Here is a 57,671-nt window from a genome sequence, read left to right as displayed (position 1 = left end):
TATTCTTTTGTAATAAATATCTATAACATAAGATAATCCGTGGAAAGTATAAAATGAAATTCCGACAGGCAAAATTACATTTAATAAAATTGGACTTGCTTTGAAACCAAAAGCGGTAAACATTTCTGCAAAAGAATTTGCAAAGAAATTATAGTATTTAAAAATCCCTAAGAAACCTAAATTCACTAAAATACTAAGCCAAAACCAAAATTTCCGGCTTTTTTCTGAATTACTTTTTTCAATCTGAATTCCAGTGAAATAATCTAGAAAAGTAGAAAACACTAATAAGAAAAGAAATCTCCAGTCCCAGCAAGAATAGAAGTAATAACTCGCAACAATTAATAAAGCATTTTGTGTGCTTTTGTTTTTATTGAATACAAACCAGTAAAGAAAAAAAACTATTGGTAAAAATATGGCAAATGCCAAAGAATTAAAAAACATAAAATATTACTTTGTTAAAATGGCATTTAAGCTTTCCCAAATGTTTTGTGAAGCCTGCGTAGGATTTGGTCCAACAATAATTTCAAACCATTTTTTACTTTCTTTTACACTAGAAATATTTCCATCAATTATATCTTTAACAATTGAGGTTAGATCTTTTTTATCTCTCACCCACAAAGCCGCATCTTCTGATGGTTTTGATCTAAAATGAATATACTTGTAATTTTGTCCGATATCTCGAATTCCTTTTTTTAATTGAGGTTGCTCGTAATCAAAAAACAGACATGATTTATCATGAGCAGAAAAATCAAAGACCATTGAAGACGCAATGTTGGCAACGAATTCAGTATATTCACAAATATTAGCCTGCAGTGCAAAATCTTCTTTAGTAGGCATAATTTCATCCCAGCTTTGTCCAACTGGGCTCCATAAAGGATCTATACTCGTAATTACATCTTTATATTTTTTTAAAACCTCATCATAGCGATCTGTAAAATCTACAGGACATTTTCTATAAATAATTCCTAAAGAATATCCGTCCTTATTTAACTCTTTAACAGACAATGCCAAATCTTCAAGATAATATTGATCTAAAGGAGATGTAACAATATCATCGCCAGAATAGCAGATGTATTTTTTATTAGGATCTAGGTTATGAGATTTATAAAAATCTTCTTTTGACTGCAAAAGGCTTTTGTCAAAATGACTTTCAAATTGTGGAGTTCCCGTTACAAAAATTTGATTTTCATTTACATATGGGCAATACATTAAAACCTCTTTTTTCATGTATTCACTCCACACAAAATAGTAATCTGTTTCTACAAGAGTTGTTGCTTTTGGAAGATTGTCCCAAGAAAAAATAAACGTTCCCGTTGGGATTCCTAAATCTTGAGCTGCCAAAATTGATGAAATTGCTTGTGTTGGACGCTGATTGGTACAAAAGACAAAATCTGGCTTATGAGCTTCTAGCTGTTTTTTACTTTCTCTATATTTATTTGTAGTGCGTTCTGCTTTTTTTATTTGATTTCGAACAAAATTTATTCCTTTTTTATTAGATCCAAAAGCTGTTAATGCATCTACCATTAAACTTTTAACTAAATTATTTAGGCCTTTGTAAGATTGAGGAAAATTATATGTATTGTAAACAACTTCATTAAACTTTTTATCAAAAAAATTCAACTCCATTCTTTTACGAGAACGACTGTAAACCAAAGTTAAAGGATGTAGGGATTTCTCTTTAATCTGCAACTCTTTGAAACCTAACTTTTCGGTAATAGAAAATGGAGTATTATTCCAATAAGTAATATCAAACCCACTTTTCTCTCCTATTTCTTTAAAAGAAGTTAAGGCAAAATTTCTAAGTCCAACGCCGTCTGGCAAAAAGATAAATATGTTTTTTTTCATTTAAAATAAGAGGCTAAAAAAATCTGCAGTTTAATAAAGTATTATTTTTTAAAAGGACAAACATTCAAAAGTCCATCGCATAATTGATCTATAATTTCTCGTTTAGGAAGATTCGGAAGTTCTTTAAAAAGATTTTCTAATTCTGAATTAGAAAATTTTTCAAGTCTAATTTCAGGTTTAACAAAAGGCAGCTGGACAGATTCAAAATAATCTTGATATTTAATATCATCTCCGAATACTTTTTCTGAAAACTTCTGCCAAACAGCGGGAATATTATATGCATGAGCTACTATAACTCCATGAAGGGAAGATGATACAATTTTTTCACATTGGAGAAATTCTATTGTTTTTGCTTCAATATCATTTGTCATTAAATCTATAAGCAGTACTTCTGGATTATCTGTAAACCAATTTTGAACTAGTTTATAATCATTATAGTGAGGTATAAAACCGTATTTATATTTTTTTTCTATTGTTGGATTAAAATATCTCGGCAATAATAATGCTGGATCTCCATAAACTTCAGGAACATCATAAGAAAGATCTAAAAGAAATTTTCTTGTTTGCGGACCTCGTACAGCTAAAAAAACTGCCTTTTTTATTTTTATATTTTGATCTATAATTCCACTTCCCCAAACAATACATTTATGATTTACATTTGCCAAAACACTTCCGACAGTTACATAAATTGGCATTATGTAATCTAGCAATGAGAACTTTTTTGGCCACGCAAAAACAACTTTTTTTGAAGAGATTTTTTCTACAAGATATTTTCCAACAAGATCTCCATAATTTTCTCTTTTTTTACCTTGAATGATTTTTTCATTCCACCAAAAAAGCCTAATTGTATTTGAGAAAAACATATTATTAAACCTTTTTGTTTTTTAGTTTATCTCTTTGAATTTGTTCAATTGGTAAAATATCAGAGGATTTAAAAGCTAAAGCCTGATAAACTGCATTTAAATCACGAGTAAGTTTACGCAATCCCATTGGTTCCAAAGAAGCCGCATGATCTGTACCCTTCCAAGTTCTGTCTAAAGTATAATGTCTTTCTATAATATTGGCTCCTAAAGTATAAGCTGCAATATCAACGGCAATACCCAAATGATGTCCTGAAAAGCCAATATGTTTGACTTTATGTTCGTATTTTTGTTTTAAAATATTAATATCCAAAAGACATACATCTTCAAAAGGAACGGGATATCCTGATGTACAATTGTATAAAACTAAATCTTTGTTTCGTTGTTTTTGTGTAAAGAATTCAACTAAAGTATCTGTTTCTTCTTTAGTAGTCATTCCAGTAGAAATATGAATCTCACCTGAATAATTGTCACTTAGCCAGCCCAGCATTTCAAAATTATTATTGCAGGCAGAAGGAATTTTAATAAAATCTGGATTTAACGAAGCAATTTCTTTTGCAGATGTTGTATCCCAAACTGATGTGGAATATGTAATTCCGATTTCATCACAATACGTTTTTAATTCTCCGTGCTGCTCAAGATCAAATTCTAAAAATTCTCTGTGTTCTCCATAAGTTTCACCATATGAATTAGAGAAATTTGGATGTGGCGCATTATATTGTTCTTCTGTTAGAAGCTCTTTATTATTACGCTTTTGGAATTTAACTGCATCTGCGTTTCCGAAGATTTTGGCTATTTTAATTAACTCTTTGGCTATTTCCATTTCACCTTTATGATTACATCCAATTTCTGCAATCACATAAGGTTTCTTAAATTCCTTCATAACGTTTGTTGTACTTTATTAAAATTTCACAAGTTTCTCTTATTGCACCAGCGCCAGATTGATGTGTCAAAATATAATCTGCATTTGCTTTAACAATTTCTATTGCATCTGCAGGTGTAAACGACCATCCGACACTGCAAATATTGGCCAAATCATTTACATCATCACCCACATATGAAACGGCGCCAAAACTACTATTTCTCTCGGAAAGAAAATGTGTTAAAAACGAAAACTTATCTTTTATTCCTAAAAAAGTATGTTTAATCTGCAATTTCTTCATTCTCTGCGCAACTAACTCAGAATTTTCTGAGGTCATTACCACAACTTCAATATTATTTTGTCTTAATATTTCTAATCCCATTCCGTCGCGCATGTCGAATTTTTTTGCCATTTCGCCATTTGCGTCATAGTAAACACATCCATCTGTAAAAACGCCATCAACATCTAAAACCAAATAGTCAATACGTTGGTGTACTTTCTTTTTCTTCTGACGATCTGCCAAGAGTTTTTCAATAATATCCCAATCTGACAAACTATCAATCTCTACAAGAGACTCTTCGTCCATTTTTACTAGACCAATTGAACCGCTAACTCTATTTTTTGAATTTAAAAAAGCTTCTTTATTTGTTGCATATACGGCTCCGTTTTCAATCAACAATCCATCAAAATCTTGGCGTCTTGGTCTTTTAAAAACATCATAATTTTGAGGAGTTCCATCTGAATTCCATGTGAATCGATGTGTATTTACGACTGTCAAAGCCGATTCTTTTTTATTAACAAGAATTTCGTTTAACGTTGCATTAATATCTTGAGCTTTTGTAATTGGTGAGGTTGCCTGTAATAAACATAAAATATCAAAATCATTATTTATCAATTCTGCGAATTCGAGCATAGCACTTTCTGTAGATGCTGTATCAGAAGCATTTTCATCATTTCGTAAAAGAGTTTTTACTTTTGGGGTCCAAAAATATTCTCTTTTAATATAATCTATAATTTCTGGATCATCTGTAAAAATATAAACTTCATCTAATTCTGAGAAAACAGCTTCTGTTAGAACCCATGAAAAAAGTGGTCTTCCAAGCATCTTCTTTTTATTTTTTCCTGGGATCCCTTTTGAATTTTTACGAAGTGGAATTATGGCTGTTTTTTTCATAACTTTATTATTTAAAAAAATTAGTCTGTTTCAGACTAATACTTAGTTTTGTGATCCCGAAGTATTTGATTTCTTTATCAGATTAAAAATTGACTGCTTTCTCCACTCTGCATAATTTTCAATTTCAAAACCATGTTTTTTGAAAATTTCTTCTAAATCACTTTTAGTATAATCACTCAGCCAACCATTTTTATCCCTAGACAATTTTACAATATCTGTGCAGCAATAAGACAAAACAATTTGTTTTATTGTTGGTCCTAATTCTTCAAAAACCTTGTTAATATCATAAACATATTCTAGAACTCCGCTAAAGACAGCAGTGTCACATTTTTTTACTGCTGAAATAACTCCTTGATTTAAATCACACACAACAGTTTCATTGAATCTAGCAACAATATCAGTAGGGATGTAAATTTTATAATTGTCCAAATAATTTTTAAGAATCATATTTCCGGCTCCAAATTCTATTATACTAGCTCTTGGCTTAATATAAGATGAAAGTAAAATGGTTCTTTCGTCCCAGTCCCTATAAAGTTGATCATCATTTTGCCATCTTTGTAAATCGGTTTTTTTCTCTGATCTGAGCTTGATATTTTCTATTTGACGTTCATCTAATTTTTGATCAATATTTTTGACTGTACTAAACAACTTAATTAGACTCCTCATAAACTTTTTCATATAGCTTAATTATCTGTTTTTTAAGATGATCTCTATTAAAATTCTGATATACAAAATTAACGTTATACAACTTTGCATTTTCTCTTAATTCTTTATTTTTTAAAGCATTTTGGATATGCTCAGCAATTTCCTCAGTATCAAATGGATTTGTTATTAGATATCCACTTTTCCCATGTATAATAAATTCTTCTGAAACATTTCCTGGATTAGATTGTATTGGAAAAGCCCCCATTCCCATAGCTTCTACTCCACTTGTAGGTAATCCATCAGATATACTATTGGCAACATGTAAAATACTTCTTCCCATTATTTCGAGTAAAAGATCATTAGAAATGAATTCTCCTCTTAAGTAAATTTTAATATCTAAACATTTAAAATAATTAGATTTTTCTACTTTTTCTTTTACGGAAACATCTGTGCTATAAATCACTATTTTAAAGTTTTCAAACAATTTTATTGGCAGCAACTCTATTGCTTCTATTATTTGCAAAGCTTTACCAATTCCATCTTCGTAACCTTTTATTAGCAATATATTTCTTTGATTTGAATTTAATATGAAATTTTCATTGATTCTAATTCCACCATTACCCATAAAAACACCTAAAAATTTATTGATGAAACCATTTTGTAATGTTATTTGGTGATCTCTCTCGCAGTCTGTTATTAAATAATCTACTCTTTTTAGAACTTCTGCAAATTTTTCTTTTGTAATACCTAATTTCTCATGCAGGAAAATATCACTTCCCCAAGATGAATAAAGCCATTTTGTTTTAGGATATTCATTCATTACATCCAAGATTGGAAGACATGAAAGTTGCATTGCAAAACTATGCACAATATCAGGTTTAATCTGATTTAAAATACCTCTAAAATAATCTGACGTCTCTACTTCACCAAATTTTTGAATTATTTTATAAACTTTAGGAAATCGTATTTTAATGGTTTTTCTTCCCGGAAAATCCCATCTTATTTTCCAATTATTAATTTGATTCAGCCATTTAGTTCTTTGAGCTTTATCAGTACTACTTGAAATATCAAACCAGTATACCTCATGTCCACTCTCCTGTAATTGATCAACCCATTGAAAAAAATGGTGGTTAGGTATTGAAACCATTAAAATTTTCATCGCTAAAATTTAATTTTTAGTTGAATTAAACTATTTTTTCTCTGAAAAGAATATGAATAAGGTTTATTTCTATATAGTAAAACAATCTCTTCTAAAATTCGATCATTTACTGTTTGTAAATCTAGATAAGTTTTACTTTTTTTTCCTAAGAACTTCTTTATACTTTGCTTAAGTCTTTCTTTTATAGTTACACTTCTTATTATTATCTCTACCGTTTCGTTTGTGAAATTTTGCAATTGCTTTAAGACTGCAGAAAGCTTAATATCTTCACTATCTAAAACAAATTTATGATCAGTTACTTCATTTAATATTTTTTGCCGATCTGATTCTAGTGGCAATATTCCCCATTCGCTATGAATATTAACTTTCGATCGTCGAGATTGGTTGCTAAAATGCATGTACGATTGATTGATTCTCTCTAGAGACGAATGAAATGGATTGCTACTATTTTTGCTTCGATATATTTTTGGATGCCACTGATGTTTCAAAAGAATTTTTGCATCATTGAAAATTATTGAAAATCCTAAATGCTGCAGCCTTAAATGAATATCAGTATCTTCTGCTCCCCAACCATGATAGAACTCATCATATCCATTTACTGATTTTAACAATTCTGTTGGAAAAAGAGTTGTTCCAGTAACTTCATTACTTCCTTTAAAATCAACTTCAAAAGCATCAAATTCTTTTTCTTTTAAAGATTCTTTAAGAGATAGAAAACCATATTGAAAATAATGAACTTCATTTGGATTTGCTAATTCTTTAGCAATTTGAATGAAATCAGGGTGAAACATTAAGTCAATATCACCAACTAAAAAATAAGGAGAAATTGTTTTTCTTAATATAATATTGATCGCTCGAGATTTATTCCATAATTGTCCTTTAACTGGACAGATTATTAATTCTACAAAAGTAAATTCTTGAATTAACTCTTTTAATTTCGCTATATAATCTTTTTCACTGCCATAGTCGATCAAAAAGACCTTAAATTCTTTATTCGATTGTAAACTTAAAGATTTTAAACATTTTTGTATAATTCGTAAATCCCGATCTCTGTTTGTAAGAACTAAGGTTATCATATTAAACTTTTATAAATAGAATAAAAATACATTTTAAAATCAGAGAAATTACTTCCCATGTGTTTTGTGTTTTTTAAAAATTGAATAAATCCCATGTAATATTTACGTTCTCTATTGTATCTTGAAACTAGACCTTTATTTAAGTTTTTTATGGCTTGAGTAACAACTTCTTTTTTTGAAACAAATTCATTATCATTTAGAATATCTTGCAGAATATTAATATTGATTTTTACAATATTAGAATTTATTCTTCTCATCTCGGATGAGATTCCTGCATCGATTCGATATACAGCAGTTACTTCATCTAAGAAATGAATCTGACCTCCATTTTTAATAGTCCATAAATATGTTGGCCAATCACCAAAAGGATATTTTAAAATCCAAGACGGAAATTTATTATTATAATTCTGAATATTTCTAAACATTGAAGAAACTGATGGAATATGATTACCAAAGACTAAATCTTCGAATTGCGTATCTGCTTTGTTTATGATTGGAAACCACTTTTTTTTACTTCCGTCTTTAAACAGGAGTTCAATACTCGTATAAATAATAGAAAACTGCGGATTGTTTTCTAAAAAATCAACTTGTTTTTGGAGTTTTTTCTCGTCAATCCAATAATCATCTCCATCACAAATTGCTATATATTTTCCGTCACACTCTCTAATGGTACGTATATAATTTTTGATCAAACCAATGTTATTATCAAGTAATGGTAATAATTTAATTTTTTCTGGATTATTTAACGCGAATTTTTCACAAATAAGTCTTGTCGAATCTGTACTACAATCTTCTCCAATTACTAACTGAAAATCAAAATCAGTTTTTTGAGTCAGGATACTTTTTAAAGTTTGACTTATATATTTCTCTTGATTGTAGGTGAGTATAAATATACTTACTTTAAATTTTTGCATCATTATTTACCTTTGAAAGACTTTTTATTTAATTATAAAATAATACAAATCGATCCGTCAAAAAATTAAGTTGTTTTTTAGCTAATGGATTGATCTTACTTAAACTAAAATTTATCAAACCTTTTTTGAAAAATATATTCTTTTAACTAGCTTTTATTTTTCAGTTTTGTATGTATAAATTTTTCTGAATATCCTCTTAATTTTTAGTTCAAAATTATAAAATTTGGATTTTTCTATTTTTAATATAATTTTTTTATATCGTGCAGAATCCCAGGCTACTTTTATCGGATTTTCAAAATAGTCATTATAAATTTCTCTATTGTTATCAAAAATCATATTCATGGTTTGATTATGTTTTTCAATGTCAGAAAATTTATCACTCATAGATGTTCCATAGTGTTTTCTATAGAAAAACAAAATTTCTGGAATTTTAAACACTTTAGCATCTGAATTTAAAAGTCTAATCCATAAATCCCAGTCTTCCAAACCAAACTTTAATTTTTCTGAATAACCTTTTGCTTTTATAAAATCTTCTCTTTTAAAAACCGCACTGCAAAAAATCATATTATTTATAAGAAGTTCAGGAAATGAATAAGAATCTAAAACCCATTCTCCTTTTCAAAATATTTTATATTTGAATTCTCAAGATATTTTTTGATAATCGAAAATAATTGATCTTCAGAACCATCATCTACTATTATTATTTCAAAATTTTGATATGTTTGAGAAAGTACCGATTCTATAGTTTCTTTTACAAATTGTGAAGAATTGAAACAAGGAATAATTACTGAAACTAATGGAAAATTCATATTTATTTTTTTTGTAATATGTTTCGAATTTCAACTTTAATAAAAAGTAATTTAATTTCTTTAATTACATTTTTAGCACAATTTTTAGGAATATCCAAAGCAATTTTTTTAAAGAAAACGGCAATAATTTTTAAAAGTGATGAATACTCAAGCTGATGCAATTGATAATGGGCAATTGTTTCATTTTTCCAACGATTTAAATTATTCTTCTCATTTCGTTTGATAGAATAGAAAAAAGTTTCATTAAAATCTTTAATCTGATATCCATCATTCAAGACTCTTACTGACCATTCTTTGTCCTCACTAAAAACAAGTTTTTCATCGAATTTATAATCTCTCCATACTTTCTTATTTATCATAGCACAAGCTGCCATCAATCCGAAGTTTAAACCATCTTCTATAAAAAAATCATTTTTGCTTGCTCTTACATAATTAGAATACGAATTAATATAGCGCATTCCAGCTAATTTTGAATTAGAAGTAAACTCTTTGACTGAATTTATAAAAAAAGAGTTCCCTACAGGTACTGCATGTGAGCTTAATAGTAAAACTAAATTATTTTTTGTATTTTCAATTCCCAGATTAATTGCTTTACCGTAAGTAAAATCCTCAAGAGTTATAATTTTACAATTATAACTCTTTGCAACATCAACACTTTGATCTGTTGATTTATTATCTACAACTATTATCTCATCGATATCTTGAGCATAAACTTCTCGCAAAATTTTAAGCGTTGATTCTAATAAATGAGCTTCATTTTTATTTCTAATTACTATTGATACCATCTAATTCTTAAATGAATAAATTAAAGCTTTGATAGACTTTATTAAAAATTTATAAGTTAACTTTTTTTTAAAATCGATTTTATGCATAGCAACACTATAATCTCCTCTTCTAATTAACTGAAAAAAATCATAATCTATCCAAGATCCTTCCCATAAATGAATTGCGATCGATCTAGGTGTTGCATATTTCAAAAAATCTTTTTGAAAAGGTTTATTTACATCAAAAGGTAACGGATAAAAAAATTCAGGAGTGTAAACTACCAATTCTTTTTCTGTTACTATTTTATCAAAAACATTAAATTGTTTATTTATATAAGACTCAAATCCTCTCGTTAAAATTCTTGGAATGGCTAACTTTAATTGCCATTCTTGAGGATTAGGATCTTCATAATATTTAAAACATTCTTTTATATAATCGTGACCTTTTTCACTTCCAAAAATGCCTGCACTAATTAAATCTTTATTTTCCGCTCCTATAAAAAATGAATGATTTAATAAATCATCAAAGCTCTTAAGAACGAACATGTCTGTATCTAGATAAATCCCTCCATGATCATATACAGCCTTTAATCTCACATAATCCGAAACAAATGCGTATTTTTTATTTTCGTATGCTAATTTGACAAATGGTTGCTGCATATCCGAATTGCTCTCATTCCATAACATAAATTGATAATCTGGTAAATATTTTTTCCACGATGCAAAGCACATTTTCTGAATCTCAGAATATTCTCCATTTCCATACCAGCAATAGTGTATAATTTTAGGTATCATTCTGTAATTATTTAAAGAAAAAGTAGCCTTTTTTAAAAATTAAAAAAGATAAATACCCTAATGTTATTTTATAGAAAAAAAGATTTTTTAATTTAAGATCTTTTTTTAGTATTGTAAATAGTAATCTTCTTTTATCATTGTGCCTTTTACCAGAAACCAAAATATCGCGCAAAATTATTTTATACCGTTCTCTTACATATTTCAAGCAAATTGAATAATCTATTAATTTATTCTCTTGAATTATTTTTAATTGCTTTTCACGAGCATAAATTTCCGAATTAATCTCTGTTGAATCTAATTTGTAAATCTCATTTGACAATGAAGCTGGATCAATATTATACTCGAATAATATCCTGTCAATAAATTTAATTTTAGGGGTTTGATAAAGCATTCTCAGATTAAAGTCCCAATCATCTAAATATCGAATATTCTCATCAAATAATTGTTCTTGTTTATTTAAAAACTCTTTATTCCACAATGGTCCACAAACATAAAAACTAACAAATCCTGTGAAGTAATTTTCTAGCAAATTTTCAGAAAAGATTCTATTATGACCTACTACTTCTTTTGTAACAGAATCTAATTTAACCAACTTACCAACAACCACATCTACATCTGATTCTACATTTTTAATAAATTCTTCTAAAGCTGTATCCAAATAAATATCATCGCTGTCAAACCAATTTATCCATTTTCCACTACAATATTGAAAGCCAACATTTCTGCAAGAATTTGGACCTTTTAGCATATTATCTGGTCGCTGATAAAACTTAAACCTAGAATCTTTATTAAGATATTTTTCTATAACTTCTTTAGTATTATCTGTTGAACGATCATCTACAATAATACATTCCCAATTTTGATAAGTTTGTCTTAAAATGCTGTCAAGCGTTTGACTTATAACATGACTTCTATTAAAGGTTGGGATTATTATAGATATCAATTCACTCATTTTAATTAAATATTTTTAGAAGAAATTTGAATAAAATGACTTTTTATAAATCTTCTGACTAATTTAAAAAATTGAAAAAATAATAGATTAGAAATATAAAATACTGATAACTTACTCCATTCGACCGAAGTTATTTTACGATACTTCTTTAATGATATTTCTGTCTGAAGCAAAAGGTTAGCGCGTTGCTTTCTTTTAAATAGTTTTAATTTGTTGGTTACTAAATCTATATAAAACTGAATTTCTGCATTATTTTTTATAATCAAATTATTAGTCATTCCTGTCAAACTCTCATCAGATACTGTTATAGAAATTACACTTTCATTAATTGAATAAATCGGAAAATCTTCTGCAAATTCTATCCACGCATAATCATCACTATGCCATGCAAGAGGGTAATTTTTAAATTTGTATTTTAAATAAACGTCTTTTTTAAAAATGTATTCTGACAGAGAACTTCTTGATAAACCTAAATATTTACGATAATAAGATTCAGATGCTTTTTCTAGTCTTGGATTTGTAAAGATTTTAGAAACTCTATTTTGAGTATTATCAAATGTTTGCGTTGCAAATCTTACGATATTGCTTTTTGATTTTTCAATTTCTTTTAAGTTATCAAAAAAAGACTCTACCACATTCTCTTGCAATATATCATCATCCCCCAAAATCATAATCCAAGTTTCATCATTAGTTAGTTCAATACAACGTTCCCATTGTTTTGTTAAGTCTTCCCTTCCTAAATTATTATCAAAACGGACATATTTAATATCAAGATGATTTTGATATTTTTCAAGTATTTTTTCGGGACTTTGTGGACTCGAATCATTACCAATATAAGTTTTAAATCTCTTATCAGTTTGATTTGCTAGAGATTCTAAAGTCGCTTCAAAAAAAGAAATTTTATAGTAGGGAACAATAATAGCTAGCATAGCATCGCTCTTAATTTTAAACTATCCTTATATTTTAAAAAAAACTTCTCAATCATATGCCAAGAAATATATCCGCAAAATATAGATATAATAACAGAAGTAATTATTAACCACAATGTATTCATCCTGAAGTAATAAATTAATGTTTGTTGAATAGGAAATCCGTAAATATAAATTCCATATGACGGATCTCCAATTTTTCCAAAAGAACTAATTATTAGTAAAGGTTCTAAAGCTATTATTAAAATTAAGATTGGCAAAACAATATGCTTTACTTGATTATAAAATTGAAAATATATAGAGAGAATAAGGATTAAGCATGCAATTAAAAACAAATATTTTTTATTCTTGAAATGTTCTATTTTTAGGGATGCTAATAAGCTACCACAAACAAAAAAAGTTCCTAGATTTAATAAATGTGAACCTTGAAGATCAAATAAGCTATAACTCTTTATTTTATCACTTAAAAAAACATAAATTATAAACATTAGGCCAAAACATATAAATATTAAAATTTGTACAAGTTTTGTGTTCTTCCTAAACCAAAATAATCCTGAAATAAAAATATACATTGTTACTTCGTAAGCGATAGTCCATAAAGAACCATTTATTGCAGAAGGATAAGGATTATGTTCAAAAATACCTTTTATACCATATTGCAAATTGAAAATTGAAATATTTCTAAGAAAATATGTATAAATATCCCTATTATAAAAGTATAGTGATGGACCATCATAAACAAAGTACCCTAAAAAAGTAGTTAGAAAAAGAATCGCAACTAAAGCTGGAAATAAGCGTAAAATTCTTTTAAAGTAAAATTCTATCAAATTTTCGCTATGAACTAAACTTTGAAAAATTAAATATCCACTTATAATAAAAAAACCATTTAACCCAATATTCGATAATTCAATTTGTTTATTTGTAATTTCAAAAATCCACTGAGAACTCACATCATTTCCTGATAATGGATAGCAATGTGCAATGACAACTAATAATGCAAACAAAGATCTTAAAAAATCAAAATTATTGACTCTCATCTTTTGAGCAAATTATTCAAAATTGTTCTTGCTATTTTTTTTGGTGATTTATAATCTGATCTAATAATTTTTAAAAATCTAAAAAAAGAATGATTCGACACAAAGCTATTTGAATAATTATTATGAATTGATTCTTCTAGATATGAAAGTATTTTAAAATGACGTTTAAGTATAATTTTCTTGGTCTCTTCATTATTTAAATAAGATAATAAACAAGTAAATAATTTTAAATTATTTTTAGTAATTGCTATTTCTGATGTGCTTGAAAAAATACCAACTCCATGTCTATAAACAGCCATTTTTTCTTGTAAAAACTTTAGTTTTCCATGTTCTGCAAGCATTAGATATAAAAAATAATCACCAATAGGAGACAATTCAAATTCAAATGGAAATTTTCTTATTATATTTCTAAACACAACCGAAGGAGTGTGAATATAATTACCTAAGCTAGCTAATGTTTCAATAGTTTCATAATCTTCAGGAACTTTAGTGATAAAATCATCGACAATATCACCATTTAAATTAAGAAGATCTACCTGATGAAAACAAAGAACATATTCAGGATTAGCGTCTAAAAAACTTACTTGTTTTTGTAATTTTAATGGATCTGTCCAATAATCGTCACCTTCGCACATTGCTATATAAGAACCACTACATTGTTTTAAAGCAAAAATAAAATTGCTCATCATTCCTAAGTTATGTTCGTGTCTAAAATATTTTATCCAAGAACCATTCGGATGATTTTTAATTATATCTTCAATCACATGGTGTGTTCCATCAGGAGAACAATCATTTGCTAAAACAAATTCTACTGCAAAATCACACTTCTGCATTAAAATACTTTCTACTGCCTTACGAATATAGTTTTCTTGTCCGTAAGTAATCATAACTACACTTACAACTGGGGGCATCTTCATTTTAATAACGGTAAAAATTGCAGCATATTTTTTCTTCTTTTCTTAATATACTTTATTGGAGTTCCAACATAAATACACCAAGAATCTAAATTTTTTGCAACTAATGAAATTGCTCCAACAGCAACACCTTCTCCAATAGTAACTCCTGGTAAAACAACACACCCAGAGCCAATTATACTATAACTTTCAAAAATCACTGGGCGATTATCTACATTTTTAAACTCATCTTCAATAGTTGGACCTGTTAAATAGTCCCCTGAATAATCATCACTACTAGAATATACTGAAGTTTTAGAACTTATACCTACAAAATCATTGATCTTAATTAATTCATTTCCTATTAAAGAAACATAACATGCTATATGGACGTGGTTACCTATTTCGATACCCTTTTCTCCTGCAGATATAATGCAAAAATCATCAATTCTTACATTTTCTCCTATTGATATATTTTGAGGTCTATAAATCGATGCTTTATCTGATATTAAAACATTTTTTCCTAAATTTTTGAATCCTATTTTTTCTAAATCTTCTCTACTTAAAAAAGCCATCTTAATATATTTTTAATCTTGCTATTCCATCCAAAATAATTTTACCCAATTGATTAAAACAAGTTGTTTTGATAAAAATATGATTCTTATTGTTAATTTCAATAACTTCTAATCTAGCTGTGATTTCATCATTGTAATAAACTGGATAAAAATATTTAACATCATGACTTAAATAAACACTGCCTGGTCCAGGTAATTCATTAGCAAACATAGTTGTTACCATTGTGAGAATAAGAGGTCCATGCACAATTGGTTTTTTAAAAATTGTTTTTGACGCATATATATCATCAAAATGAACTGGATTGTAATCTCCTGTTAATCTTGCATAGTCCACTACTGACTGCATATCAAATACTTTCTTTTTCTCAACAATCTGACCAATTGTTATTTTCATTTTATTTTAAAATATTTCTATTTATTAGATTTGTTATTATTTCTAAAGTAGTTATTTCTAATCCAAAAAATAACGGTAAACATAAAACTCGATTTGCTATACTCTCTGAAATTGGCATTGGAGTGCCTTTTAAATACTCAATAGTATTTAATGAGGGATAAAAATATCGTCTTGGGAAAATTTGGTTTTCATTTAATCTCTTTTCTACCCTTAACAACACCTCTTCGCTTTTAAAAATAACAGGATAATAACTATAGTTCCATTGCGTATTTTGCCTTATTTTCAAAATTTGAATCTGGGATAAATCTAAATTTGAATTATAAAAATCAACAACTTTTTTTCTTTCAGAAATTATGTTTTCGATATAAGGTAAAATAGACAGTCCCATAGCGGCTTGCAATTCTGACATTTTTCCATTTATACCTAATCCATAAAATGACAAAGGACCATTATGCCCAAAATTATGACTGTTAAACAACTTGTCATGTAAATTAATATCATTTGTAAACATTGCACCTCCTTCACCTGTATGAAATAATTTTGTTGCATGAAAACTGCAAGTACTTACATCACCATACTCAAATAACGATTTTCCTAAATAAGATACTCCAAAAGCGTGCGCTGCATCATAAATAACTTTAAGGTTATATTTTTTTGCTATATTTTCTATAATTTGAACATTACAAGGATTACCAAAAACATGAGTAGCTAGAATAGCTGTTGTTTTAGTTGTTATAGCTTCTTCTATTTTAGTTTCATCAATACTTAAATATTCAGGATGAATATCAACAAAAACAGGAGTGCAATTTTCCCACACAATAGCGGCAGATGTAGCAACATAACTAAATGGTGTAGTAATTATTTCACCATAGTTTCCTAATAACTTTAACGCTATTTGCAATGGTACAGTACCGTTATTAGCTGCAATAATATTAGAAATATTTAAATATTCCTTTAGTTTTTGCTCTAGCTCTAATACAAGTTCTCCGCGGTTTGTAAGCCATTGCTTTTCCCAAGCTCGTTTTAATTGCTTGTTATATTCTTCTAAAGGCGGTAAAAAAGTTTTTGTTACGTTGATCATTATATGATTCTTTGTGAGTCAATAATTCCATCTTTTTTTACAAAAACAAGTTCAACAAGCCATAATACTTTTATAGAAAATGGTCGATTGAGATCTGTTAACTCAAATAATCTATAACCATTTTCATCCATAAAATTTATTAATTTGAGAAAACTGTTATCAAACTTTTTATTAACAACACCAGCTTCTACCATAAATATTTCAGTTTTTCCAAAATAATTGCTCGCTCCTTTTAAAACTTCAATATCTAATCCCTCTGCATCTATTTTTATAATGTCTGGAACAGGAATCTCTCTTTGTGAAAGTAATTCATTTAATGTTAATACTGGAATTTCAATTTGTTTAAATCCAGATTCAATCGCTTCTTCTTTAGTGTATCTAAAAGAACAACTATCATCCCTATCCACAATTGTAAAAAGAAAAGACCCATTTTTCTCACCAGCTCCAACAGGATAAAACTGTACTTTAGGATTATCATCTAAAATATCTTGAAATGACTTTTTTAACCATTCTTGGGGTTCAAGCAAAGTATAATATGCATTTGGAAAATGCATTAGTGCTTCTCTAGTCCATGTACCATGATTTGCACCGACATCAACAATATGTTTGGGTTGAAAATTAAATGCTTTTAAAGTATTATAAAAATTGAATAATAAATAATCTTTTTCATTTGTCTTATTCAAATCAATAGTATTTGAAGGATTTATTTTAGATAGATTATAGCCCAATTTTTTTAAAATTAATTTTGCTGACTTTTTAATTTTGTTTTCCATGTTAATTAATTGACTTCAATTGACCAATCAAATTTTGGTTTAATAAACCCCGGCTCTCTTCCCATCCAAGAACCTAAAGGTCTTTCGCCTTCTTGAATAATAAATGAAATAATATCTTTTTCAACAAATATTGTCGCTTTTGAATCTTCAATTACGTATAAAGAAAGATAATATGTCCCTATGTTTAAAAAGCCTTCCGGCAGGCTGCATTTAATTTTATTTAATCCTTTATTTAATTTCAAATCTCCATTTACATGTGAAAATGTAAATAGAGCCTCTCCAAAATCGTTATTTAAAACAAAAGTTAAATGTAATTTTCTTGAATCATCTTTTAAAGTAAATAATGTGTTGATATCAATTTTTTGATACTCATCCAATGGATCTTCGGATAATTTTCCTACAGCATTTAAACTGATTTCATGAATCGTAAATTCTTTTTTATCATATTCAGATGAAAAAACTTTCTTATTCATTGATTCTGATCCATGACTTAAATAATAACTAACAGTATTTTCTACGCTTCCAGTCATTGCAACTTTACCATTAATTAAAACCATACCCTTAGTGCACAAACTTCTTACTGCTGCCATATTATGACTCACAAACAAAACAGTTCTTCCTTCTCCTCTTGAAATATCTTGCATTTTGCCAATAGCTTTTTTCTGAAATTCAGCATCACCAACTGCCAAAACCTCATCAACAACCAATACTTCAGGTTCTAAAAAAGCTGCAACAGCAAATGCTAAACGAACAGTCATTCCAGAACTATATCTTTTTACTGGCGTATCTATATAACGCTCACATCCTGAGAACTCGATAATTTCATCAAGTTTTGAAGTAATTTCTTTTTTGGTCATTCCTAAAATGGCACCGTTAAGAAATATATTCTCTCGTCCTGTCATTTCTCCATTAAATCCTGTCCCAACTTCTAATAAAGAAGCAATACGTCCTCTAGATTTAATACTTCCTGTTGTTGGCGCTGTAACCTTTGACAGAATTTTTAAAAGTGTAGACTTTCCAGCCCCATTCTTTCCAATAATCCCTAAAACTTCTCCTCGTTCAACTTCAAAATTAATGTCTTGCAAAGCCCAAACATAATCTGAAGTTCCTTTTGTACTACGATCATTTGTGTCTCCTACTTTTAAATACGGATCTTCTTTTCCTCGAATTTTATGCCACCATCGGTTAAAATCATGACTCAGAGTACCTGTTCCTACCTGTCCTAAACGATATTGTTTAGAAATATTTTCGGCTTTTAATATTATATCTTTCATTATACGGTATCTATAAAGCTTTTTTCTGTTCTATTAAAAACCAACAATCCAGAAAAAAAAACAACTACTGTAACTGCCATTGTATATACTAACCCTAAAATTGATACGTTACCAATATTTAAAAGCATATATCGAGAAGTTTCTATCACATACGCTAAAGGATTGTATTCAACAATCCAACCAAATTTTGGAAGTTTTTCTTTTATCAATTCCATTGGATACATTACGGCAGATACATACATTAAAAGCTGTACTCCAAAACCAACTAAATTATTTAAATCTCTATATTTTGTAACCATTGAAGAAATCATCATCCCCAAACCTAACCCTAAAATTCCCATGAATGAAATTAAAATTGGGAAAAATAATATAGATATATTTAACTGTAAATGGGCTCCTTGAAAATAAAAGAAAATGTAAAAGAAAATAAATATTCCAAATTGAATTCCAAACTTAATTAAATTTGAAATTACTATAGATAAAGGAGTTATAATTCTTGGAAAATAAACTTTCCCAAATATTCCCGCATTAGACTTAAAAGTATCTGATGTTCCTGTTAAGCAAGCTGTAAAATAATTCCAAACCATAATACCTGCAAGATTAAACAAAAACGGAGGAATACTTCCCGTCTTAATACCTGCAACATTATTAAATATTATAGTAAATGTAATGGAGGTGAACAAAGGCTGAATTAAGTACCAAAGCGGTCCCAAAACTGTTTGTTTATATACTGTAATTATATCTCTTTTTACAAAAAGCAATAGAAGGTCACGGTATTGCCAGATTTCTTTAAAATTAAGAGAGAAAAATTTATTTTTTGGTGTTATTTCAAACAACCATTCATTTTCAATATTAGACTTATCCATTAGATAGAACTATTAGAAGAAATCTTACTTACCTCTAAAATTAACAAGATTTTTAACATTTTAGCAATTATTTAAAAATACCAAAAGGTGTTTAAAAAACACCTTTTGCTCTATTTTAATTTATATATTATTAATGATAATTATTTATCTAAAACCTCAAAGGTAGAATTCATACTCTTAAACTCTGGAACAATTTTTTTCATTTTAGATACTATGTCGTCATTTTCATAAAAATCGGCAATTCCAATAAGTTCATCAACATCATTATGTAAATTTTCATACTCATCTTGTATTTCTTGGGCAATCATGATTTTATTATGATATGTTGGAAGAGTCTTAGAAGTATCATTTAATAATTCTTCGTATAACTTTTCACCAGGTCTTAAACCTACAATTTTTATTTTTATTTCTTTATCTGGTATAAAACCAGCCAATTTGATCATTTTCTTAGCCAAATCAATTATACGGACAGGTTTACCCATATCAAATATATAAATTTCGCCACCGTTCCCCATTGCTCCCGCTTCCAATACCAATTGACAAGCTTCAGGAATTGTCATAAAATATCGAATAATATCTTGATGTGTAATAGTAACTGGTCCACCTTCCGCAATTTGCTTAGTAAATAATGGAACCACCGAACCATTTGAACCTAAAACGTTACCAAATCGAGTTGTAATAAATTTTGTACCACCCTCAACATTTTCTTTTTGATTTTTCAAGAATAAAGACTGCACATATTTTTCAGCAATACGTTTACTTGCCCCCATTACATTACTTGGGTTAACAGCTTTATCGGTAGAAACCATAACAAATTTTTTCACATTATACTTACATGCTAAATCTGCTAAATTTTTAGTTCCTTTAATATTGGTTTGAATAGCCTGAGAAGGATTTTCTTCCATTAAAGGCACATGTTTATATGCCGCCGCGTGGAAAACAACATGTGGGTTATAACTTTTAAATACTTTTTCTAAGGCTTTTTTGCTTCTAACATCAGCAATTACTGCTACAATCTTTGCACTCAAATTCATAGCTTGAGTCTCTAAACACAAATTATGTAACGGTGTTTCTGCATGATCCAGAATAATGACATTCTTTGGATTAAAGTTTAGAACCTGTCTTACAATTTCACTTCCTATCGAACCAGCCGCTCCAGTAATCAAAATTGTTTTATCTTTTAATTGTTTAGAAATTGATTTACTATCTAGAACGATCGGTTTTCGTTCTAATAAATCTTCAATCTGAATATTCTTAACTTTTTGAGAAATTTCCTTTTGATTTTCCCAATCTGAAATTAATGGAACAGTGTAAACTCTGTAATTAAATTCTAAACATTGATCAACTATAATTAATTGCTCTTCCTTGCTCAAACTTTTATCTGCGATGATTACACCTTCCGCAGCAACAGATCTCATTAATGCAGGAAGTTTTTTCCTTAAAATTAGAATAGGAAGATCCAGCATACGTTTAGATGCATTCTGATTGTTCTTATCTACGAATCCCACGATTTTAAATCGAGAGGGAGTTTCAAATTTTAATGCATTTGCTACTGATATTGCATTGGCATCTGTACCATAAATTACAGTTCTAACAAGTTTAGTTGTAGCTTTTTCAGAGAAATACATTTCAAATGTCTGTTTAACTACAACACGATATAAAAACAGTCCACAAAAAGACAAAACTAAATTAATAAAAAGAGCAGTATTTAAAAAAGCTTTATGTCCCGTATACAATTCAAAGACTAAATTTATAAATAAGAAGAAAACTAGAACTGACATTTGAGAAAAAAGCAGTTTTATTGCATCAATATAAGAGGAATGCCTAATAATTCCCGAATAGGTTCTAAAAAGCCAGAAGAAAAATATATTTACTAGGATTAAACTTGCGACAAAATAAAAATCATGTGAAGTAATAATATAACCTATGGCGGTACCCTCAAATAGTAAATAAGTAAATGAAAATGAAAAAAACAAAACCATTACATCAATAGCAATGATAATCCATCTAGGTAGATAGCTCAGATTATTGATGTTTGCCCTAAGATTTCTTGGCGAAAAAGTTTTATACAACAAAGAAGTTATATTATTTGGTTTATCTGTATTCAATTGAGCTTTATTTAAATCTTGTAATATTTGTACATATACAAAAATACAAATTAAAGGTTTTAAATAATTATTTATAGATGTAAATTAAATTTTAACACCTTTTTTCTTTTGTTTTAAAAAATCTATGAGATACTTACCATAACCTGATTTAACTAATGGTAAAGCTAATTCTTCAAGCTGTTCATCATTAATAAAGCCTTGCCTCCAAGCGATTTCTTCAATACATCCAACCTTTAGGCCTTGCCTTTCTTCTAAAACCTGAACAAATTGACCTGCCTGCATTAAACTATTAAAAGTTCCTGTATCAAGCCATGCTGTTCCTCTGCTTAATATTCCCACTTTTAACTGACCTTTTTCAAGATAAACTTTATTTACATCTGTAATCTCATATTCACCTCGCGCACTTGGCTTAATATTTTTAGCGATTTCTACAACAGAGTTATCATAGAAATATAATCCTGGTACAGCATAATTAGATTTAGGTTCTAAAGGTTTTTCTTCAATAGAAATAGCATTTTTATTCTCGTCAAATTCTACCACCCCATATCTTTCAGGGTCGGAAACGTGGTAAGCGAAAACAACTCCGCCATCTGGATTAGCATTATCCTTTAATAATTGCTGCATATTAGTTCCAAAGAAAATATTGTCTCCTAAAACTAGAGCTACTTTATCTTTACCGATAAATTCTTCACCAATTACAAAAGCTTGTGCAAGTCCGTTTGGATTTGGCTGTTCGGCATAACTAAATTTACACCCAATTGTGCTTCCATCTCCCAAAAGTTTTTTAAAATGTGGCAAATCATGAGGAGTAGAAATAATTAAAATCTCATTTATTCCTGCCATCATTAAAGTTGACAACGGATAGTAGATCATAGGTTTATCATAAACCGGCATTAATTGTTTACTTACTGCTAATGTTAATGGGTGCAATCTTGTGCCAGAACCTCCAGCTAATATTATTCCTTTCATAAACTTAATTTTAGATTGTAGATTGTAGATTTTTAGATGTTTAATTTTTCAAACCTCTAGAATTCTAATCTAAGATTTTAAACAAACATTTTTTTTAAGCTTTCCTTATAATTTGGAATATTTAAATTATAAATTGCTTTTATTTTTTCTTTATTTAACAATGAAAAGCTTGGCCTTTTTGCTGGAGTTGGATAAGATGAGGATGGAATCCCTCCTACTTTGCAATTATAACTTCCAAGTTCTTTTATACTTAGTGCAAATTCGTACCAGCTAATTTCACCTTCGTTTGAATAATTATAAATTCCAGGAATCCATTTTGGTGATTCAATAATGTTAATCATTGCTTGAGCTAAATCGGCAGCATATGTTGGTGAGCCAATCTGATCATTTACAACTTTAATTTCTTCTCTCTCTTGCATTAATCGCTGCATCGTTTTTACAAAATTGTTTCCAAATTTGCTGTAAACCCAAGATGTTCTAATAATAATTGAATCTGGATTTTCTTTTAAACAAGCGATTTCACCAGCCAATTTACTTTCTCCATAAATATTTATAGGATTAGTTTCAGCTTCTTCATTTAAAGCGATGGACGAAGTACCGTCAAAAACATAATCTGTAGAAACATGAATTAATTTGACGTTATTTTCTTTAGCATATTTTGCCATTAACTCTACTGCCAAATGATTTACTTTAAAGGCCAAATCTTTTTCTGATTCAGCTCTATCAACAGCAGTATAAGCTCCAGAATTAAGAATAACATTTGGCTTAATTTCCTCTAATTGATTTTGAAGTAAATCTAAATCATCTAAAGTTATATTGGTTCTATCAGCAAATACCCATTCGTAGTTTGAATGTTTTTTAGCAATTACGTTTAATTCCGATCCTAATTGCCCATTTGCTCCTGTTACGAGAATTCTTTCCATTAAAATAGGCTATTACAGTTATCAATAAAAGGTAGAATTTGATCTTTCTCTGAAACAATAGCCTCATCTAAGTTCATTCCCCAATCAATATTAAGTGATGGATCATCATATTTTATTCCTCCTTCAGAAGCTTTATTATAAAACTGATCACATTTATACATCACTGATGCAGTCTCACTTATAACTGAGAAACCATGTGCAAAACCTTGTGGTACCAAAAGTTGTTTTTTATTATCTGCAGATAATAGAATACTAAAAGATTTTCCATAAGTAGGGGAATCTTTTCTCAAATCTACTGCGACATCAATAATTTCACCTTCTAAAACACGAACCAATTTAGTTTGTGCAAATGGCGGATTTTGATAATGTAGTCCTCTTAAGGTTCCTTTTTTTGAAAAGGATTGATTATCTTGAACAAATTCTATATTAATACCTAAATCTTCAAATTTAGTTTTACTGTAAGATTCAAAAAAATAGCCTCTCTCATCTCCAAACACAGTTGGTTCTACAATTACTAAGTCTTTAATAAATGTTTTCTCGATTTTCATTTTAAATATTCAAATTATTTAAAAAAGTTAAATATAACTTTCTTAATTCTAGTTTTATCTTCATTTGTTAAATTTGATCCAGATGGCAGACATAATCCCTTTTCAAATAATGTTTCGGCCACATTACTTCCATAATAAGGATATTTTTCAAAAATAGGTTGTAAATGCATTGGTTTCCATAATGGACGACATTCTATATTTGATTCATCAAAAGCAAGTCTTAAAATTTCCCTGTCTTGTTTTGTTTCTAACAATATTGTATTTAACCAGTAATTGGAAAAAAAATCGTCATTAAAATTATCAAAAAGTGCTGCTTTTTTAATTTCTTTAAAAATTTCTCTGTAAAAAAAATGGTTTTCTCTTCTTGATTTAATATTATCCTCTAATACTTTTATTTGTCCAAGACCTATACCAGCACAAATATTACTCATTCTATAATTATAGCCTATTTCGCTATGCTGATAGTGTATAACTGGATCTTTTGATTGTGTTGCAAAAAAAATTGCTTTTTCTTTTATTTCTTTAGAGTTAGAAATAATCACACCTCCACTTGATGTTGTAATAATCTTATTGCCATTAAATGATAGAATTCCTAAAGAACCAAAAGTGCCACATTTTTTTTGTTTGTAGCTACTACCTAAAGCTTCAGCACTATCTTCAATGATTGGAATACCATAACGATCTGCAACACTATGAATTTCATCAACTTTATAAGGCATCCCATATAAATGAACAGCAATTATAGCTTTTGGCTTCTTACCTTTTTGTATTCGATCTTTTATAGCATCCTCTAGATTCTGTGGACAAATATTCCAGGTTTCAGGTTCACTATCAACAAATACTGGAATTGCATTCTGATACAGAATTGGATTTGCAGAAGCAGAAAACGTCATACTCTGACAGATTACTTCATCTCCACTCTCAACTCCTAATAATACTAATGCCAAATGTATGGCAGATGTTCCAGAATTTAATGCAGCTACATATGATCCATTGTCAAAATAATCCTGAAGTTTATTTTCAAATTGATCAACATATGGTCCTCCAGAAGTAATCCAATTTGACATTAAGGCATTTTGAATATATTCTTGCTCAAAACCACTCCCCTCAGACAACGACAAATAAATTCTTTTATTACTCATTTTAAATTGGCCAATAATCTGACGGGTAACGCACATCATCCTCACTTACATTTGCCAGTGGCAATGTAGAAAATGACATTAATTTTGAATTTTCTTGTAAAGACTCGACAGCATTTACATAACCTGCAGGAATATGAACTATTTTACTATCCGATTCCGAAACATGAACGGTCTCAATAAATAAATCTTTAGAAGGACTATCCCAATTATCAATTTTGATAAAATGAATTTTAAAGGACCCTGAAAGACAATAAAAATTTTTCGCATCTAATTTATGTCCTTGCCAAGCACGGATTGGATTCTCCTTCGAGTTACTTATAATATAAAACCTTTCGATTTCCGAAAAACTGAAATCATTCACAAAAGAAATACTACCTCTCTGATCTTCAAACTTTCCTCCCTGAATTACTTTTGGTTTCATGCTTTTAATCTCAAATTACTTTTATTTAACAAATAAAACTTAAACGAATAAATAATAAGTAAAGGCAGAATTACTATTATAAAAATAATTAAATCATTATTTTTTTGATAAAGACTTACAACTAATAATGAGATTGCAGCTTGAATTAATCCATATAACAGCGCTACCAATCTGTGCTGTATTTTATATTCATTGCTTAGAATTTGATAAAAGTGTAAACGATGTGCTTCAAATATATTTTGTTTCAAATACAAACGATGCATAATAGTACAAATAGCATCAACCCCATATACTGCTAGAAATAAGAGCCAAATCAATGAATTTGTTGCGAGAATTAGTTTTAAAACGAGATAAATTACCCAAAATGCTATGGCAATACTCCCAACATCTCCTGCAAAACATTTTGCTTTTTTTCTATAATTAAAAAACAAAAAGACCAAACTTGCAATCATTGCATATTTTATAAAACTTCCGTCTGAAAATAGCTGAATATTTGAATTTACATACAGCAGAGATCCCATCACAGTTAAAGTATAGATACCAGTAATACCATTAATTCCGTCCATGAAATTATAAGCATTTATTAAACCGATAGTTAAAATGTATACAATAAATGTCCCCCAAATTGGAAAAAAATCAAACAAACCTAAATCAATAAAAATCAAAGTGATAGAAAGAAAATGAATTGAAATTCTAATCTTATTTGATAAACTTTGAATATCATCCCAAAAACTAACTAAACTCACAAGTGTTATTCCTGTAAAGAAGAAATAATTTGTTTGAATATGCTGAACAAAATAGATTAGCGCTGAAAACCAAAAAATAATCCCTCCTCCTCTTAAAGTTATTTCTGTATGAGAACTTCTTTGATTAGGTTTATCTATTATATTAAAACGATCTGCCACTTTAAAATAAAGCAGCATTATGATCATTAAAATAATTCCTAAAATTGTATATTCCATTTTATGAAATTATTCCCAATTAATATCTTTAATTTCATCGTAAACTTTCTGAATTCCTTCTTCTAAACTTGTTTTTGCTTTCCAGCCAAAACCATTTAATTTAGAGACATCCATTAATTTACGAGGCGTACCATCTGGTTTAGAAGTATCTGTTAAAATTTCACCTTCAAAACCAACTACTTTTTTAACCAAAATAGCTAGATCTAAAATTGAGATATCTTCTCCTACTCCGATATTTACTAATCCTTGTTCATTGTAATTTTCCATTAAATACAAACAAGCTTCGGCGAGATCATCTGCATGCAGAAATTCTCTTTTTGGACTTCCAGTTCCCCAAATTGTTACGGAAGTATCATTATTGCGTTTTGCAGTAATAAATTTTCTTAACATTGCCGGAAGAACATGAGAATTCTTTAAATCGTAATTATCATTAGGTCCATACAGATTTGTTGGCATAACAGAAATAAAATTACATCCAAATTGATCCCTGTATGCATCACACATTTTTATTCCTGCAATTTTTGCAATAGCATAAGGTTCGTTTGTAGGCTCTAGTTCTCCTGTAAGCATGTATTCTTCCTTTAATGGCTGAGGAGCCATTTTAGGATAAATACATGAAGAACCTAAAAACATCAACTTCTTTACATTGTTTAAGTAAGATTGATGAATTATATTATTTTGTATCATCAGATTTTCGTAAATGAAATCTCCTTTATAAGTATTATTTGCTATAATTCCTCCAACTTTAGCAGCGGCTAAAAAAACATAATCAGGTTTTTCTTCAGCAAAGAAATCTGCAACATCTTGCTGCTTTCTTAAATCTAACTCTGAAGAAGTCTTCAAAACAAAATTGGTATATCCTTTTGTTTTCAGTTGACGCAAAATAGCCGAGCCCACCATTCCACGGTGTCCAGCTATATATATTTTATCTTTTAAATTCATAATGACAATTGTAAATCAAGAATATAAATTTTTCTGATTTTATTTAAATTAGTACCTAATTGCAGATCTTACTTCATTTAACATCTTTTCTCTTTTAACATATTCAAGATCGGATATCATCATTTCTCTCACTAACCCAGCCAAATCATATTTAGGAACCCATCCTAATTTTGTTTTTGATTTAGTAGGATCACCAATAAGTAAATCAACTTCTGTTGGACGGAAATATTGTGGATCAACAGAAATTACTTGTTTACCTATCTGAATTTGATAGTCAGGATTATTGCATGATGCAACATATCCTTTCTCATCTACTCCTTCTCCTTTAAATTCTATCTCAATTCCAACTTCTGCAAATGACATTTTAACAAAATCACGTACATAGGTAGTTTCTCCCATAGCAATTACATAATCTTCTGCAACATCTTGTTGCAAAATACGCCACATAGCTTCTACGTAATCTTTCGCATGTCCCCAATCACGTTGAGCATCTAAATTTCCTAAGTATAAACAATCTTGTTCTCCCAAAGCAATAGCAGCTGTGGCCATTGTTATTTTACGAGTTACAAAAGTTTCTCCCCTTCTTGGTGACTCATGATTAAATAAAATACCGTTACAAGCAAAAATATTATATGCTTCTCTATAATTTTTTGTAATCCAAAAACCGTAAATTTTTGCAACCCCATAAGGTGAACGTGGATAGAAAGGTGACTGTTCATCATAAAGTCCTTTTTCATTTTTATTTTCAGCTAAACCACCATACAATTCAGATGTTGAAGCTTGATAAATACGAGTTTTCTTTTCTAAACCTAAAATACGAACCGCTTCCAAAATTCTTAGCGTACCAATTCCATCGACATTAGCAACATATTCAGGAGAATCAAAAGACACTTTTACGTGACTCATAGCCCCTAAATTATAGATTTCATCAGGTTGTACTTCTTGAATAATTCTAATGACATTAGTAGAATCAGTCAAATCTCCGTAATGCAGCTTAAAATTTACGTGAGCTTCATGTTGATCTTGATATATATGATCTATTCGTTGTGTATTGAAAGAAGAAGCTCTTCTCTTAACACCATGAACCATGTATCCTTTCTCTAATAATAGTTCTGCTAAATATGAACCATCTTGTCCTGTAATTCCCGTTATAAGTGCAACTTTCATTTTTTTATTTTTTTTATTTTTTTAAATGACTCAAAAGTCTTCAACAACCCCTCTTTTGACTTTACGGGAAAAGATTTCCCTAATTCTTTTACAATCTTTTCGTTACTAACAATGTAATTTTCTGTTAACTTCTGTAAACGTTCTCTATTTAATGGCAAACGCAAGACGTCTCCTAATTTAGCAATCGAATTAATAACTTTTCGTGGTAAATTTAATATTCTGTTTTTTTTTCCTAAACTTACCCCTAACAATTCCAGCAATTCATTGGTAGACAATGGATCATCATCTGCTACATTAAAAATCCCCGAAGGTATTCTCTCGTTTTCCATCAACTCTCTAATAGCAAAACAAAGATTTTCTATACTCAAAAAAGATCTTTTATTTTCAAATGCACCTAGTGGCCATGGTAAACCTCTTGAAACTAATTGATACAATAAATTCAGATTGCCTTTATTACCAGGACCGTGAATCATACAAGGTCTAAGTATGAAAACCCTTTTACCATCTGGCAATTTCTTATTCAATATATAATTTTCTGCCTGGTGCTTTGCTATACCGTAATGTGTTTTTGGATTTGGAATTTCATCTTCATTCAAAACGCCTTTTACTTCATCTGCAACTGCTTTTACTGTACTCATAAAAATAAAAACACTTGAACCTGAAATTAAAAAAGCATCAAATAACTGTTTAGTCAATTCAAAATTACTATCGTAATAATCTTGAGGTACAGAAACTTTTTTTAAATCGTGTGCCTTACCAGCAAGATGAATGATCACATCTGTATTAATTTCAAATTGTTGATTAGGCAAATAACGTGTACTTAATGGTACAATTTTATATGAGTCTTTTAAATAGAGTTTAAGATTTGAGCCTACAAATCCAGATAAACCGGTAATAATCACACTTTTATGTTGTATATTATTTATCACTATCTTGCAATTTTGTAGTAAATAAATTTAAACATAAAAAAAGGCATTACTCTAATTGGAATCTTAAAGAAAACCACCTTAAAAAAATCGGAATAATTAAAAAACCGAATACGCAAGAATTTTCTATACAAAATAAATTCATTTTTTGCATACTTAAGTCCCCATCTTCTTTTTATTGCTTCAGATCTATTTTCTCCTAGTCGAAACCATAAAACTTCATCTGGCACATTCCCAAATTTAAATTTTTTTAAGTATGCTCGCACAAAAAAATCATAATCTTCAGGAAAAACTGAAGTGTCATATCCTCCTAAAACATCATAAACTTCTTTTTTAAACAGAATAGTAGGATGTGAAAAAGGTGATCTAAGTTTAAGAAGATTTATCATTTCTGAATGTTCACAAGGAACTATTCTTTTTGAAATTATATCATCAATATCTTTACCAAATTCAATGATTTGTCCTCCAACGATATCTAATTCAAATTCATTTAAGGCTTTAATCTGTTTTTCAAATCTATCTTTAAAACAAATATCATCAGAATCCATTCTTGCTATTAGAGGGCAGGTTGCATTTCCAATACCCACATTAAGAGCATTAGCTAGACCTTTATTAATAGGCAATCTAAATATTTTTATTAGTGAATTAGTCGAGAAATATTCTAGTTGTAAGTTTATTTCATTACTAACATCTCCATCTACAACAATAACAATTTCCGATGGTAAATACGTTTGGTTTAGTAAACTCAGTACTGCTAAATTAAAATGATCTGGATTATCATTTTTATAAACAGACATGACAACACTTATTTTTAAATTTTGCATTTCTATTATATTAAAAAAAACAAATACTTGGACTTGTCTTTAATTTCTATCCTTTTTAAACATTAAAAATTTACGAATAGATTACATCTCTAATTCATGCAAAAATTTTAATGCTTCAACTTGTGGATTAAATTTTTCCACTTGCTTCATTGCTTTCAAATTATAAGCTTCCATATCAATGTTTAAACTTTCATGCAAACCTTTTGTAATATCTTCAATACTATATGGATCGACATATATTCCTGCATTTCCTACAACTTCAGGAATTGAGCTAACATTTGAAACAACAACAGGACAATTATAATTCATGGCTTCTAATGGAGGAATACCAAATCCTTCATACAATGATACATATACTAAAGCATTAGCTTTTCTATATAAATTTTCAAGTTCTTTATCATTGACATATCCAGAAAATTGAACTTGATTGTTAAGTTTTAATTTCTCAATTAGAGTTATTATTTCTTCATATTGCCAACCTAAATTACCAACAATGATTAACTTATAGTCTTTTACTGTTTCAGAAAATAATGCAAATGCCTTTATAAGTCTTAGCAAATTTTTTCCTGGCTGGATAGTTGAAACTGTTATGAAAAAATTTTCATCACGATTTATAGACTCTTGATTAGCTGTTTTCGGCACTATAGTGTTGTAAATTACTAATATTTTCTCTTCAGAAACATTTAAATATTTTTTTAAATCATTCTTCGAGTTTTCACTAACTGTTATTATTTTATCAGCTGCTCTCGCACTCATTTTTGTTATTGTTTCTACATATAACTGTTGAGATCTACCATATTTTTTAAAAATAAAAGGTACAATATCGTGTATAGTAGTTATATACTTTTTCGCTGAAAATCTAAAAAAGATCGGTATTGCGACACTGGGAGAAAACAAAATATCCGATTTAAATTTAAAAGGGAACACAAACTGCTCGTAGAAAATTCTTCGAATCTTTGAATCTTTAATGACATGCTCAATTATAATGACATTTGAAAATTTTTTTAATTCTTCAAATTGTTGAATTTTTTTTGAAACATGAAGTTCATATTTATTCTTTTCATCTAGAATCAAAACTTCTTTAAAAAGCCTTAAGAAAAAATACCCAGTACCAGTAAGTTTCTCATCAAAGGGAAGCAAATTTACTGCAATTTTTTTATAGCTCATACAATTTAACGTGTTTAGAAATTATTTGATCCCATGTAATTTGTCCTTGAAAGTTTTGAATATTTTCAAGTATTTTTTTTCTTTCTTTCTCTTCAAAAAATAAATTCTGAATAGCATCTAATCTATAATTGTAATCATTTTCTATATCAAATAATAAAGCATATTTACTTAAACCTGAATCAAAATCTCCCTTATTTGAAACTACAAGGCAATTATTTTCAATACCAGCTAAAAAAGAACCTCTCCTCATTGATATACCATCAGGGAACGGTAAATACAGTATTTTGGAATTTTGTAATAAGTCAGATACTGCTATATCAGTATTATTAAAAAAACATTCAATATCATTATCGTTTTTGTTAAGAAATAATGTGTTCGAATATTCTTTAAATCGTTCCTGAACTTGTCCCACAACAATAAATTTTACTGGCAGAGACTTATTTTTTGATATCCTTGCAATTTCAATAAAGTCTTCTATTCCTTTATGAGGTCTAATGTGTCCAAAATAAGCGATATCAAATTTTCGATCTTCCCAATTAATCTTTTCTTCAGGAGACGCAATATTGCTAGCAATATTTATTACTTCTGATTTATCTTTAACAAACTTAAATTTATTGATGACAAAATTTCTTTCCTGCTCTGTTGTAAAAATTATATGGTCTGAGCAATAAAAAAAAAGACTTGTTGCCAATCTCGCCTTTCTTGTTCGTTGAGAATATTCATGCAGAGTAACAATTCTTTTCTTAGACTTTAATAAAAAAAACAATAAAATAGGATACAGACTATAGCCATATCCTTCTGTAGGATATTGCAAATGAACTGTTGTATAATTTTTTTTTATTTTTTTTAACTGACTCCAAAACTTAAAAAATGTCCAGTCTCGCCATACCAACAAATCTATAATGTTAGAAAGGTTAGATTTTTGCAAATTCTTAAAAAGTTTTTCAGTATAGTCGCCAACACCACAAATATCTGGATTATATGATCCGGTAATAAGTACTATTTTATTCTCCGAAAATTTATGCATCTAAAAACGTTTTATAAGGTAAATATAATTCTGGGTAGGCATTTAATGAACTTAGCAATTGAAAAAAGCCGTAAAAAAATAAGACACTAAGAAAAATTAATTTAGATCTTTTATCGGCATAACTCCAAAAACGACCAATTAAAACTATCTCAATGAATGTAAAGTAGGTTGAAAACATTTGAAAAATTGCAGATCCATTAAATAAAAGATAAACTGCAAAACCAACTACATAAATATTTAAAAAATAATCTGAGATGGTATCCAAAACAGATTTATTTAATTTAATAACATATAGATAAAAACATAGAAACACCCCTCTTTTAATTGCTGACAATGTCATCAAAACTAAAGGATTTGTATTTTCTGAAATTGTAGTTTCACTATTCTCAGAATAAAAGATCAATCTGTCCACAATAGCCCCTCCCGCAGAAAATGACTGACCTATTAGTCCTACAAGTTTTAATGGCAACTGAGGTATTCCTATTAATAAACAGATAAACAATATTACTAAAATTTGTTTTGCTGTAAATCTTTTTTTGGGAATAAACCATGCAAAAGCAAGCATTAATGAGCTTCGATGAAACAAAAAAGCTATCGTTTGCCAAATCAAATATTTTCCAAATTTCTTTTCGTGCACATAATAAAAGACAAACAAAGCGGCCCCTAACGCAATTATTCTTCTATTACTGCCCATAAATTGAGCAACAAAAAAAGCATTATAAAAAACAAAAAGTGAAATATTAGGGTTTGGAGAAAATTTTCTAATAAAAAGATAAACTATTCCTACTGCTATAAGACTATCTACTAATAGTAAAACTGTATAATTATCTACAAAAAACTTTATAAAAATGTTCAAAAGAACATATCCAAACTCAAACGAATATATTTGGATAAAAAACAGCTCATCAAAGTTAAAATCAACATTATCAAATAATCCTTTATAAGAAATCCAATCTGTCCCTGTGTCCCATCTAAGTCCAGTAAATAAAAAAAGAAAAAAAGCGCACAAGAAAGCTGTTAAAAATCTATATTTTTTTAACTCATGAACAGATTCAAAAACTGTCAGTAAAAAAAGCACGAAGAATATAAATAAATAGATAAATCCATTTACGAACAACTCGTTAATTAAATTAATCAAATTCTTCTTTTTTAGTCAATTGAAAAATACGTCTCTTTTGATTTAATATTTGATATTATTGCTATCGTATTTTTTGTCAATAATATGTATTTGCGATTCGTACCTACCAAAAGAACGTAACAAGCGGATAAAAAGTAAATACTTCTCAAAACCAATCATTTTGTATAAGGCCCTTGTAGCAACGTTAAATATTTTTAATTTACGATCTACCCCTTGTAAATTTTCTTTGGTAACTTTATCCAAATTGACAGTTGAGTTTTTCATCATCCCATTTTTCTTGAAAGCTTGATGTAAAGATTTTTCTCCACTAGAAAAAGGATTAGAAAATCTATTTTCTCCTTTCATTACCAATGAACGATAAATTCTTCTATGAAAACTCTTTATAGCATCTCCATTGTCGTAGAAATTATAAGAATATTTTTCATTAATATAGGCATCAAAGATCTCCTTTTTTTCATGTATTGCTTTTGCATAAACATCTGTTAAAAGCTTGATATCATCATACTCTTTAATATTTGAAATGTTGTTTTGTATTACATTCCCCTTTTTTAATTCAGAATAATTATACCCTGAATAATGAACAAACAAAACTGGAAAGGCTGAATTGTCTTGACTTCCTTCTCTATTTTTAACTTTAAGAATATCATTTTCAACCAAAACTTTACGCTCGAAAAAATTCCATGGAGCAATATTCATTCCTAAGTGACGAGAAACATATAATTCTTCACTCGTAAAAAAACAAGGTAAAAAGTCCATCCATTTTTGATCTGTATAAAAAGAGTCATAAGAATCTATATAGCATTTATCAAGTAATCGTTGATGCCACCAAGAAATCATTTTTGCCGAAGAAGAACTTCTTTTTATAGCGCAAAAGCCTAGATTAAAAACCCCTGTACTTAATAAACCGCTTTCTGATCGATCTCCGTTAAATTCATCTTGAATAGCCGTTATATGTGGTGTTAAAACAATAGAATGATTATCTAATATTTCAAATATGGGATTTATACTATTGTATATGTAAATATCTGGATCTAGATAAATGATTTTTTCGTAATTCGTTTTTTCTAAGAAATAAGAAAAAGCAGAAGGCTTTATTGATGTGCAAAATTCTGTTAAATCATATTTAAAGGTCATATCTAGCCAATTTGACTCAGATATATTTAATTTATCTTTTGCTATAATTATATTATCTGCAAGTTGTTTTTTATCTACATTTTGAGAAAATTGATCTGCAACAAAAATAAAAAAATCGACATCTGGATTTTTTTCTTTTAAAGATTCTTCCAGTATTTGAGCCAATCCAATATAATTTTTTGCAACAATAGTAAAAACACAATTTTTCATCTACAAGGTCTTTTTTAACGAGTGTATTTTGTTAGGAGGTGTAAATCTTAATTATAATCTTTTATCTTCAACCAATTTGAAGGATAAAAATCTTTTGTTTCAAGGTTATTTACAAAGTAATTTGGAACAATAACTTCTTTTGAATTATTTGTATTTAAATAAGAGCCCCACCAACTAAAAGTACTATTTGAATTAACGTTATATTTACAATTACTCATTAAATACATATCTTTCCAGGAATCTTTTCCATTGTTACAGTCGATAAAAGTACATCTATCCATTACAAAGTTTTCTTTAACCCAATTCAGATCATTTGAGAATACAAAAAAATGGGGTTTTTCAACTAATTGATTAATCTTATCAATTGCATTTTCAAAATAACCTTTAGTGCATACCGAACCGTACATTTCAAAATTGATTCCTTTCATGTAGTCGCCTCTTCGAACATGTATCGAAACACTTTCTGTTTTTTTTATTTGTTCTAAATGAGACAGATTTTCCACATCTTCTACTTCTAATTTAAAAGTTTCTAATACTTGTTTTTTATTAGATTCAAAATATTTTTCTGAATGCCATCCTCCATATAAAAAACGAATTCCTTTCGATGATTTTAGTAGAGATTCGTCGAAATCGTAATTTGCACTTTCTTCAAATAATGTGATTCCAAAAAAATTAAGTAATTTAATGAGAGGTTTAGAAAAATAAGGATGTTTTTTGATCGTTAAAATTCTAAAAAGAAGAAAAAGAATAGAATTTACCACAGTCTCTTTTACTTCAATATTAAAAACTCGCTCAAGCTCATACCCATTATGACTAATATGTGATCTTTTATCAAATATAAATCGAGTGGACTTGTCCAGCTTCTTTTTTTGTAAATAAAATGCGTATTGAGACATTTGGTTGCCGAGACCGTTAAATATTACTACAACATCCATGTGTTAATTCTTAATTTTTTGTAAGATTTTCACACTAACCTTATGTGTGAAATATAAAATATTGATTAAAATAATTTCAAAATTTGAAAAGAATTTATTACTTCCAATTAATATTTTTTCAGCAACAACTTTTATGTCATAATGGATTGTCAACATTTCTTTACTCTTTAATGACATTATTTCATACTCTGAATCGTTAACAGTAATAACTGTTTCTAAAAGATCTTCAAAATTTAGATATGATATTTTTTTTTGCAGAACTTCTCCAATTGTAGAATAATTATCATGAAAAAAACCAACTGAAAAATTTTCTTTTTGGTAAGCTACAGCTGTAACTACAATTTTATTCTTGTTAGCAGCATCTAGAACTGTAGTACCCATTCCAACGTAAACGTCAGATTTCGATATAAAATCATTAATCTTATGATAAGGAACTTCGTCTATAGTTAAAATATTATTAGATGTACTTTCCGGCAATTTTAAAATTAGTTCTTGCAACTCCATTTTACCTTTCCCGTTACCAATTATCGTCAAAGATGTATTCGGATACTTTTTATGTAATTTAGCAAAAGAATTAACTAAACCAAGTACGTATCCCTTAAATGGAAACTCGAATCTAGTTACAGTTAACACATTAAAAATGTCATTTCTTTTATTGACGAATTTATCATCATTTATAAATAGGGGTAATCTGCAAATATTGAAACTAACATTTTCAGTTATTTTATAAAATTCTACGCATTTACTTATACAAGTTTCATCCATAAATATCAAGTTCCCTTTTCTAAGCATTGATCCTATCATTGACTTGGCGAAAACCTTAAATACTTTTGGATTATAAAATGTTGAATTTGGATGAACAATATATAAAACGTGGCTAAATCTCACACCGTATTTTGACTTTATAAGTAAAACAGAACATTTTAAAAATTCAGGCAAAAATTGTGAGACTACTATCGGATTTTCTATCGATTGAAAGCTTAATATTTCATTATTTAAGGAGTAGAAATTTTTTGAACTGCTTTTATAAATATAATGTTCAAAATTTACTTTGTGAGAATCCTCTGCTATACTTTCGTTAATTTTAGTTTCTGTTAAAAGTATTATGCGATAATTATTTGCCCCATAATACTTCATCAATCTTAATATAAGAGTTTCAGTTCCTCCCATACTAAAATTAAAGCAATAAAATATTATAGTTTTTGAAAACTGATTGTTAAGCATTGTAAATGTTATTTTTTCTTGATAAAAGACATTATACCTATTCTCTTATTCAATTCAAAAAAGCTAATAGTACCAGACAAAATTATAATTAAAGAACATAATGTATAAGATAACCATCCTCCAAATAGATTTATAATTACGACTGAAGAAAGCGCTAAAATCACTTGTGTAAAGAATATCTTAATAAATGATTTATTAAAACTCATATTATATTTAAATCTAGCAACTAAATAAATTTGGCATAAATAAAAAACAAAACCAACAGCAAAAGCAATACCAACACCTTTAAGACCAAAAAAAGAATAACCTACTAATGTCAGACAAAGCATATAAAAATTTCCTGTTAATTCATTCCAAAGAAATGTTCTTGTATCTCCTTTAGCAAGAAAAATAAAACCTATCGACCAAGTTACCGCCTTAAACAATATTCCTATCGCAATCCAATGCAACATAGAATCTATTTCAACAAATTTTTTGGAATATAAAATAATGATTATTAATTTTATAAAAACCATAAAGATCAATAAAATTGGAGACAATACTAAAATTGCAATTTCAGCTTGCTGATTAATTTCTTTTTTACATAGATTGTTATCTTTTGATACTGATGATAATCTGGGATAATAATCAGTTGCCATTGCTGTAAATATTAAGCTTACATAAGTATTGACAATTGCAAATCCAGCACTGAATAATCCTACCTGCTCTATTCCTCCTGTTTTACTGATATAAATTTGAGTTATGTAATTACAGCCCAATGTTATTATTCCACTTAAACTAATCATAAAGCCCGAAATCATCATGCTTTTGCTTTCCGCATAAATTCTTAGTTTTGAAACTTTAATTTTTTCAACAATTATTTTTTTTGAAAAATATCTAGAAGTAGCAAAAGATACGATTGCTGCTATAATCATCGATGGGACTATACCATCTACATGATAATAATAATAAATAGGAAAAGTTAACAATAACCCAATCGCACTTCCTACTATATTCGCTTTTGCTAAATAATTTAACTTTCTTAGTCCCTGTAAAATCACAAGCTGACCTGTGGTTAATTGATTAAATAGTAAAACAATTGAAATCCAAATAAATGACAATGTATAATTAATATTTCCAAAGGCTAATTTGCTTAGTGCTTGTGAAAATACGATCATGAAAAGCATTCCTAAAAGCCCAGTAAAGAAAATCATTCTTTTCAATACTTTTATAATTCTTGCAATTCGGATATTATTTGTTGTACCGTTTGCCAATGCAACGTCTTTAACACCACTAGTTCCTAAACCAAAATTTGTAAAACTTCCAACTAAATTAATTGTCGAAAGAAATAAACCTGCAATTCCTAATCCAGCTGGACCAATATAGACTGCAATAAATTTAGTTCGCACTATTGAAATCAAAATATTAAAAATTTGAACCCCTCCAAATATAGAAGTTGCTTTAACAATATTTCTATATGAATTCCGACTTTCTTTCATTAAATAGTTTTAATAATTTTAGCAGGAACCCCTCCAATGATAACATTTTTTGGAAATTTGCCAGTAACCACACAACCTGATGCAACAATTGTATTCTCTCCGATCAAAGAGTTTTTAAGTATAATTACATTGTTACCAATCCAAACATTTTTTTCAATAATTACACTTCCAATTTCTCCAATTTCTCTTCTTTTATCAGGAGATATACCATGGGCTTCGTGATCCATAATTGTAACATTCTGTCCTATAAGAGTATTATCTCCAATCTCAATGTAATTTGCAGCAATACATATAATATTATTATTCGTATTAACTTTATTCCCTATTTTTATTATTGAATTATTAGTTCTCGCTTGAAATTCAATACTACCTCCCCTATGTCCTCCTCCTTCTTTTAATCCAAAAAAACAGAAATCTCCAATCTCAACGGTTCCTTTTCCACTACAGATCGTAAACTGTTGAATCGATGGCTTCATTTTATACTTGATCCTTTTATCAATTATAGCTTTCCAATTAGGTAGCCAAAATAAGAAAAATTGGTTTTTATAATAAACTAGGGCTCTTACATAGGCCCATCCCTTTTTAAACACTATAGTTATTTAATTTATTTATTATTTCGCTAATATCAGAATCAGACAAAACAGGACTAATAGGCAAACTTAATACCTCATTGTGAATTTTTTCAGAAATTGGATAACTTAAGTTATTCCATTCACTGTAAGCGTCCTGTTTATGGGGAGGAATTGGATAATGAATTACGGTTTGGATATTATTTTCTGTTAAATAATTTTGAAGTGAAACCCTATCTTGCGTCCTTATTACAAATAAATGCCAAACGTGCGACTCTCTTCTTTCGACAATCGGTAATATGATCTTTGAATTTTTTATTTCAGAGAGATATCTTTCTGCTACGTTTCTTTTATATTCTGTTTCTTCATCAAGCTTCGCTAATTTTACAGAAAGAAGCGCTGCTTGTAATTCGTCTAAACGGCTGTTAATACCCTTAAATTTATTTTGATATTTAACATGTGAACCATAATTTAACAATGCTCTCAATGTTTCAGCTAAGTGATCGTCCGAAGTTGTTATTGCACCAGCATCGCCTAAAGCTCCCAAATTTTTTCCTGGATAAAAGCTAAATCCCGCTGCATCGCCAAAATTACCTGCTTTTATTCCTAACTTATTTGTAGCGCCGTGCGATTGTGCACAATCTTCTATTACTTTTAATTTATATTTTTTGGCAATTTCGGAAATAACCTCCATGTCACACAATTGACCATAAAGATGAACAGGTAAAATTGCTACCGTTTTTGAAGTTATTGACTGCTCAATTTTTTTAACATCTATATTATAAGTTAAAATATCTGGTTCAACCAATATAGGTATTAGATTATTAGCTGAAATAGCTAATATACTTGCTATATATGTATTTGAAGGCACTAAAACTTCATCTCCATCTTTAAAAATTCCCAGTTCTTTATAAGCTCTAATGATTAATATCAAAGCGTCTAATCCATTAGCAACTCCTACACAATGTTTAACTCCACAATAATCTGCAAATTCCTGTTCGAATTTTTTTAGTTCATTGCCCATAATATACCATCCTGAGTCTACAACTCTTTCAAAAGCATTTAGTAAATCTTTTTTATGGTTTTGATTAATTTGATATAAATCTAAAAATTTTATCATTTTTTAACTGGTTTAAATCCTTCTAAATAATATTGTGATCCAGTATTTTTATCTTTCAAATCTAAATCCAGTAAAATACCTTCTTCTGTTATAAATCCTTTATGCCTTGCTGGGTTACCATACCAAACAGTATACGGATTAATAGACTTCGTTAATACACTTCCCGCACCAACAAAAGCTTTATTGCCAATTTCTATTCCTGCCACAATTGTTGAATTTGCTCCTATTGAACATCCTTTGTTTAAAATTGTCTTTTTAAATTCTTTCGGATAAACTTTTGATCGTGGAACAAGATCATTAGTAAATGTTACATTCGGTCCTACAAAGACATCATCTTCAATTTTTACACCATCCCAAATTTGTACTCCAGATTTTACCGTTACATTATTACCGATTTCAACATCGTTTTCAATAAAACAATTGCAATTAATATTACAATTATTACCAATCTGTGCTTGTGATAAAATTACTGTAAATTGCCAAACCAATGTATTATTACCAATATTCGAAGATTGCACATCTGACAAAGGGTGTATATTATTCATTTATATAATTAAGGTAATCGTTAAAGTTTCTAATATAATCCGATTCGCTATATTCGTGAGAAGCTAAGACCAAACAAATAGAACCGCTAGAAAAATTAATTTCTGAAGCCCAAATACCGGGAGGCACATGTAATCCTAAATCAGGTCTGTTTAAAAGTACCTGTCTTTTAGTTACTCCATCATCTAATAAGACTTCAAAACTACCACTAGCCGCAACCAAAAATTGATGACACTCTTTATGTGCATGAGCTCCACGAGATTCTCCGCCAGGAATATCATATAAATAAAAAATCCTTTTTATATCGAAAGGAATTTCAACATTATTATTAACAGCTGTTATATGCCCATTTCTATCGCCTTTTTGTTCTAAGTACAATAGATTACAATCAAAAACAGTTTTTCTATTACTCATTTTTCTAACTCTTGTTTAAATTCCTCAAAATCTCTTAAATAATCCTCATGGGAAAACGTTTCACTTGAAACATGTAATGCTAAAGAATTGGTTGAAAAATTTTCCATATGTCTCCAAGTTTTTGCTGGCAGATATAATCCGTAATAACTTCTGTTCAATGAAATTTTTTCAGTTGAACCGTCAAGATTAGTTATCACCACATCAAAACTCCCGCTTAGAGCGATAATTACTTCTTCCTGATTCTTATATGCATGTCCTCCTCTAACTTCTCCACCAGGAACATCATAGGTCCAAAAAGTTCTTTTAATTTCAAATGGAATTTGATTTGGATTTTGTAAAAATGTAAGATTGCCTCTTGGATCTTGAATTTTTGGAAAATCTAATATTTTAGGTTTCATAAATTTTTATTTAAAGAAAATAATTTAATAATCTTTTCAACATTAAATAAATAATCGTTAAAAAGCCCCCTGCAAAACCTCCTAGAAGAATTCCTTTGGCTTTACCAAAACGCTCTTTTGCTAAAGGTAATATTGGTCTGTCTACAACTTGAATTAGAGGAGTTTCTTTTCGAAGTGTTACTTTTGCAAGTTCAGTTTGCTTAACCAATTCCGTTAATATAGCTGTGTTAGCCTGAACATCAACCTGTCTTTTTGCGGATGGAGTTCTTTTTACATTCAGAGCAGGATTTAAGCCAAATGTATTATCATTTGCAATCGCTACACCTGTGATAGCATTATTTAGCTCCCGACGCACAGAATCAACCTGGCGTTCTAATATCTGCATATTCATTCTAGCTTTCTTACTTTTAGTATCTACATAAAAAAGCCCCACTTGCCTTGCTAGAGATTCGCAAAAAAACTTAGCAAATAACTCATTTGTTGAAGAAACATCAATACTTATAATCGATATTTTCTTATCTTTTTGGCCTACACTTAACCCCGTCTTGGATAAATTTCCATATATATCACCTAAAATACTATCCTGTACCCTTGTAAATTTAGTTCTGTCTGCATCTGGTAAAAATTTTATTGATGCATACTTAGGATCTTTGTCCCAGCCATCTCGTAATTTATTAATTTCAAGATACATTTCTACCAAAGACATATTTTTGCCATTAAAAGTAACAGGTGAAAGCAATGTTTTTTCAACCATTGATCTGGATTTGAACAACTCTGTTAAATTTGAACCTTCAAAAATTCCTCCACCACTTCCTCCTACATCAAGACCAAATGTACTAGCCAATCCTAATGCTCCTCCTAATCCACCAGATTTTTCATCCTCCAAGGCAAAAGAAAGGGTAGCTTTATATATTGGTTTTTTAATAATTGAATAAGTTAAACCAAGTGCTGCTCCTATAAAAGCAATTAGGATAATGATCTTCCATTTAGAAAACAAATAGTTTTTCCATTCTTTGATTTTGCCTACTAAATCCTTTAACGATAGTTCATCACTTTGAACAGGTATTTTATCCATCGAAATTTATTTAAATGCAGTAACAATTAACAATGCTAAACTAGCAAATGCAGTTCCTAGACCAGCCCATTCTCCTGCGCTCATTTTCTTTCTTTCTGGTTTTTCTGGGACCACAATTTGTGAATCTGGCTCCACTTTAGGATAAGACCTAAAAAATAAAAATGAAGTTGTTACATCTGCTTTTCCATTAGGATAAATAATATAAGCTTTTCTCTTCCATCCTTTACTATCGACCCCGCCAACAGAATTGATGTAATATTTAAATCCTTTTCCACTTCTATATGGTATTTCGGAAGTCAATAATACATTTCCTGTTACTTTTACACCTTCATTATAAACGGCTACTTCGATCTCATCTCCAGGAAATAACGTCACATTCGAATAATGATTTTTATCCTTTACAATTTTTTCCCAATTTACAGGAATAGTCACGTACTTTAAATCTTCACTTAATTTTTTGCTCAATTTTTCTTTGATGGTATCACTTTTTGATAAATTCAGATCAACTCGTTCTAGTTGTTCAATTTGCTCTTTTTTAATTGGTCGTTTAATTTTCATACCATCTAAATTAGCAATAGAAGTAAGTCCGCCAGCCCTCATCACAACATTATAAACTGTTTCTTTCTTATTAGCTAAAACGTACTTACCCGGATAACTTACTGCGCCAGTTATAGACACCATTTCAGGTTTTTCATAAACCGCCATTCTTCTTATATTAATAACATCGAATGGTTTTAAAACAAAGTTTTTTATTTGCTCATTATTATCTGCTGTAATTTCCAGTTCTACTAATTCAATGCGTTTAGGATCTGCGTCATCAATTTCATCTGATTTTACCATTCTAGCAATTTCAACTCGTTTAGAAGCTGAACCCGTTAATCCTCCAACCTGAACAACTAGATCATTCAAAGTTAAATTCTCAAAATACTCATATTCACCAGGATTTTTTACTTCACCGTCAATTGTAACTTTATATTCTTCTCTAAAATCTAATATTGAGTAAACAGTTACAATATCTTCTCTTTTTAATTCTATATCAGCATTTAAGTCTCCACTTAAGGCAGCGCTTAAATCGACATTTACAATTTCTGTAGTTAAATCGGTTTTTAAACGAATGATTCTTGCTCTTTTTGTATAAGCATCCTCTTTCAAGCCTTCTGCTCTTGTAATAAGATCAGAAATCCTCATTCCTTGAGTGTATGAATAGTAATCTGGCCTGAAGACTGCGCCTTCAATTTTGATACGATTTTCAAAACGGTTTAGAATTTTAGTAACTCGAAATACATCTCCGGATTGTGGTTGATAAGTACTATATTCACTCTCGTTTATATCATGAACCTTAAATTCTTTACCTGTTTTTTGCAAGACATTTACAGATGCAGTATATGCAAATTCGTTAAATCCAGATGCAAAATTTAATAAATCAGAGAATTTTTCTCCTTTTTTCATTTCAAAAATTCCTGGACGCTTGACTTCTCCTTCTACAGTAACTCTTTGACTGTAAGCAGGGATTCTAATTACATCATTATCTTTTAAACTAACATTGTCAGACTGATCCCCTTTCACCAAAAATCGATAAATATCAATATTTCTATAAACTTTATTATTCCTGATTAATTCAATGTTTCTGTAACTTCCATTTCTGCCTGGTCCTCCCGCTAAATGTAAAGCATTATAAACTGTTGCTAAAGAAGAAATAGAATAGTTACCCGGCTGTTTACCTCCAACAACTGTAATTTTAATAGTACGAATACGTCCTAAACTTACACTTACTTGAGATTGTCCTGATGCAACTGTACTGTAAACTCGCGCTATAGCTGCTCTTATTTTTTGGGTTGCTGCTTCAATAGACATCCCAGAAACTGCTATTTGCCCAACATAGTCAATAGTAATTTTTCCTTCGACACTTACTGGAATACTTGCATTATATTCTTGAACTCCATAAACACTAACCTGCAATTCATCTCCAGGTCCTAAAATATAATTCATAGGTGTTGCAAGTTTCAAATCTGGTTCAAAATTTAATGTTGGATTATCAAACAATTCCGAACCAAAAATTAAAGCATTTACAGTGTCCTTAACTTTTTCATTTACAATTTTTTCCTGTTTTCGCCCAGAATCACTATCTGTTTTTTTTAGACTATTCTCTTTAGCTTTTGAATCTTTAGAGTTTTTCTTCTCAAATTCGACTAGCCTAGTTCTAAGTTTATTAAATTCTATCTGACTCATGCCTCTAGAAATTGCCATTGGCTCAACTTGATCTATTGATGTATTATTACTTTTTAATTGTGTATTAATTTTAGCTAAGTCATCATCTGATAAATAATCAACTTTAATTGTGCTTAAATCTTTTGATTTTAATATGTCTTGTGCATTTGAATTAAAAGAAATTAATAGAGTAAAAAATAGTGTAAGAACGTATAATATTTTTTTCATATTGATTTATAGTTTAATCTTAAAGAAAAAGCGAAAATAGAATGTTTTTATGAGTATTGTTTTTTATAATAATCTTTATAAGACCCTGATGTCACGTTTAGCAACCAATCTTCATTATTTAAATACCAATCTATGGTCTTTTCTAATCCTTCTTCGAAAGTAACAGATGGTTTCCAACCTAATTCTTTATTAATTTTTGAAGCATCAATTGCATATCGTAAATCATGACCAGGTCTATCTTTAACATATGTAATCAATTCTTCTGAAGTTCCTTTTTCTCTTCCTAATTTTTGATCCATAATTTGGCAAAGCAATTTTACTAAATCAATATTTTTCCATTCATTAAAGCCTCCAATATTGTAAGTCTCATGATTCTTTCCTTCATGAAAAACCAAATCAATAGCAATAGCATGATCTTCAACAAAAAGCCAATCACGAGTATAATTTCCGTCACCATAAACAGGTAAAGCCTTCTTATTTATAATGTTATTAATAAAAAGCGGTATTAGTTTTTCAGGAAAATGATATGAACCATAATTGTTTGAGCAATTTGTCAAGACATATGGTAAGCCATAAGTTTCTCCATAAGCGCGCACAAAATGATCCGAGCTAGCTTTTGATGCTGAATACGGTGAATTTGGATCGTAAGGAGTTGTTTCTGTAAAAAGTCCGTCGGCTCCTAATGAACCATATACTTCATCTGTACTAATGTGATAAAATCTTTTTCCTTCAAAATTATCTTTCCATTGATTTTTAGCTGCATTTAATAAATTCATGGTTCCAATAACATTAGTTTTCACAAAAGCTAATGGATCTTCTATAGAGCGGTCAACATGAGATTCTGCGGCCAAGTGCAGAACACCATCAAAATTATGTGTTGTAAAAAGATTGTTTATAAAATTTTCATCTACAATATCTCCTTTTACGAAAGTATAATTTGATTTATCTTCAATATCCTTTATATTCTCCAGATTCCCAGCATAAGTCAAGGCATCCAAATTAAAGATTTGATAATCTGGATATTTATTAACAAAACGTCTTACTACATGAGAACCAATAAAACCAGCGCCGCCAGTTATAAGAATTTTTTTCATTTTAATTTTATTAATTTAATAAATCTGAATTTATTTTTTCTAATTCACTGTAGATATCTTTTACATCTTGTGAGTTTTCTTTTTGCAAAATTAAATTAGCGGTATCTGTATACACAAAAATAGTATTTTTTAGTCCCAGAAAAGTTGTGTGCTTCCCAGAACCAATAACCATATTACCGTTCTTATCAACTGGATGCCCTTTCAGAATTAAATAATCATAAACCGATTCAAAAGAACCTAAATCTGACCATGAAAAAGAAGCAGGAACGACTTTAATTTTTTTACTGCGTTCCATCACAGCATAATCGATACTAATGGACGGAATTTGCATTGATAGTTCCAAATCTAAAAATCCTTCTTTCGATGCTTCCCAAACTGCTTTGGATTTTTCATAAACATCTGGCTGAAATTGCTTTAACTCATCTAACAGTACTCCTGCCTTAAAACAAAACATGCCACTATTCCATAAAAAATTACCTTTTGCAATAAATTCTTTTGCAGTTGTTTCATTAGGTTTTTCACGAAATGATACGACTTTATCACCTTTCGATTCAATATAACCATAACCTGTTTCTGGCTTTGTAGGTATAATTCCAAATGTTACTATGAAGCCTTCTTTAGCTTTTGAAACTGCTTCTTGGATAGCATTGTTATAATCATCCATTTTATCAATAATATGATCAGAAGGAGTTATAATTAAAACATCATCAGGATCTGATGCAAAAGCCGCAAATGCTATGGCAGCTGCTGTATTTCTTGGAGTAGCCTCAACAATATTCAAATAAGTTGTATTGGTTTTATCCATTACTTTACCACTCAAATGATGATTGTCGACATTACCTACGACCATTACTTTATTTGCTAAGTGACTATTACGTTCAACAGTCATTTCAAATAAAGATTTATTTTCAAATATTTCTAAATATTGTTTTGGCTGGCTCTTACGAGAAAGTGGCCATAATCTGCTTCCTACACCACCTGTTAAAACTACATGTATAATTGAATTATTATTTTCCATTTTTCTTTTTTAAATTAAAAAAGCTTCAAATATTATAACCTGTTATCGGCTATATTACCTAAAACTCCTTTTACATCATATAATAAACTATTTGATTTTTGCAATTCAGCAAAATCTAACTCTAAAAACTCTGAATGAGAAACCCCTAGGACTATCGCGTCAAATTTATTATCAGGAATAGAGCCTAATGTTATTAAATTATATTCTTTTATTACATCATTTGCATTTGCAAGTGGATCATATATTGTTACTAAAATTCCATATTCTTTTAATGCTTTTACAACATCAACAATTTTAGTATTTCTAACATCTGGGCAATTTTCTTTGAAAGTAATACCAAGCATTAATAATTCAGCTCCATTAACAGAAATGCCTTTTTTTATCATTAGCTTAACTATTTGTGAAGCTACATATTCTCCCATGCTGTCATTTAAACGTCTTCCTGCTAAAATTATTTCGGGATGATAACCAAATTCTTGTGCTCTTTGTGCTAAATAATAAGGATCTACTCCTATACAATGTCCGCCAACAAGGCCTGGTTTAAAGGGTAAAAAATTCCACTTTGTTGAAGCCGCTTCTAATACTTCTTGAGTATCAATATTCATTAAATTGAATATTTTAGCTAGTTCGTTTACAAAAGCAATATTGATATCACGTTGTGAATTTTCAATAACTTTTGCGGCCTCTGCAACTTTAATTGATGGAGCTAGATGAGTTCCTGCAGTGATTACTGATTTATACAAAGCATCAACTTTTAAACCTATTTCTGGAGTTGAACCTGAAGTCACTTTTAAAATTTTTTCAACGGTATGTTCCTTATCTCCTGGGTTTATTCTTTCTGGAGAGTATCCTGCGTAAAAATCTTCATTGAATACTAAACCTGAAGCTTGTTCTAAAACTGGCACACATTGTTCTTCTGTAACACCTGGATAGACTGTAGATTCATAAATGACAACATCTCCTTTTTTTAAAACCTTTCCAACCGTCTCGCTAGATTTATACAATGGTGTTAAATCTGGTCGATTATTTTTATCGACAGGTGTAGGAACCGTAACTATATAATAATTACAATTTGCAATATCATTTAATGAAGTTGTACAATATAAACCTATTTCTTGATCTGGTGAATCAACTAGGACATTTTGTAAAACATCATCTTCAACTTCTAAGGTTGTATCTGTTCCGGATTTTAAAGAATTAACTCTTGATTCATTTATATCAAACCCAACAACTGAATATTTTGTAGCAAATAATCGAGCTAAAGGCAATCCAACATATCCTAAACCAATAACCGCAATTTTTACTTTATTTTTTAATTCCATTTTTTTTAATTTATTTAGGTCACTAAAACTCACGGCTTCGCCGTTCTGAGTCACAAATCTTTGACCCAGATACCTAAATTAATCATTTTCGGCAAATATAGTACAATAACTCTACTTTTTCAATACGGTTTCCCGTATTACTTAAAAAGTAATTGTTAATAAAAAAGCACTTAATTCCAATGCGTTATTAATCAGGGTGTAAATAATTACTTTATAAAAAAACAGAAGAAAAAAATCTAAAAAAGATTCTCTCTTCTGTTAATTTTACTTTGATAACGCTGTTATTTATATTTTATTTTCAAAACACATCCTAATGTTTCCAATACAAGAGTATAATAACTATTAGATATTTCTTGTACAATTGCATTTTGATTACTAAATGCCCCTGATTCTAATTTGATTTTATCTCCCACTTGAATTGCCGAAACAGTTACATCACTAATATTAGGAGCTTTAAGGCTCTTTTTTATAATTTCTATTTCCTGATCTTTTACAATAGCTGGTTTGCCTAACCAAAATAGATATCTCACCACACCTGCTACCTGAAAAACCGAATTTCTTTCAGAATCTGACAATTGAACAAAAACATAGGAATTAAAAAGTGGCACTTCAATCTTTTTCTTTCGATCTGACCATTGTTTAACTTGAGTAATTAGAGGGCAATAGGTTTCTATACCCAATTGACTCAGCTTATCTGCAACTTTTTTTTCCCATTTAGGTTTTGTATAGACTACGTACCAATTCATTTTTTTATTTATAACGAAGTAAGACTCACTACTACTTCACATTTTCCACTTTCACTTCACTACAAAATCAATTTATGAACCTATTCCATTATAAACAAAGCCAATTGATTCTAGTTCTTTACCATTTAAAATATTTCTGCCGTCAAAAACAAATGCGGGCTTATGCATAGAGTCATAGATTTTTTTCCAATCGTAAGTTGTAAACTCATCCCATTCTGTTAAGACTGCAATAGCATGAGAGTTTTTACAAGCTTCATAGGCATTATCGAAAACATTTAAAGCATTTGCATTTTCATCTGCTATTCTTGTTTCAAGATAATTCAAATCAGAAAGCATTTTATTTCGCGAAACTTTTGGATCGTAAACTGAAATTTTAGCTTGTTCATTGATTAAGTCATCCGCAACATAAATCGCTGCAGATTCTCTAGTATCATTTGTATCTTTTTTGAAAGCCCAGCCTAAAAATGTAATTTTCTTATCGGCTACTGTATTATATAATGTTTGAACAATTTTATTCGAAAATCTTCTTTTTTGATGATCATTCATAATAATTACCTGCTCCCAATAATCTGCAACTTCATTTAATCCATATGATTTTGCGATATAAACCAAATTCAAAATGTCTTTCTGAAAACAAGAGCCACCAAAACCTACCGAAGCTTTTAGAAATTTTGGACCAATTCTGCTGTCCATCCCAATTGCTCTTGCAACTTCATTTACATCTGCACCTGTTTTTTCGCATAATTCCGACATTGCATTGATGGACGAAATTCGTTGTGCCAAAAATGCATTTGCAGTAAGTTTAGACAATTCTGAAGACCAAACATTTGTTGTCAAAATCTTGTCTATATTTACCCAATTTGCATAAACATCAACTAGTGCTTGAATTGCTTCTTGACCTTCTGGAGTTGTATCTCCACCAATAAGAATTCTGTCAGGATTTAATAAATCTGTAACTGCTGTTCCTTCTGCCAAAAATTCAGGATTAGATAAAATCTGGAATTGAACTCCATTTCCTGTATTATCTAAAATACTTTTAATTGCTTCAGCCGTTCTAACTGGTAAAGTCGATTTTTCAACAACTATTTTATTTTGCTTTGCAACTCTCGCGATTTGTCTTGCACATAATTCGATATATTTTAAATCTGCTGCCATACCTTTTCCTTTTCCATAAGTTTTGGTTGGCGTATTTACCGAAATAAATATCATTTGAGCTTCGTCTATTGCTTTATCAACATCTGTAGAAAAAAACAAATTTCTTCCTCTTGCTTCCGAAACAATTTCAGAAAGTCCCGGCTCATATATTGGAATATTTTCAGGATTTGGATCATTCCAGTCTGCAATTCTTTGTTCATTTAAATCGACAACTGTAACTTGAATATGTGGACATTTTTGAGCAATTACTGCCATTGTAGGCCCACCAACATATCCTGCACCAATGCAGCAAATTTTTGTAATTTTCATTTGATCTATTATTATCTTGATCTAGTTTATTTTAAATTATTCCAATACCACTCAACAGCTTCTTTTAATCCATCTTGTAAAGAATATTTCGGATTGTAGCCTAGTACTTTTTTTGCTTTTTCAATACTTGCCAGCGAATGTGGAATGTCGCCAGCTCTATTTTCTCCATAAACAACTTGAACGTCATTTATCTTTGGATCGAATTCAGATAAATATTCTTTTAAATATTTAACTAAATCATTTAATGTGTTTCTATCTCCGAACGCTGTATTATAAACAGAATTAACTGCTTCTGGATTTTGACTCGTCATTGCCAGCTCATTCATCTGAATCACATTATCTATATATGTAAAATCGCGAGAATAATTTCCGTCACCATTAATTATCGGACTTTCGTAATTCATGAATTGCATGACGAATTTCGGTATTACAGCTGCATAAGCTCCATTGGGATCTTGCTTTCTTCCGAAAACATTAAAGTAACGCAATCCAATTGTTTCTAATCCATATGTTTTACTGAAGATTTCAGCATATAATTCATTCACATATTTAGTAATAGCATAAGGAGATAATGGTTTTCCAATTACCTCTTCTACTTTTGGCAATCCTTCAGAGTCTCCGTAAGTTGAAGAACTAGCAGCGTATACAAAACGTTTTACTTTTGCATCACGAGCTGCTGTAAGCATATTTAAAAAACCAGAAACATTTACATCGTTTGTAGTGATAGGATCTTTTATTGATCGAGGAACAGATCCTAAAGCTGCTTGATGCAAAACGTAATCTACTCCTTCAACAGCCACATTACAATCTTCTAGATTTCGAATATCTCCTTCAATTAATTTAAAATCAGGATTATCTAAAAAATCTTTTAAATTATGGCGATGCCCAGTCGAAAAATTATCTAAACAAATTACTTTATGACCACATTTTAAAAAATACTCCGTCAAATTTGAACCGATAAATCCAGCTCCGCCTGTAATTAAAATTATATTTTTTGCTGTGTTTTCCATTAACCAAAAGATTAGCTTTTTCTAAATCTATTTAAAAGTGTTTGCCAAAAACCAATTTTCACTTCCTCTTCATGATAACCGTTTGAATAAGCACCATAGCCATATCCATACCCGTAAGCTGTACCGTATTTAGCTTTATTTTCATAGCCATTTAATACAATACTAACATTATTTAATTCTCCACGCTTGATTCTCGTATTTAGCAACGTAATCATTTCCTTTTTGGTATAATTCTGTCTAACAATATATAATGTTACATCTGCAAACTGAACTAATTCTAATGAATCGGCAACTAAACCGACTGGAGGTGTATCCAAAATTACATAATCATACTTCTGCTTTAATTCATCAATTAATTCCTTCATAGCATCACTTAATATAAGCTCAGAAGGATTTGGCGGAATTGGACCAGAAAGGATCACATCTAAATTTGGAATTTGAGTTGAATTAGTAATTTCCTCTAAACTATTTTGCTTAATTAAATAATTAACAACTCCTAAAGGTGTTGTCAATTCAAACTCATCTGCTAGTCTCGGTTTTCTTAAATCTAAGCCAACAATTACAGTTTTCTTTTCACTTAACGCAAAAACTGTTGCAATATTTATAGAACAAAATGTTTTTCCTTCACCACTAATTGAAGAAGTAATCATTAAAGTTTTTGATCCGCTTACTTGTTGTTTTTTATATAAAAACTGAAGAGAAGATCGTATTCCTCTAAAAGCCTCAGAAAGAGCAGACTTAGGTTTATCGAATACCGCTAAACTTTTTGTGTCTTTATTTATACCAATTACTCCAAGCAATGGTATTTGAGTTAATTTACTAATATCTTCTGTATTCTGAATAGAATTATTAATGAAGAATATTGCAAAAACAAACAATAAAGGAATTAAAGTCCCTAAAAATAGAGCCATTACATAATTCACAGAAGTTTTAGGCCCAATTAAGCCTCCTCCAATATCTTTTGCCGGATCAATAAAATGGATATCTGATAAATTAGAAGCTTTTACAATTTCTGCTTCATTTCTCTTTTGAAGAAATTCAGTATAGATATTATCATTTAAATCATATTTCCTTTTGATTTTAAGCAGTTCTTGCTGTTCAGCAGGAAGTTTTCGAACTGTGCTTTCTGCTTGGCCAATTTTCGCATTTACTAATGACAAATCATAAAGTAATGACGTTTTTGCTGTCGCAATATTCTCTTGAAGCACATTTTTTACAGCTTCCATTTGATTGTCAAAATCTTTAAAGATTTTTTCACTTTTTACAGCATAAGCCATTTCTGATCTTTGAGTTGAAAGCGCAATTAACTTTGAAACACTCGCGACAATATTTGGATCTTCAATTCCTGCTACTGAAGGCGCTGGTAATCTAGAATAATCATTACTGCTGTTTAAATATGATTTTAACGAATTGTAATATGCTATTTTTCGAGTTACTTCATCTTTCTCAACATCAAAATTCATTATTTTATCAGAAACTTTAGAACCGCCATCTTCTATTTGAAAGATGTTTTTATCTTTTTGAAAAGTTTTTAGTTCATTCCCAGTCTGCTTCAACTGGGATTCCATCGCAACTAGAGTGCTATCAATGAATCGAATAGTATTTGTTGCAAATTGATTTTTACCATCTAACTGAATTTTGATGAGCATTTTCACAGTCGAATTTAAATAATCAACCATTCTAGCTTTATTTGTTCCCTGCATCGACAGTGTCAGCAATGAACCACTTCCTTTATCACCTTCAACATTTAGTCCTCTATATGCGGCAACAGTTCCGTCAAAATCATTGAATTTGACAAAATATTCTTTCCCTTTATAGAAACCTGGATTATCGTTTATTTGAAGTTTCCAGTTTAAGAAAGGAAGATTAACATGTTCTCCTACTTTATATCTTTTTGAAAAATTTCCCGGTTGTACAGAAGTATTACTATAAGTATTTGTACTATACGTAATTAAGGAAACAGAATTACCTTCAAACGGAATTTGAATTTGATATTCATTTTCACTCAAGAACTTAATGCTTATTAATGTATTGGCTAACTGTCCTTTTGATTTATCAATATCTATATAAAAAGGAACAGCTCCATAAGAATCAATAAAATTATATTTTCCCTGCTCTAAATAATCGATATAAAATTGCAGTTTGTCAACTACCAATTCATTATGAGATCTCGATTTTAGAATAGTAGAAATTCCATTTACCTGATCTGAGATTCCCCCCCAGTTAAAAACTAAACTTGTATTTGAAGTAAAAAACGGATTACTTTCTTCTTTAATAGAAATCATAGTCTGCATTCCGTAAATTTTCTCTTTACGAATGTTTACTTGATAAGCTATTGTAAATGCAATAATTAAACTAATTAAAAACCATTTCCAATAACTGGCAATTTTTAACAAAAATCCCTTAAAATCAAAATTGGAATGATTCTCAAAAATGGAAAAATCTTTAATATCTAACATTTTCTAAATCTTTTAATTTTTGATAATAAGATAAACTGTTGTTGCTAAAGATAACAATGTAATGATGGTTCCAATTGACTGTATACCTGTTTGACCAGTTCCCCATGTTTTTTGCCTTAACGGTTTTACATAGATATAATCGTTTGGCTGTAAATAATAATAGGGCGATTTCATCACATTTATATCTGTTAGATCAATATCGTTCATTTGTACACCTGTTGGCGTTTGACGAATTACAGTTACTGCCTTTCTATTACCTACAGTAGTAATATCTCCAGCATTGGCAATAGCTTCTAGAATAGTTACATTATCTTTAAATAATGTTTTTGTGCCTGTACTTCCAACTTCTCCGTTAATTGTATATCGAAATCCTGCTAATTTTACGGTAACAAAAATATTAGCTTCGCTTTTGAAATATTCTTCAAGTAATTTCTTTTCAATTTTTACACGAACTTCATCAAGAGTATAACCAATTACATTTATTTCCCCTAAAATTGGCATTCTTATATTTCCGTGATCATCAACTGTAAATCCGTCAAAATATAGACCAGATTCCGATTTTGAGGTTTGGGCAGCATCGGCCGCATTGGTTGTATTAAAAATAGAAACCAACTTAGGATCAATTGCTTTTATAGTAACACTTAAAACATCATTAACCTGTAATCTGTATGGTTTTGATTCTACTGCAGCAATAGAACTCTGCTCACTTGAAGTACTTTTATCCTGAAGATAAACTAAATCTTTAATCGGAATGCAAGACGTAAATAATACCGAGATTAATAAGAATAGATAAAAGCTGTTTTTTGTCATTAGTCTAATTTTAGCACAAATATAGTTTTTCCTTTAATCTATAGAAAAAACGTAATTATTATTTGGGGGTTAATTATTTTTAAAAGTTTTTTCGAAAGGAACTCTGTGTAAAATACTTCTTCCTAGTGTTACTTCATCAGCATATTCTAACTCGTCTCCAACAGATATTCCTCTTGCAATTGTTGAGATTACAATATCCGAATTTCCAATTTGTTTATAAATATAAAAATTCGTTGTATCTCCTTCCATTGTTGAACTTAGAGCAAAAATAATTTCAACCACTTTTCCAGATTTCACCTTTTCAACCAAACTCGAAATATTTAGCTGATTTGGCCCAACTCCTTCAATAGGTGAAATTTTCCCTCCAAGGACATGATAAATTCCTTTAAACTGGCCAGTATTTTCTATCGCCATTACATCTCGAATATCTTCAACAACACATATTGTCTCATGATTTCTAAGATGATTGGCACATATTTCGCAAATTTTAGTATCAGAAATATTATGACAGCTTTCGCAAAACTTAATATCCTCACGCATATTTAATAATGCTTGAGACAAAAAAGAGGTTTGTTCCTTGGGCTGTTTAAGCAGATGAAGAACTAATCGAAGTGCTGTACGTTTACCAATTCCTGGTAATTGCGACATTTCGTTAACCGCTTTCTCAATTAATTTTGATGAAAATTCCATGACGACAAAAGTAATACTTTTAATGGTTTAGCTGGCATTGGTACAATTAAATTGAATACCAATAAATACTGCAAATTAATTATAAAACAATATCTATTTGATCAAAATGAATCTCGTTGCAAAGTAAACCGCTAAGTATTTTTAATATTGATTAGTTGCTAATAAAACCAGTGTACAAGCTACTTCTACTTGAATATCATTCAATTCTAATAACTGATACAATTCTGGATTTTCAGTTCCTGGATTAAAGACAACTCTTTTTGGTTTTGCTTCAATTATATAATTATAATAATCTCTCTGACGACCTGGATTCAGATATAAAGTAATTGTATCAATGTTTTTTACTGGTATTGCTTTAGTCTGAATTTTTACTCCGGCTACCTCTCCTGCTTTTTGACCAATCGCTAAAACAGAATGTCCTTTTCCTACGAGCATATTTACAGCTCTGTATGAATAACGATCTGGATTTGTCGATGCTCCTATAACTAATGTTTTTTTACTTTTCATTGTTTTCATTTAGATTGCAAAAGTAATCAAAAAGAACCATTTAATCTTTATGTCTTTGACTCAGAATCAACAACAATTAAAAACATTATCCTAACATTATTTCTTATAAAAACATCAAAAAATAACTACTTTTACTTTATTAACCCAAACCAATATGGAATTATTTATTTACTTATTTGCCGCTTTGTTCTCTGTACTAAACCCAATTGGAACCGTACCTATTTTTGTCGGACTAACCCAACATGATTCAAAAAAAGAAAGATCCCGAATCTCACTGTGGACTGCTATTAATGTTTTCATAATATTATTGGTTTCCTATTTCATAGGACAATATGTATTGACTTTTTTTGGAATCAGCATTGATGCTTTAAGAATTGCCGGCGGAATTGTTATTGTGAATTCTGGCTTTTCTCTGCTCTCAGGAAAATTCAATAAAAAACGAGGAATCAATAAAAAAATTGAAAATGAAGCACAACAAAGAAATGACATTGCTCTAACGCCTTTAGCAATTCCGATGCTTGCTGGTCCTGGTTCAATGTCACTTTTAATTGCTTTTTACCAAGAACACCATGAAATCCATGAAATAATAATTTCATCATTGGCTATATTAGCAATTGCAGTAGCAATTTTTGTAATCCTAAAAAGCGCTCATTATTTAGCTAGAATTCTAGGAGCTTCTGGTATAGTTGCTATTTCTAGAATTGTTGGTTTTATAGTAATTTCAATTGGAATTCAGTATATCGTAAGTTCAATAGTAAATATCATCAAAGGAAATTTGATGTAAAATAAATTAATAAACAAAAAAGGGATAAAATCACAATTTTTTATGATTTTATCCCTTTTTTATTTTCGACATTTTATATCTCTAACTTCTAGGCAAGAAAACTTCAGCCATCATGCATCTTGCACTTCCACCGCCGCAAGCCTCGATTGTATCTAAACTTGAACTTAAAATTTCAGCATGATTCTCCAACTGGGCAATCTGCTTAGGAGTCAAACTTTGATGCGCCGATGCACTCATAACAATATACCGCTTATCATCTTTTCCTCTGACTTCTAACATATTTCCAGCAA

60 protein-coding genes (1 of these 60 running past the window's edge) are annotated in these 57,671 nt (G+C 29.5%); 1 reads left to right on the top strand and 59 read right to left on the bottom strand.

Going from position 1 to position 57,671, the window contains the following annotated elements:
- From EDB96_RS17450 to EDB96_RS17165, 58 genes are all read right to left on the bottom strand, one after another.
- On the bottom strand, nucleotides 1–441 hold the 5' portion of the coding sequence (locus EDB96_RS17450) for an MBOAT family O-acyltransferase (protein ID WP_134142274.1). The gene continues 993 nt to the left of window position 1, outside the view; the window shows 441 of its 1,434 coding nt (coding positions 1–441); the start codon lies at nucleotides 439–441; its stop codon lies off the left edge, out of view.
- 6 nt (nucleotides 442–447) lie between these two features.
- Entirely contained in the window at nucleotides 448–1,845 is a 1,398-nt protein-coding gene (locus EDB96_RS17445) for a UDP-glycosyltransferase (protein ID WP_134142272.1), read from the bottom strand.
- A 41-nt stretch (nucleotides 1,846–1,886) separates the two neighbouring features.
- Nucleotides 1,887–2,708 carry a polysaccharide pyruvyl transferase family protein gene (locus EDB96_RS17440; protein ID WP_134142270.1) on the bottom strand — a complete coding sequence of 274 codons (822 nt, stop codon included), beginning with the start codon at nucleotides 2,706–2,708 and terminating at the stop codon, nucleotides 1,887–1,889.
- A 4-nt stretch (nucleotides 2,709–2,712) separates the two neighbouring features.
- Nucleotides 2,713–3,588, bottom strand: a complete 876-nt coding sequence (locus EDB96_RS17435) for an N-acetylneuraminate synthase family protein (RefSeq protein ID WP_134142268.1) — start codon at nucleotides 3,586–3,588, stop codon at nucleotides 2,713–2,715.
- On the bottom strand, nucleotides 3,575–4,741 hold the full coding sequence (locus tag EDB96_RS17430) for an acylneuraminate cytidylyltransferase (RefSeq protein WP_134142266.1): 1,167 nt from the start codon (nucleotides 4,739–4,741) through the stop codon (nucleotides 3,575–3,577). Before EDB96_RS17430 ends, EDB96_RS17435 begins: the two co-directional genes overlap by 14 nt.
- A gap of 42 nt (nucleotides 4,742–4,783) precedes the next feature.
- Nucleotides 4,784–5,419 carry a hypothetical protein gene (locus tag EDB96_RS17425; protein ID WP_134142265.1) on the bottom strand — a complete coding sequence of 212 codons (636 nt, stop codon included), beginning with the start codon at nucleotides 5,417–5,419 and terminating at the stop codon, nucleotides 4,784–4,786.
- A complete protein-coding gene (locus EDB96_RS17420; protein ID WP_134142264.1) occupies nucleotides 5,391–6,545 on the bottom strand; it encodes a glycosyltransferase family 4 protein in 1,155 nt (384 codons plus the stop codon). The genes EDB96_RS17425 and EDB96_RS17420 overlap by 29 nt, the downstream gene beginning before the upstream one ends.
- A gap of 2 nt (nucleotides 6,546–6,547) precedes the next feature.
- The gene (locus tag EDB96_RS17415; RefSeq protein ID WP_134142263.1) at nucleotides 6,548–7,621 is read right to left on the bottom strand and encodes a glycosyltransferase family 2 protein; all 1,074 of its coding nucleotides are present in this window, start codon (nucleotides 7,619–7,621) and stop codon (nucleotides 6,548–6,550) included.
- Nucleotides 7,618–8,538 carry a glycosyltransferase gene (locus EDB96_RS17410; RefSeq protein WP_134142262.1) on the bottom strand — a complete coding sequence of 307 codons (921 nt, stop codon included), beginning with the start codon at nucleotides 8,536–8,538 and terminating at the stop codon, nucleotides 7,618–7,620. Before EDB96_RS17410 ends, EDB96_RS17415 begins: the two co-directional genes overlap by 4 nt.
- A gap of 150 nt (nucleotides 8,539–8,688) precedes the next feature.
- Nucleotides 8,689–9,099, bottom strand: a complete 411-nt coding sequence (locus EDB96_RS17405) for a galactosyltransferase-related protein (RefSeq protein ID WP_134142260.1) — start codon at nucleotides 9,097–9,099, stop codon at nucleotides 8,689–8,691.
- Nucleotides 9,100–9,134: 35 nt separating this feature from the next.
- On the bottom strand, nucleotides 9,135–9,344 hold the full coding sequence (locus EDB96_RS17400) for a glycosyltransferase family 2 protein (protein WP_134142259.1): 210 nt from the start codon (nucleotides 9,342–9,344) through the stop codon (nucleotides 9,135–9,137).
- 2 nt (nucleotides 9,345–9,346) lie between these two features.
- Nucleotides 9,347–10,129 carry a glycosyltransferase family 2 protein gene (locus EDB96_RS17395; RefSeq protein ID WP_134142258.1) on the bottom strand — a complete coding sequence of 261 codons (783 nt, stop codon included), beginning with the start codon at nucleotides 10,127–10,129 and terminating at the stop codon, nucleotides 9,347–9,349.
- Nucleotides 10,130–10,903, bottom strand: a complete 774-nt coding sequence (locus EDB96_RS17390) for a glycosyltransferase family 32 protein (protein WP_134142257.1) — start codon at nucleotides 10,901–10,903, stop codon at nucleotides 10,130–10,132.
- Between the two features lie 7 nt (nucleotides 10,904–10,910).
- The gene (locus tag EDB96_RS17385; RefSeq protein ID WP_134142255.1) at nucleotides 10,911–11,855 is read right to left on the bottom strand and encodes a glycosyltransferase family 2 protein; all 945 of its coding nucleotides are present in this window, start codon (nucleotides 11,853–11,855) and stop codon (nucleotides 10,911–10,913) included.
- Nucleotides 11,856–11,860: 5 nt separating this feature from the next.
- Nucleotides 11,861–12,784 carry a glycosyltransferase family 2 protein gene (locus tag EDB96_RS17380; RefSeq protein WP_134142254.1) on the bottom strand — a complete coding sequence of 308 codons (924 nt, stop codon included), beginning with the start codon at nucleotides 12,782–12,784 and terminating at the stop codon, nucleotides 11,861–11,863.
- A complete protein-coding gene (locus EDB96_RS17375) occupies nucleotides 12,778–13,821 on the bottom strand; it encodes an acyltransferase family protein (protein ID WP_134142252.1) in 1,044 nt (347 codons plus the stop codon). Before EDB96_RS17375 ends, EDB96_RS17380 begins: the two co-directional genes overlap by 7 nt.
- Nucleotides 13,818–14,732, bottom strand: a complete 915-nt coding sequence (locus tag EDB96_RS17370; protein ID WP_166669324.1) for a glycosyltransferase — start codon at nucleotides 14,730–14,732, stop codon at nucleotides 13,818–13,820. The genes EDB96_RS17375 and EDB96_RS17370 overlap by 4 nt, the downstream gene beginning before the upstream one ends.
- Before the next feature lie 2 nt (nucleotides 14,733–14,734).
- A complete protein-coding gene (locus EDB96_RS17365; RefSeq protein ID WP_134142249.1) occupies nucleotides 14,735–15,289 on the bottom strand; it encodes an acyltransferase in 555 nt (184 codons plus the stop codon).
- A 1-nt stretch (nucleotide 15,290) separates the two neighbouring features.
- Entirely contained in the window at nucleotides 15,291–15,683 is a 393-nt protein-coding gene (locus EDB96_RS17360; protein WP_134142247.1) for a MaoC family dehydratase, read from the bottom strand.
- 1 nt (nucleotide 15,684) lies between these two features.
- On the bottom strand, nucleotides 15,685–16,764 hold the full coding sequence (locus EDB96_RS17355) for a DegT/DnrJ/EryC1/StrS family aminotransferase (protein WP_134142245.1): 1,080 nt from the start codon (nucleotides 16,762–16,764) through the stop codon (nucleotides 15,685–15,687).
- On the bottom strand, nucleotides 16,764–17,537 hold the full coding sequence (locus EDB96_RS17350) for an FkbM family methyltransferase (RefSeq protein ID WP_134142244.1): 774 nt from the start codon (nucleotides 17,535–17,537) through the stop codon (nucleotides 16,764–16,766). The genes EDB96_RS17355 and EDB96_RS17350 overlap by 1 nt, the downstream gene beginning before the upstream one ends.
- A 5-nt stretch (nucleotides 17,538–17,542) precedes the next feature.
- Entirely contained in the window at nucleotides 17,543–18,811 is a 1,269-nt protein-coding gene (locus EDB96_RS17345) for a polysaccharide ABC transporter ATP-binding protein (RefSeq protein WP_134142242.1), read from the bottom strand.
- Complete coding sequence (locus EDB96_RS17340; protein WP_134142241.1) at nucleotides 18,811–19,677, bottom strand: ABC transporter permease; 867 nt, start codon at nucleotides 19,675–19,677, stop codon at nucleotides 18,811–18,813. Before EDB96_RS17340 ends, EDB96_RS17345 begins: the two co-directional genes overlap by 1 nt.
- Before the next feature lie 140 nt (nucleotides 19,678–19,817).
- The gene (locus tag EDB96_RS17335; RefSeq protein ID WP_134142240.1) at nucleotides 19,818–21,785 is read right to left on the bottom strand and encodes a polysaccharide biosynthesis protein; all 1,968 of its coding nucleotides are present in this window, start codon (nucleotides 21,783–21,785) and stop codon (nucleotides 19,818–19,820) included.
- Between the two features lie 84 nt (nucleotides 21,786–21,869).
- Nucleotides 21,870–22,754, bottom strand: coding sequence for a glucose-1-phosphate thymidylyltransferase RfbA (rfbA, locus tag EDB96_RS17330; protein ID WP_134142238.1), 885 nt, complete (start codon nucleotides 22,752–22,754; stop codon nucleotides 21,870–21,872).
- 77 nt (nucleotides 22,755–22,831) lie between these two features.
- Nucleotides 22,832–23,677, bottom strand: coding sequence for a dTDP-4-dehydrorhamnose reductase (rfbD, locus tag EDB96_RS17325; RefSeq protein WP_134142237.1), 846 nt, complete (start codon nucleotides 23,675–23,677; stop codon nucleotides 22,832–22,834).
- Nucleotides 23,677–24,225 carry a dTDP-4-dehydrorhamnose 3,5-epimerase gene (rfbC, locus tag EDB96_RS17320; RefSeq protein WP_134142236.1) on the bottom strand — a complete coding sequence of 183 codons (549 nt, stop codon included), beginning with the start codon at nucleotides 24,223–24,225 and terminating at the stop codon, nucleotides 23,677–23,679. The genes rfbD and rfbC overlap by 1 nt, the downstream gene beginning before the upstream one ends.
- Before the next feature lie 14 nt (nucleotides 24,226–24,239).
- On the bottom strand, nucleotides 24,240–25,367 hold the full coding sequence (locus EDB96_RS17315; RefSeq protein WP_134142234.1) for a DegT/DnrJ/EryC1/StrS family aminotransferase: 1,128 nt from the start codon (nucleotides 25,365–25,367) through the stop codon (nucleotides 24,240–24,242).
- A gap of 1 nt (nucleotide 25,368) precedes the next feature.
- Nucleotides 25,369–25,788, bottom strand: coding sequence for a WxcM-like domain-containing protein (locus tag EDB96_RS17310; protein ID WP_134142233.1), 420 nt, complete (start codon nucleotides 25,786–25,788; stop codon nucleotides 25,369–25,371).
- Nucleotides 25,785–26,750, bottom strand: a complete 966-nt coding sequence (locus EDB96_RS17305) for an MraY family glycosyltransferase (protein WP_134142232.1) — start codon at nucleotides 26,748–26,750, stop codon at nucleotides 25,785–25,787. Before EDB96_RS17305 ends, EDB96_RS17310 begins: the two co-directional genes overlap by 4 nt.
- Before the next feature lie 9 nt (nucleotides 26,751–26,759).
- Complete coding sequence (locus EDB96_RS17300) at nucleotides 26,760–27,692, bottom strand: GDP-L-fucose synthase family protein (protein ID WP_134142230.1); 933 nt, start codon at nucleotides 27,690–27,692, stop codon at nucleotides 26,760–26,762.
- 48 nt (nucleotides 27,693–27,740) lie between these two features.
- A complete protein-coding gene (gene gmd, locus EDB96_RS17295) occupies nucleotides 27,741–28,859 on the bottom strand; it encodes a GDP-mannose 4,6-dehydratase (RefSeq protein ID WP_134142228.1) in 1,119 nt (372 codons plus the stop codon).
- Nucleotides 28,856–29,788 carry an NAD-dependent epimerase/dehydratase family protein gene (locus EDB96_RS17290; RefSeq protein ID WP_243839375.1) on the bottom strand — a complete coding sequence of 311 codons (933 nt, stop codon included), beginning with the start codon at nucleotides 29,786–29,788 and terminating at the stop codon, nucleotides 28,856–28,858. The genes gmd and EDB96_RS17290 overlap by 4 nt, the downstream gene beginning before the upstream one ends.
- Nucleotides 29,788–30,609, bottom strand: coding sequence for a glycosyltransferase (locus EDB96_RS17285; RefSeq protein ID WP_134142226.1), 822 nt, complete (start codon nucleotides 30,607–30,609; stop codon nucleotides 29,788–29,790). The genes EDB96_RS17290 and EDB96_RS17285 overlap by 1 nt, the downstream gene beginning before the upstream one ends.
- A gap of 81 nt (nucleotides 30,610–30,690) precedes the next feature.
- The gene (locus EDB96_RS17280; protein WP_134142225.1) at nucleotides 30,691–31,776 is read right to left on the bottom strand and encodes a glycosyltransferase family 4 protein; all 1,086 of its coding nucleotides are present in this window, start codon (nucleotides 31,774–31,776) and stop codon (nucleotides 30,691–30,693) included.
- Nucleotides 31,766–32,803 carry a glycosyltransferase gene (locus EDB96_RS17275; protein ID WP_134142222.1) on the bottom strand — a complete coding sequence of 346 codons (1,038 nt, stop codon included), beginning with the start codon at nucleotides 32,801–32,803 and terminating at the stop codon, nucleotides 31,766–31,768. The genes EDB96_RS17280 and EDB96_RS17275 overlap by 11 nt, the downstream gene beginning before the upstream one ends.
- Nucleotides 32,796–33,941 carry an EpsG family protein gene (locus tag EDB96_RS17270; protein WP_134142220.1) on the bottom strand — a complete coding sequence of 382 codons (1,146 nt, stop codon included), beginning with the start codon at nucleotides 33,939–33,941 and terminating at the stop codon, nucleotides 32,796–32,798. The genes EDB96_RS17275 and EDB96_RS17270 overlap by 8 nt, the downstream gene beginning before the upstream one ends.
- Nucleotides 33,942–33,983: 42 nt before the next feature.
- A complete protein-coding gene (locus EDB96_RS17265) occupies nucleotides 33,984–35,285 on the bottom strand; it encodes a glycosyltransferase (protein ID WP_134142219.1) in 1,302 nt (433 codons plus the stop codon).
- Between the two features lie 47 nt (nucleotides 35,286–35,332).
- Nucleotides 35,333–36,220 carry an alpha-1,2-fucosyltransferase gene (locus tag EDB96_RS17260; protein ID WP_134142217.1) on the bottom strand — a complete coding sequence of 296 codons (888 nt, stop codon included), beginning with the start codon at nucleotides 36,218–36,220 and terminating at the stop codon, nucleotides 35,333–35,335.
- Between the two features lie 3 nt (nucleotides 36,221–36,223).
- Nucleotides 36,224–37,444 (bottom strand): glycosyltransferase, encoded by a 1,221-nt coding sequence (locus tag EDB96_RS17255; RefSeq protein WP_134142216.1) that lies wholly within the window; start codon nucleotides 37,442–37,444, stop codon nucleotides 36,224–36,226.
- An 8-nt stretch (nucleotides 37,445–37,452) separates the two neighbouring features.
- Complete coding sequence (locus tag EDB96_RS17250; RefSeq protein ID WP_134142215.1) at nucleotides 37,453–38,922, bottom strand: O-antigen translocase; 1,470 nt, start codon at nucleotides 38,920–38,922, stop codon at nucleotides 37,453–37,455.
- Complete coding sequence (locus tag EDB96_RS21300; protein ID WP_134142213.1) at nucleotides 38,922–39,398, bottom strand: acyltransferase; 477 nt, start codon at nucleotides 39,396–39,398, stop codon at nucleotides 38,922–38,924. Before EDB96_RS21300 ends, EDB96_RS17250 begins: the two co-directional genes overlap by 1 nt.
- Nucleotides 39,399–39,504: 106 nt before the next feature.
- Nucleotides 39,505–40,611 (bottom strand): DegT/DnrJ/EryC1/StrS family aminotransferase, encoded by a 1,107-nt coding sequence (locus tag EDB96_RS17240; RefSeq protein ID WP_134142212.1) that lies wholly within the window; start codon nucleotides 40,609–40,611, stop codon nucleotides 39,505–39,507.
- On the bottom strand, nucleotides 40,608–41,156 hold the full coding sequence (locus EDB96_RS17235; RefSeq protein WP_134142211.1) for an acyltransferase: 549 nt from the start codon (nucleotides 41,154–41,156) through the stop codon (nucleotides 40,608–40,610). Before EDB96_RS17235 ends, EDB96_RS17240 begins: the two co-directional genes overlap by 4 nt.
- Entirely contained in the window at nucleotides 41,149–41,568 is a 420-nt protein-coding gene (locus EDB96_RS17230; protein ID WP_134142210.1) for a sugar 3,4-ketoisomerase, read from the bottom strand. The genes EDB96_RS17235 and EDB96_RS17230 overlap by 8 nt, the downstream gene beginning before the upstream one ends.
- Complete coding sequence (locus EDB96_RS17225; protein ID WP_134142208.1) at nucleotides 41,565–41,966, bottom strand: sugar 3,4-ketoisomerase; 402 nt, start codon at nucleotides 41,964–41,966, stop codon at nucleotides 41,565–41,567. The genes EDB96_RS17230 and EDB96_RS17225 overlap by 4 nt, the downstream gene beginning before the upstream one ends.
- A gap of 10 nt (nucleotides 41,967–41,976) precedes the next feature.
- Nucleotides 41,977–43,041 (bottom strand): Wzz/FepE/Etk N-terminal domain-containing protein, encoded by a 1,065-nt coding sequence (locus EDB96_RS17220; protein ID WP_134142207.1) that lies wholly within the window; start codon nucleotides 43,039–43,041, stop codon nucleotides 41,977–41,979.
- 6 nt (nucleotides 43,042–43,047) lie between these two features.
- The gene (locus tag EDB96_RS17215; protein ID WP_134142205.1) at nucleotides 43,048–45,477 is read right to left on the bottom strand and encodes an SLBB domain-containing protein; all 2,430 of its coding nucleotides are present in this window, start codon (nucleotides 45,475–45,477) and stop codon (nucleotides 43,048–43,050) included.
- A 47-nt stretch (nucleotides 45,478–45,524) separates the two neighbouring features.
- On the bottom strand, nucleotides 45,525–46,571 hold the full coding sequence (rfbB, locus tag EDB96_RS17210; protein ID WP_134142204.1) for a dTDP-glucose 4,6-dehydratase: 1,047 nt from the start codon (nucleotides 46,569–46,571) through the stop codon (nucleotides 45,525–45,527).
- Between the two features lie 10 nt (nucleotides 46,572–46,581).
- On the bottom strand, nucleotides 46,582–47,589 hold the full coding sequence (locus EDB96_RS17205; protein ID WP_134142203.1) for a mannose-1-phosphate guanylyltransferase: 1,008 nt from the start codon (nucleotides 47,587–47,589) through the stop codon (nucleotides 46,582–46,584).
- 32 nt (nucleotides 47,590–47,621) lie between these two features.
- Nucleotides 47,622–48,911 carry a nucleotide sugar dehydrogenase gene (locus EDB96_RS17200; RefSeq protein ID WP_134142202.1) on the bottom strand — a complete coding sequence of 430 codons (1,290 nt, stop codon included), beginning with the start codon at nucleotides 48,909–48,911 and terminating at the stop codon, nucleotides 47,622–47,624.
- Between the two features lie 281 nt (nucleotides 48,912–49,192).
- Complete coding sequence (locus EDB96_RS17195) at nucleotides 49,193–49,657, bottom strand: UpxY family transcription antiterminator (protein ID WP_057114907.1); 465 nt, start codon at nucleotides 49,655–49,657, stop codon at nucleotides 49,193–49,195.
- Nucleotides 49,658–49,729: 72 nt separating this feature from the next.
- Nucleotides 49,730–51,121 (bottom strand): UDP-glucose 6-dehydrogenase, encoded by a 1,392-nt coding sequence (locus EDB96_RS17190; RefSeq protein ID WP_134142200.1) that lies wholly within the window; start codon nucleotides 51,119–51,121, stop codon nucleotides 49,730–49,732.
- A gap of 26 nt (nucleotides 51,122–51,147) precedes the next feature.
- The gene (locus EDB96_RS17185; RefSeq protein ID WP_134142199.1) at nucleotides 51,148–52,131 is read right to left on the bottom strand and encodes an SDR family oxidoreductase; all 984 of its coding nucleotides are present in this window, start codon (nucleotides 52,129–52,131) and stop codon (nucleotides 51,148–51,150) included.
- Between the two features lie 11 nt (nucleotides 52,132–52,142).
- Nucleotides 52,143–54,590, bottom strand: a complete 2,448-nt coding sequence (locus tag EDB96_RS17180) for a polysaccharide biosynthesis tyrosine autokinase (protein ID WP_134142198.1) — start codon at nucleotides 54,588–54,590, stop codon at nucleotides 52,143–52,145.
- 12 nt (nucleotides 54,591–54,602) lie between these two features.
- Complete coding sequence (locus EDB96_RS17175; protein ID WP_057114911.1) at nucleotides 54,603–55,400, bottom strand: polysaccharide biosynthesis/export family protein; 798 nt, start codon at nucleotides 55,398–55,400, stop codon at nucleotides 54,603–54,605.
- 69 nt (nucleotides 55,401–55,469) lie between these two features.
- Nucleotides 55,470–56,090: a recombination mediator RecR gene (gene recR / locus EDB96_RS17170; protein ID WP_057114912.1), complete on the bottom strand. Its 621-nt coding sequence runs from the start codon at nucleotides 56,088–56,090 to the stop codon at nucleotides 55,470–55,472.
- A gap of 141 nt (nucleotides 56,091–56,231) precedes the next feature.
- Nucleotides 56,232–56,597, bottom strand: a complete 366-nt coding sequence (locus EDB96_RS17165; protein WP_134142196.1) for a CoA-binding protein — start codon at nucleotides 56,595–56,597, stop codon at nucleotides 56,232–56,234.
- Nucleotides 56,598–56,751: 154 nt separating this feature from the next.
- Here EDB96_RS17165 and EDB96_RS17160 point away from each other — a divergent pair, with 154 nt between their 5' ends.
- Entirely contained in the window at nucleotides 56,752–57,381 is a 630-nt protein-coding gene (locus EDB96_RS17160; RefSeq protein WP_134142195.1) for a MarC family NAAT transporter, read from the top strand.
- An 81-nt stretch (nucleotides 57,382–57,462) separates the two neighbouring features.
- On the opposite strand, the gene EDB96_RS17155 is transcribed toward EDB96_RS17160, so the two are convergent.
- The coding region (locus tag EDB96_RS17155; RefSeq protein ID WP_243839374.1) for an arginine deiminase-related protein at nucleotides 57,463–57,671 on the bottom strand (209 nt) is incomplete at its 5' end.

Source organism: Flavobacterium sp. S87F.05.LMB.W.Kidney.N, from assembly GCF_004366435.1.
Lineage (GTDB): Bacteria > Bacteroidota > Bacteroidia > Flavobacteriales > Flavobacteriaceae > Flavobacterium.
This window is presented reverse-complemented; position numbering and strand designations above follow the sequence as displayed.

Coding starts and splice junctions, on each gene's coding strand:
- EDB96_RS17440 (WP_134142270.1), bottom strand. CDS start 2,708: ATGTTTTTCTCAAATACAATTAGGCTTTTTTGGTGGAATGAAAAAATC.
- EDB96_RS17345 (WP_134142242.1), bottom strand. CDS start 18,811: ATGAAAGATATAATATTAAAAGCCGAAAATATTTCTAAACAATATCGT.
- EDB96_RS17310 (WP_134142233.1), bottom strand. CDS start 25,788: ATGAAACCAAAAGTAATTCAGGGAGGAAAGTTTGAAGATCAGAGAGGT.
- EDB96_RS17315 (WP_134142234.1), bottom strand. CDS start 25,367: ATGAGTAATAAAAGAATTTATTTGTCGTTGTCTGAGGGGAGTGGTTTT.
- EDB96_RS17275 (WP_134142222.1), bottom strand. CDS start 32,803: ATGCATAAATTTTCGGAGAATAAAATAGTACTTATTACCGGATCATAT.
- EDB96_RS17370 (WP_166669324.1), bottom strand. CDS start 14,732: ATGCCCCCAGTTGTAAGTGTAGTTATGATTACTTACGGACAAGAAAAC.
- EDB96_RS17415 (WP_134142263.1), bottom strand. CDS start 7,621: ATGATAACCTTAGTTCTTACAAACAGAGATCGGGATTTACGAATTATA.
- EDB96_RS17205 (WP_134142203.1), bottom strand. CDS start 47,589: ATGGAAAATAATAATTCAATTATACATGTAGTTTTAACAGGTGGTGTA.
- EDB96_RS17230 (WP_134142210.1), bottom strand. CDS start 41,568: ATGAGTAATAGAAAAACTGTTTTTGATTGTAATCTATTGTACTTAGAA.
- EDB96_RS17380 (WP_134142254.1), bottom strand. CDS start 12,784: ATGCTAGCTATTATTGTTCCCTACTATAAAATTTCTTTTTTTGAAGCG.
- EDB96_RS17395 (WP_134142258.1), bottom strand. CDS start 10,129: ATGGTATCAATAGTAATTAGAAATAAAAATGAAGCTCATTTATTAGAA.
- recR (WP_057114912.1), bottom strand. CDS start 56,090: ATGGAATTTTCATCAAAATTAATTGAGAAAGCGGTTAACGAAATGTCG.
- EDB96_RS17240 (WP_134142212.1), bottom strand. CDS start 40,611: ATGATAAAATTTTTAGATTTATATCAAATTAATCAAAACCATAAAAAA.
- rfbB (WP_134142204.1), bottom strand. CDS start 46,571: ATGAAAAAAATTCTTATAACTGGCGGCGCTGGTTTTATTGGTTCTCAT.
- rfbD (WP_134142237.1), bottom strand. CDS start 23,677: ATGGAAAGAATTCTCGTAACAGGAGCAAATGGGCAATTAGGATCGGAA.
- EDB96_RS17340 (WP_134142241.1), bottom strand. CDS start 19,677: ATGGATAAGTCTAATATTGAAAATGAATGGTTGTTTGAAATAACACCA.
- EDB96_RS17190 (WP_134142200.1), bottom strand. CDS start 51,121: ATGAAAATTACAAAAATTTGCTGCATTGGTGCAGGATATGTTGGTGGG.
- EDB96_RS17430 (WP_134142266.1), bottom strand. CDS start 4,741: ATGAAAAAAACAGCCATAATTCCACTTCGTAAAAATTCAAAAGGGATC.
- EDB96_RS17255 (WP_134142216.1), bottom strand. CDS start 37,444: ATGCTTAACAATCAGTTTTCAAAAACTATAATATTTTATTGCTTTAAT.
- rfbA (WP_134142238.1), bottom strand. CDS start 22,754: ATGAAAGGAATAATATTAGCTGGAGGTTCTGGCACAAGATTGCACCCA.
- gmd (WP_134142228.1), bottom strand. CDS start 28,859: ATGAAAGTTGCACTTATAACGGGAATTACAGGACAAGATGGTTCATAT.
- EDB96_RS17250 (WP_134142215.1), bottom strand. CDS start 38,922: ATGAAAGAAAGTCGGAATTCATATAGAAATATTGTTAAAGCAACTTCT.
- EDB96_RS17300 (WP_134142230.1), bottom strand. CDS start 27,692: ATGAATTTAAAAGATAAAATATATATAGCTGGACACCGTGGAATGGTG.
- EDB96_RS17420 (WP_134142264.1), bottom strand. CDS start 6,545: ATGAAAATTTTAATGGTTTCAATACCTAACCACCATTTTTTTCAATGG.
- EDB96_RS17185 (WP_134142199.1), bottom strand. CDS start 52,131: ATGGAAAACACAGCAAAAAATATAATTTTAATTACAGGCGGAGCTGGA.
- EDB96_RS17165 (WP_134142196.1), bottom strand. CDS start 56,597: ATGAAAAGTAAAAAAACATTAGTTATAGGAGCATCGACAAATCCAGAT.
- EDB96_RS17410 (WP_134142262.1), bottom strand. CDS start 8,538: ATGATGCAAAAATTTAAAGTAAGTATATTTATACTCACCTACAATCAA.
- EDB96_RS17215 (WP_134142205.1), bottom strand. CDS start 45,477: ATGAAAAAAATATTATACGTTCTTACACTATTTTTTACTCTATTAATT.
- EDB96_RS17195 (WP_057114907.1), bottom strand. CDS start 49,657: ATGAATTGGTACGTAGTCTATACAAAACCTAAATGGGAAAAAAAAGTT.
- EDB96_RS17225 (WP_134142208.1), bottom strand. CDS start 41,966: ATGAAACCTAAAATATTAGATTTTCCAAAAATTCAAGATCCAAGAGGC.
- EDB96_RS17365 (WP_134142249.1), bottom strand. CDS start 15,289: ATGGCTTTTTTAAGTAGAGAAGATTTAGAAAAAATAGGATTCAAAAAT.
- EDB96_RS17260 (WP_134142217.1), bottom strand. CDS start 36,220: ATGGATGTTGTAGTAATATTTAACGGTCTCGGCAACCAAATGTCTCAA.
- EDB96_RS17280 (WP_134142225.1), bottom strand. CDS start 31,776: ATGAGCTATAAAAAAATTGCAGTAAATTTGCTTCCCTTTGATGAGAAA.
- EDB96_RS17445 (WP_134142272.1), bottom strand. CDS start 1,845: ATGAAAAAAAACATATTTATCTTTTTGCCAGACGGCGTTGGACTTAGA.
- EDB96_RS21300 (WP_134142213.1), bottom strand. CDS start 39,398: ATGAAGCCATCGATTCAACAGTTTACGATCTGTAGTGGAAAAGGAACC.
- EDB96_RS17180 (WP_134142198.1), bottom strand. CDS start 54,590: ATGTTAGATATTAAAGATTTTTCCATTTTTGAGAATCATTCCAATTTT.
- rfbC (WP_134142236.1), bottom strand. CDS start 24,225: ATGAAAATCGAGAAAACATTTATTAAAGACTTAGTAATTGTAGAACCA.
- EDB96_RS17385 (WP_134142255.1), bottom strand. CDS start 11,855: ATGAGTGAATTGATATCTATAATAATCCCAACCTTTAATAGAAGTCAT.
- EDB96_RS17305 (WP_134142232.1), bottom strand. CDS start 26,750: ATGGAATATACAATTTTAGGAATTATTTTAATGATCATAATGCTGCTT.
- EDB96_RS17200 (WP_134142202.1), bottom strand. CDS start 48,911: ATGGAATTAAAAAATAAAGTAAAAATTGCGGTTATTGGTTTAGGATAT.
- EDB96_RS17360 (WP_134142247.1), bottom strand. CDS start 15,683: ATGAAAATAACAATTGGTCAGATTGTTGAGAAAAAGAAAGTATTTGAT.
- EDB96_RS17285 (WP_134142226.1), bottom strand. CDS start 30,609: ATGCAAAATTTAAAAATAAGTGTTGTCATGTCTGTTTATAAAAATGAT.
- EDB96_RS17160 (WP_134142195.1), top strand. CDS start 56,752: ATGGAATTATTTATTTACTTATTTGCCGCTTTGTTCTCTGTACTAAAC.
- EDB96_RS17235 (WP_134142211.1), bottom strand. CDS start 41,156: ATGAATAATATACACCCTTTGTCAGATGTGCAATCTTCGAATATTGGT.
- EDB96_RS17390 (WP_134142257.1), bottom strand. CDS start 10,903: ATGATACCTAAAATTATACACTATTGCTGGTATGGAAATGGAGAATAT.
- EDB96_RS17375 (WP_134142252.1), bottom strand. CDS start 13,821: ATGAGAGTCAATAATTTTGATTTTTTAAGATCTTTGTTTGCATTATTA.
- EDB96_RS17400 (WP_134142259.1), bottom strand. CDS start 9,344: ATGAATTTTCCATTAGTTTCAGTAATTATTCCTTGTTTCAATTCTTCA.
- EDB96_RS17350 (WP_134142244.1), bottom strand. CDS start 17,537: ATGGAAAACAAAATTAAAAAGTCAGCAAAATTAATTTTAAAAAAATTG.
- EDB96_RS17355 (WP_134142245.1), bottom strand. CDS start 16,764: ATGATCAACGTAACAAAAACTTTTTTACCGCCTTTAGAAGAATATAAC.
- EDB96_RS17265 (WP_134142219.1), bottom strand. CDS start 35,285: ATGAAAAATTGTGTTTTTACTATTGTTGCAAAAAATTATATTGGATTG.
- EDB96_RS17175 (WP_057114911.1), bottom strand. CDS start 55,400: ATGACAAAAAACAGCTTTTATCTATTCTTATTAATCTCGGTATTATTT.
- EDB96_RS17425 (WP_134142265.1), bottom strand. CDS start 5,419: ATGAAAAAGTTTATGAGGAGTCTAATTAAGTTGTTTAGTACAGTCAAA.
- EDB96_RS17405 (WP_134142260.1), bottom strand. CDS start 9,099: ATGATTTTTTGCAGTGCGGTTTTTAAAAGAGAAGATTTTATAAAAGCA.
- EDB96_RS17435 (WP_134142268.1), bottom strand. CDS start 3,588: ATGAAGGAATTTAAGAAACCTTATGTGATTGCAGAAATTGGATGTAAT.
- EDB96_RS17220 (WP_134142207.1), bottom strand. CDS start 43,041: ATGGATAAAATACCTGTTCAAAGTGATGAACTATCGTTAAAGGATTTA.